The 52,044-nt window shown below is 71.7% G+C and carries 43 protein-coding genes; 27 read left to right on the top strand and 16 right to left on the bottom strand.

Features of this window, described 5'->3' with window-relative positions:
* The first annotated feature begins 479 nt into the window (after positions 1-479).
* Positions 480-1,196, top strand: a complete 717-nt coding sequence (locus BDW27_RS26435) for a MerR family transcriptional regulator (RefSeq protein ID WP_017542735.1) — start codon at positions 480-482, stop codon at positions 1,194-1,196.
* Positions 1,197-1,292: 96 nt separating this feature from the next.
* Positions 1,293-3,200, top strand: coding sequence for a S9 family peptidase (locus BDW27_RS26430; protein ID WP_110052414.1), 1,908 nt, complete (start codon positions 1,293-1,295; stop codon positions 3,198-3,200).
* Positions 3,201-3,255: 55 nt separating this feature from the next.
* Here the strand turns inward: BDW27_RS26430 and BDW27_RS26425 are convergent, their stop codons facing one another.
* Positions 3,256-4,365, bottom strand: coding sequence for a Vms1/Ankzf1 family peptidyl-tRNA hydrolase (locus BDW27_RS26425; protein WP_110052413.1), 1,110 nt, complete (start codon positions 4,363-4,365; stop codon positions 3,256-3,258).
* 213 nt (positions 4,366-4,578) lie between these two features.
* Here BDW27_RS26425 and BDW27_RS26420 point away from each other — a divergent pair, with 213 nt between their 5' ends.
* Positions 4,579-4,782 carry a CsbD family protein gene (locus tag BDW27_RS26420; RefSeq protein ID WP_017542732.1) on the top strand — a complete coding sequence of 68 codons (204 nt, stop codon included), beginning with the start codon at positions 4,579-4,581 and terminating at the stop codon, positions 4,780-4,782.
* Between the two features lie 80 nt (positions 4,783-4,862).
* Here the strand turns inward: BDW27_RS26420 and BDW27_RS26415 are convergent, their stop codons facing one another.
* Positions 4,863-5,243, bottom strand: coding sequence for a VOC family protein (locus tag BDW27_RS26415; RefSeq protein WP_110052411.1), 381 nt, complete (start codon positions 5,241-5,243; stop codon positions 4,863-4,865).
* A 181-nt stretch (positions 5,244-5,424) separates the two neighbouring features.
* Between BDW27_RS26415 and dnaE the strand changes: the two genes are divergently transcribed.
* Positions 5,425-8,562 (top strand): DNA polymerase III subunit alpha, encoded by a 3,138-nt coding sequence (dnaE, locus tag BDW27_RS26410; RefSeq protein WP_110052410.1) that lies wholly within the window; start codon positions 5,425-5,427, stop codon positions 8,560-8,562.
* A gap of 16 nt (positions 8,563-8,578) precedes the next feature.
* On the opposite strand, the gene BDW27_RS26405 is transcribed toward dnaE, so the two are convergent.
* The 3 genes from BDW27_RS26405 to BDW27_RS26395 all read right to left on the bottom strand — a co-directional run bounded on the left by BDW27_RS26405 (position 8,579) and on the right by BDW27_RS26395 (position 11,543).
* Positions 8,579-9,283, bottom strand: a complete 705-nt coding sequence (locus BDW27_RS26405) for a DUF3159 domain-containing protein (RefSeq protein ID WP_110052408.1) — start codon at positions 9,281-9,283, stop codon at positions 8,579-8,581.
* Positions 9,284-9,476: 193 nt separating this feature from the next.
* Positions 9,477-10,679: a helix-turn-helix domain-containing protein gene (locus BDW27_RS26400; protein WP_110052406.1), complete on the bottom strand. Its 1,203-nt coding sequence runs from the start codon at positions 10,677-10,679 to the stop codon at positions 9,477-9,479.
* Between the two features lie 78 nt (positions 10,680-10,757).
* A complete protein-coding gene (locus BDW27_RS26395) occupies positions 10,758-11,543 on the bottom strand; it encodes a hypothetical protein (protein ID WP_110052405.1) in 786 nt (261 codons plus the stop codon).
* Between the two features lie 185 nt (positions 11,544-11,728).
* On the opposite strand from BDW27_RS26395, the gene BDW27_RS26390 reads away from it, so the two are divergent.
* From BDW27_RS26390 to BDW27_RS26380, 3 genes are read left to right on the top strand one after another with little or no spacing between them, the layout of a single operon-like run.
* On the top strand, positions 11,729-12,832 hold the full coding sequence (locus BDW27_RS26390) for a sugar diacid recognition domain-containing protein (protein ID WP_110052403.1): 1,104 nt from the start codon (positions 11,729-11,731) through the stop codon (positions 12,830-12,832).
* Positions 12,833-12,884: 52 nt separating this feature from the next.
* On the top strand, positions 12,885-14,135 hold the full coding sequence (locus BDW27_RS26385; protein ID WP_110052401.1) for a glycerate kinase: 1,251 nt from the start codon (positions 12,885-12,887) through the stop codon (positions 14,133-14,135).
* Positions 14,132-15,493, top strand: a complete 1,362-nt coding sequence (locus BDW27_RS26380) for a GntP family permease (RefSeq protein WP_110052400.1) — start codon at positions 14,132-14,134, stop codon at positions 15,491-15,493. The genes BDW27_RS26385 and BDW27_RS26380 overlap by 4 nt, the downstream gene beginning before the upstream one ends.
* An 88-nt stretch (positions 15,494-15,581) precedes the next feature.
* On the opposite strand, the gene BDW27_RS26375 is transcribed toward BDW27_RS26380, so the two are convergent.
* Positions 15,582-16,082: an SRPBCC family protein gene (locus BDW27_RS26375; protein WP_110052398.1), complete on the bottom strand. Its 501-nt coding sequence runs from the start codon at positions 16,080-16,082 to the stop codon at positions 15,582-15,584.
* Entirely contained in the window at positions 16,079-16,393 is a 315-nt protein-coding gene (locus tag BDW27_RS26370) for a helix-turn-helix transcriptional regulator (protein ID WP_233515945.1), read from the bottom strand. The genes BDW27_RS26375 and BDW27_RS26370 overlap by 4 nt, the downstream gene beginning before the upstream one ends.
* Before the next feature lie 87 nt (positions 16,394-16,480).
* On the opposite strand from BDW27_RS26370, the gene BDW27_RS26365 reads away from it, so the two are divergent.
* From BDW27_RS26365 to BDW27_RS26325, 9 genes are all read left to right on the top strand, one after another.
* Entirely contained in the window at positions 16,481-16,996 is a 516-nt protein-coding gene (locus BDW27_RS26365; protein WP_110052396.1) for a DinB family protein, read from the top strand.
* 168 nt (positions 16,997-17,164) lie between these two features.
* On the top strand, positions 17,165-17,416 hold the full coding sequence (locus BDW27_RS26360; protein WP_110052394.1) for a DUF2795 domain-containing protein: 252 nt from the start codon (positions 17,165-17,167) through the stop codon (positions 17,414-17,416).
* 160 nt (positions 17,417-17,576) lie between these two features.
* Positions 17,577-18,569: a siderophore ABC transporter substrate-binding protein gene (locus tag BDW27_RS26355; protein WP_110052393.1), complete on the top strand. Its 993-nt coding sequence runs from the start codon at positions 17,577-17,579 to the stop codon at positions 18,567-18,569.
* A gap of 85 nt (positions 18,570-18,654) precedes the next feature.
* Entirely contained in the window at positions 18,655-19,650 is a 996-nt protein-coding gene (locus BDW27_RS26350; protein ID WP_110052391.1) for an ABC transporter permease, read from the top strand.
* Positions 19,643-20,668: an iron chelate uptake ABC transporter family permease subunit gene (locus tag BDW27_RS26345; protein WP_110052389.1), complete on the top strand. Its 1,026-nt coding sequence runs from the start codon at positions 19,643-19,645 to the stop codon at positions 20,666-20,668. Before BDW27_RS26350 ends, BDW27_RS26345 begins: the two co-directional genes overlap by 8 nt.
* Positions 20,665-21,420, top strand: coding sequence for an ABC transporter ATP-binding protein (locus tag BDW27_RS26340; protein ID WP_110052388.1), 756 nt, complete (start codon positions 20,665-20,667; stop codon positions 21,418-21,420). Before BDW27_RS26345 ends, BDW27_RS26340 begins: the two co-directional genes overlap by 4 nt.
* 21 nt (positions 21,421-21,441) lie before the next feature.
* Positions 21,442-22,350 (top strand): aminoglycoside phosphotransferase family protein, encoded by a 909-nt coding sequence (locus BDW27_RS26335; protein WP_199560776.1) that lies wholly within the window; start codon positions 21,442-21,444, stop codon positions 22,348-22,350.
* Between the two features lie 97 nt (positions 22,351-22,447).
* Positions 22,448-23,950 (top strand): CdaR family transcriptional regulator, encoded by a 1,503-nt coding sequence (locus BDW27_RS28105; RefSeq protein ID WP_110052416.1) that lies wholly within the window; start codon positions 22,448-22,450, stop codon positions 23,948-23,950.
* A 227-nt stretch (positions 23,951-24,177) separates the two neighbouring features.
* Positions 24,178-25,515, top strand: a complete 1,338-nt coding sequence (locus BDW27_RS26325) for an MFS transporter (protein WP_110052385.1) — start codon at positions 24,178-24,180, stop codon at positions 25,513-25,515.
* A 119-nt stretch (positions 25,516-25,634) separates the two neighbouring features.
* Here BDW27_RS26325 and BDW27_RS26320 read toward each other — a convergent pair whose 3' ends face one another.
* Complete coding sequence (locus tag BDW27_RS26320) at positions 25,635-28,088, bottom strand: PEP/pyruvate-binding domain-containing protein (protein ID WP_110052383.1); 2,454 nt, start codon at positions 28,086-28,088, stop codon at positions 25,635-25,637.
* Positions 28,089-28,135: 47 nt separating this feature from the next.
* Positions 28,136-29,011, bottom strand: coding sequence for an alpha/beta fold hydrolase (locus BDW27_RS26315; RefSeq protein WP_110052381.1), 876 nt, complete (start codon positions 29,009-29,011; stop codon positions 28,136-28,138).
* 328 nt (positions 29,012-29,339) lie between these two features.
* Between BDW27_RS26315 and BDW27_RS27615 the strand changes: the two genes are divergently transcribed.
* The 10 genes from BDW27_RS27615 (at position 29,340) to BDW27_RS26270 (ending at position 39,207) form a co-directional block, all read left to right on the top strand.
* A complete protein-coding gene (locus tag BDW27_RS27615) occupies positions 29,340-29,510 on the top strand; it encodes a hypothetical protein (RefSeq protein WP_199560775.1) in 171 nt (56 codons plus the stop codon).
* Positions 29,511-29,630: 120 nt separating this feature from the next.
* A complete protein-coding gene (locus BDW27_RS26310; protein WP_110052379.1) occupies positions 29,631-32,477 on the top strand; it encodes a DUF4040 family protein in 2,847 nt (948 codons plus the stop codon).
* Positions 32,474-32,782 carry a sodium:proton antiporter gene (locus tag BDW27_RS26305; protein ID WP_017542709.1) on the top strand — a complete coding sequence of 103 codons (309 nt, stop codon included), beginning with the start codon at positions 32,474-32,476 and terminating at the stop codon, positions 32,780-32,782. Before BDW27_RS26310 ends, BDW27_RS26305 begins: the two co-directional genes overlap by 4 nt.
* Positions 32,779-34,296, top strand: coding sequence for a monovalent cation/H+ antiporter subunit D family protein (locus BDW27_RS26300; protein ID WP_110052378.1), 1,518 nt, complete (start codon positions 32,779-32,781; stop codon positions 34,294-34,296). The genes BDW27_RS26305 and BDW27_RS26300 overlap by 4 nt, the downstream gene beginning before the upstream one ends.
* The gene (locus BDW27_RS26295; RefSeq protein ID WP_110052376.1) at positions 34,293-34,670 is read left to right on the top strand and encodes a Na+/H+ antiporter subunit E; all 378 of its coding nucleotides are present in this window, start codon (positions 34,293-34,295) and stop codon (positions 34,668-34,670) included. The genes BDW27_RS26300 and BDW27_RS26295 overlap by 4 nt, the downstream gene beginning before the upstream one ends.
* Positions 34,670-34,927 (top strand): monovalent cation/H+ antiporter complex subunit F, encoded by a 258-nt coding sequence (locus BDW27_RS26290; protein WP_017542706.1) that lies wholly within the window; start codon positions 34,670-34,672, stop codon positions 34,925-34,927. Before BDW27_RS26295 ends, BDW27_RS26290 begins: the two co-directional genes overlap by 1 nt.
* Positions 34,924-35,262 carry a monovalent cation/H(+) antiporter subunit G gene (gene mnhG / locus BDW27_RS26285; RefSeq protein WP_017542705.1) on the top strand — a complete coding sequence of 113 codons (339 nt, stop codon included), beginning with the start codon at positions 34,924-34,926 and terminating at the stop codon, positions 35,260-35,262. The genes BDW27_RS26290 and mnhG overlap by 4 nt, the downstream gene beginning before the upstream one ends.
* Positions 35,263-35,616: 354 nt before the next feature.
* On the top strand, positions 35,617-37,137 hold the full coding sequence (locus tag BDW27_RS26280; RefSeq protein WP_017542704.1) for a DEAD/DEAH box helicase: 1,521 nt from the start codon (positions 35,617-35,619) through the stop codon (positions 37,135-37,137).
* Positions 37,138-37,318: 181 nt separating this feature from the next.
* Entirely contained in the window at positions 37,319-38,008 is a 690-nt protein-coding gene (locus BDW27_RS26275) for a FadR/GntR family transcriptional regulator (protein WP_040693043.1), read from the top strand.
* Positions 38,005-39,207 carry an MFS transporter gene (locus tag BDW27_RS26270; RefSeq protein WP_110052374.1) on the top strand — a complete coding sequence of 401 codons (1,203 nt, stop codon included), beginning with the start codon at positions 38,005-38,007 and terminating at the stop codon, positions 39,205-39,207. The genes BDW27_RS26275 and BDW27_RS26270 overlap by 4 nt, the downstream gene beginning before the upstream one ends.
* A gap of 18 nt (positions 39,208-39,225) precedes the next feature.
* Here BDW27_RS26270 and atzF read toward each other — a convergent pair whose 3' ends face one another.
* From atzF to BDW27_RS26250, 4 genes are all read right to left on the bottom strand, one after another.
* Positions 39,226-40,962, bottom strand: a complete 1,737-nt coding sequence (atzF, locus tag BDW27_RS26265) for an allophanate hydrolase (protein WP_110052373.1) — start codon at positions 40,960-40,962, stop codon at positions 39,226-39,228.
* Positions 40,962-44,582 carry an urea carboxylase gene (gene uca, locus BDW27_RS26260; protein WP_110052371.1) on the bottom strand — a complete coding sequence of 1,207 codons (3,621 nt, stop codon included), beginning with the start codon at positions 44,580-44,582 and terminating at the stop codon, positions 40,962-40,964. The genes atzF and uca overlap by 1 nt, the downstream gene beginning before the upstream one ends.
* A 37-nt stretch (positions 44,583-44,619) precedes the next feature.
* Positions 44,620-45,342: a GntR family transcriptional regulator gene (locus BDW27_RS26255; protein ID WP_110052369.1), complete on the bottom strand. Its 723-nt coding sequence runs from the start codon at positions 45,340-45,342 to the stop codon at positions 44,620-44,622.
* A 250-nt stretch (positions 45,343-45,592) separates the two neighbouring features.
* Positions 45,593-47,155, bottom strand: a complete 1,563-nt coding sequence (locus tag BDW27_RS26250) for a DASS family sodium-coupled anion symporter (protein WP_110052368.1) — start codon at positions 47,153-47,155, stop codon at positions 45,593-45,595.
* Positions 47,156-47,409: 254 nt separating this feature from the next.
* On the opposite strand from BDW27_RS26250, the gene BDW27_RS26245 reads away from it, so the two are divergent.
* On the top strand, positions 47,410-48,417 hold the full coding sequence (locus BDW27_RS26245; RefSeq protein ID WP_110052366.1) for a TAXI family TRAP transporter solute-binding subunit: 1,008 nt from the start codon (positions 47,410-47,412) through the stop codon (positions 48,415-48,417).
* A gap of 15 nt (positions 48,418-48,432) precedes the next feature.
* Here BDW27_RS26245 and BDW27_RS26240 read toward each other — a convergent pair whose 3' ends face one another.
* From BDW27_RS26240 to BDW27_RS26230, 3 genes are all read right to left on the bottom strand, one after another.
* Positions 48,433-49,839 (bottom strand): HAMP domain-containing sensor histidine kinase, encoded by a 1,407-nt coding sequence (locus BDW27_RS26240; RefSeq protein ID WP_110052364.1) that lies wholly within the window; start codon positions 49,837-49,839, stop codon positions 48,433-48,435.
* Positions 49,840-49,842: 3 nt separating this feature from the next.
* Positions 49,843-50,511: a response regulator transcription factor gene (locus tag BDW27_RS26235; RefSeq protein WP_110052363.1), complete on the bottom strand. Its 669-nt coding sequence runs from the start codon at positions 50,509-50,511 to the stop codon at positions 49,843-49,845.
* A 750-nt stretch (positions 50,512-51,261) separates the two neighbouring features.
* The coding region (locus BDW27_RS26230; RefSeq protein ID WP_146223310.1) for an HNH endonuclease signature motif containing protein at positions 51,262-52,044 on the bottom strand (783 nt) is incomplete at its 5' end.

Below are 52,044 nucleotides of genomic sequence, written 5' to 3'. Positions count from 1 at the left end.
CGCGTCCTTCCTCCTGCTGCGGCCTCCCCTGTGCGAGCGGGAGCCCGGTACTGCCGAAAAACGGTACTGCGTTACTGCGGTCCTACCGGCCCCCGACGCCCAATAACCCGCGCCGGTCGGGCCGTCCTTCCCTCCACCGGCGTATCCGGTGGTCCAGCCCTTGTGTCTCAGTGGCTACAACAGAAAACGTAGCACCACCAGACAGCCATGTCTACTCTGACCACTGCAAGTTTTCGCCCGCCCAAGGGGAAGACTAGTTCCCGTAGCGAAGACCGACCCACAACCGGAATCCGTGCATCAGAAGTGGCGGAGCGGGTTCTGACCGCGCCCGGTAGCATGACCGCACCCAGGCCGGCCGGAACGAATCACCACACAACTGGACCAAGAGGTAACCGTGGACCTTCCCTCCGCGGGTTCGGGGTTCGACCCGCTCGGGCCTGGGGTTTTCGCGTCCGTGGACCCGGTGGAGGAGCTGCCCGTTGCTGAGTAGCGAGCTCGCCGCGCTGGCCGGCGTCACCGTCCGCACGCTGCGCCACTACCACCAGATCGGGCTGCTGCCCGAGCCACCGCGGTCGAGCGGGGGCCACCGGCGCTACGACGTAGGTCACCTCGTCCGGCTCCTGCGCATCACGAGAATGACGTCGCTGGGTGTTCAGCTGTCCGTACTGCCCTCGGTGCTGGACGATCCGGAGGCCGCGGAGGACCTCTTGGACGAGCTCGACCACCAGGCCGCGGAGGACATCGAACGGCTCACCCGACGCCGGGCCGACATCGCGGCGCTCCGACGCAGCGGCACCCCGCCGGACCTGCCCCCGGAACTCTCGGCGTGGCTCCCCTCCCCTGAGGCGGGGACGCCGGCGAACATGGCCCGGCACGAACACGAACAACTGGTCCTGGCCGCACACCTGCTCGGCCCGGCGGCGTTCGGCGCCCTGTTCGGCGGCCCGTCCGTGCCCGCGAACGTCACGGCGCGCTTCTACTCCCTCGACCCCGATGCCCCGGACGACGAGGTCTCGTCCCTGGTCAACGAACTCCTCGCGCACGTCAGACCGGTCGTGGCCGGTCTGACCGGACTGCCCCCGATCGACGCGCGGGGCTCGGCGCTGTTGGACCAGCTGAACGCGCGGAACCTCCATCCCTCGCAGCAGCGCGTGCTGCGTCAGCTCCAGCGGCGGCTGGAGCAGGACGACCCCTGAGCGTGTCCCACGTCACCCTGGTTCGGCCTTGAGTCGGACGCGACGTCGGGGTCTGGACTGGGTGGTGCCCGCACCCACCGACCGTAGGGATTCGCCATGACCGCATCATCGAGACCGCTCGCCGTCGAGGAGTTCTTCGGCCCCCCGACCCGGAGTCGCGCCCTACTGTCGCCGGAGGGCACGAGGGTCGCCTACCTCGCCCCGTGGCGGGAGCGGCTCAACGTGTTCGTCCGTGACCTGGACTCGGACTGGGACGACCCCGACGCTCCGGGGGTCCGGCGCGTCACCTCGGACACCCGGCGCAACGTCGAGAGCTTCTTCTGGAGCGTCGACGGCCGCTACCTGTTGTTCCAGCAGGACAACGACGGCGACGAGAACTGGCACCTGCACCGCGCAGACATGACCCGGCCAGAGGAGGCCCCGGTCGACCTGACTCCCTATGAGGGCGTACGGCTGATCGGCACGCAACTCCCGCCCGGGCGCCCCGGTACGGCCTACGTCCAGCTCAACATGCGCCGTTCCGACCTGGTCGACCTCTTCGAACTCGACCTGGCGACCGGCGGGCTGACCGGAGTCGCGGAGAACCCCGGCGACGTCCTGAACTGGCTGCGCGCCCCGAACCGGTTGCTCGCCTTCACCTTGGAGGAGGGGGGCGACCACGTGCTCTCGGAGTGGGCCGGGGCTGACCGGCTCCCGATCGCGCGGTTCTCCGGCACCGACGCCCCCTTCGGGCTCCTGCCCGCCGCGCTCACCCCCGACGGCGAAGGACTGTGGACCGGTTCCGCGCGCGGATCGGACCGCACCCGCCTGGTCCGGGTCGACCTGGACACAGGCGAGGAGACCGGGGTGGACAGCCACCCCGTGTTCGACCTGGACACCCCGCGTCCCGAGGCCGACCCGCGCTTCCCGTCCTCGCTCATCCTGCACCCGGGCACCGGGGGTCTCCTCGGCGCGCGCTACCTCGGCGCCCGTCAGGAGATCCACGCGCTCGACCCGCACTTCGCCGGGGTGCTGCCCCGACTTGAGGAGCTGTCCGACGGCGACCTCGCCCACGTGTCCTGCGACACCACGGCCCAGCGCTGGGTGGCGGACTTCACCCACGACCGCGACCCCGGCGTCACCTGGTTCTACGACCACGGAACAGGGCGGGCGCGGCGCCTCTTCCGACCGTTCCCGCACCTCGACCCGGACCAGCTCGCCCCGGTCACCCCGATCACGCTGTCGGCCCGCGACGGCCTGTCGCTGCCCTGCCACCTCACCCTGCCGACCGGGGTCGAGCCGCGCGGCCTGCCCACCGTGCTGTTGGTGCACGGCGGCCCGTGGTACCGGGACAGCTGGGGCTATGACCCCGAGGTCCAGTTCCTGGCCAACCGCGGCTACGCGGTGCTACAGGTCGACTTCCGCGGCTCCACCGGTTACGGCAAGGCCCACACCCAGGCCGCGATCGGGCAGTTCGCCGGACGCATGCACGACGACCTGATCGACGCGCTCGACTGGGTGGTCGGACAGGGCCACGCCGACCCGGACCGGGTCGCCGTCTATGGCTGCTCCTATGGCGGCTACTCGGCGCTCGTCGGAGCCGCGTTCACGCCCGACCGGTTCGCCGCCGCGGTCAGCTACACCGGGATGTCGGATCTGGTCGACCTGGTCCGGTCGGTCGTCCCGTTCGCCCGCCGTGGCGTCGAGAACAGCTACCTGCGCTACATCGGCGATCCGGACGACCCCCGCCAAGAGGCCGAGATGCTCGCCCGCTCGCCCATCAGCAGGGTCGACGACATCACGGCGCCCGTGCTGTTGGTCCACGGCGCCAACGACGTCCGTGTCGACCGCCGCCACTCCGACCGCATCGTCGACGCGCTCCGTTCCCGGGGCGCCGAGGTCGAGTACCTGCTGAACGAGACCGAGGGCCACTGGTTCGTCAACACGGACAGCAACGTCGAGCTGTACGGCGTGCTCGAGCGCTTCCTGGCCCGTCACCTGGGCGGACGGTCCTCGACCGCGTAGGGCGAAGCCGACGGCCCGGGGCGGTTCGCCCCGGGCCGTCCTCCGGTTCGCGGGGTCAGCTCTGGGCGGCGAAGCGCAGCACGGCGCCGATGCCCTCGTCCAGCTCCGCGGCGTCCGTCGGAACCAGCTCCAGCCCGGCCCCCGTCGTGACCACGGCCCGGAGGACGGCCGACCTCGCGGGCTCGGCGCGCGACCCGCTCACACCCATGTCGCGCAGCTCCCGTTCGGTGAGGGCGACCTGCTCGCCGGACTCGCCGATGTGGAGTTCACGGTCGGCTCCGGGGAGTTCGTCGTTCCACAGCAGCGTCTCCACCTGTCCGCGCTGGAGCGCGTGCAGGACCGTCGCCATTCCCTCCACGGCCGTGCCGTCCGCTCGTCCGCGACCGAAGGCGCCCACCGCCTCACGCACGTGTTCGGCTGCCCTGGCGTCCAGCTTCTCGTCCAGTTCCTCCTCAAGCGGCGAGTTCTCCGCGCCGGCGGAACGCGCGCCGGCCTCCAGGTACTCCACCCGTTCCCTCAGCTTCCCCGGGAAGCGCTCGGCGATGGCGCCGCGCACCTGGACCTCACCGGCGAGCGCGATCACCTCGGCGCCGCTGGCCGCCGCTCTCTCCGCGACCGTGTCGGCCACCAGGTTGGCGTTCTGTCCCACCTGCTCGTCGACCGCGCGCTGCATCTGGTTGTGGTGGTAGCCGCCCTCACGGACCTTGTGCACGGGCTTGTCGTCCCCCTCCACCCGCGTGACCTCGGTCCTTCCGTCCGCGTACTCGACGGTCAGGTCGGCGCCGACGCTGTCGGCGACGACCAGCACGTGGGGCACCCTGCGGGGCTCGGCCACCATGTACGGGAGCGGGTCGGGCAGGTCCCCGACGCTCGTCTGGAAGTCCTGTGGCGGTCGGGCCACCGTGGAGTCGAAGACGACCTCGTCACCGGCCGCGTACACCACTTGGCCGTGGGCGCCGGGGACCCCCCTCGTGCGTCCGACCACGCTGTCCATCGCGGCGACGGTCTCCTCGGGAGCGCCCTTCTCCAGCAACGCGGTGCGCGCCTGTCCCCAGCGCACCCGGATCGCGTGGTCGGCGTCCTCCGTGTCCCGGGACGTGTTGATGAACAACGACGCCATGGGCGAGGGGCGGTCGTAGAGGGGCTGTAGAAAGGTCAGGTCCATACTGTTTCCTCCGCTCGCTCGGGGGATTTGCCGTCTGTTTTCTGAGCCCTTCCCAGACAGATCGGGTGCAATCATCCGGCGTCCCGGAGCCGGATGTGCGCCATGCCACCCGAGATTGTTTTCGCCAATCATGAATAAGGGCGGCGAAAAGTGGCAGTAATCAAGTGAGAGACCGGCAGCGACGCCACCGATCCCCACAAGGAGGAGGGCTTCATGGGCCAGTCAGAGAAACTCAGGGGCAGGGCGACCCACGCGACGGGCAAGGTCAAGGAGCTGGCCGGAAGGGCGACCGGCAACAACCGGCTGCGCAACCGGGGCCGCTTCGAAATGTTCAAGGGACGTGCCCTCACCCGCACTGAGGGGTGGAAGGAATCCGTCCGCGGCACCCTCAGGAGTCTGCGCTCCAAAGGGCGCTGAGGACCCGACCGCCTGAAACGGCAGAACACTCCTCACGTATTCATCCGGCCCTTCCCGCGAGGGAAGGGCCGACGCGTGTCTCAGGGGCGGCGGGTCGAGAGGACGCAGAACTCGTTCCCCTCCGGGTCGGCGAGCACGACCCAGCTCTGGTCTCCCTGGCCCACGTCCACGTGCCGGGCACCCAGGTCGAGCAGCCGCCGGACCTCCTCGCCCTGCTCCCTGTCGGTGGGGTTGACGTCGACGTGCACCCTGTCCTTGACGGTCTTGCCCTCGGGCACGAGCGCGAACGTCAGCATCGGGGGCACCGGTCCCGCCCCCGCGTCACCGGGGGGACCGATCGCGACGAACCCCTCCTCCTGCTCCTCGGCCTTCACCTCGTAGTCGAGGACCGCGCACCAGAACCGGGCGAGCGCGTGCGGATCGGCGCAGTCGAACGCGAGCTCGGTGAACTTGCTGGCCATGTTCAGGACCTCCCGGTCACGTGGTGCGGGGCGGTTCCGCCCTCGCGGACATCCTGCCACCCCCCGCCCCAGGAGTCTCTTGACTTGTCGTTGGTCCAGTTCAGGCTACAGTTATCGAACACGCATTCGATCGCAGTGCCTTCCCCTCTGACTGTGAGCACACGCAGAGAGGGGAGGACCGGTGTTCACGCACCTGCGCGCCGCCTCGTCGTTCTCCTTCCGGCACGGCACCGCCCCTCCCGCCGCGCTGGTCGAACGTGCCGCGCTCGACGGCCAACCGGTGGTGGCCCTCACCGACCGGGACGGGCTCTTCGGTGTCGCCGAGCACATCAGGACCTGCGAACAGGCCGGAGTGCGCCCCGCCCTGGGTGTCGACCTCGCCCTCGCCTCCCCCGAGGGCGGCCGGGTCGTGCTGCTGGCCCGGGGAGCGCGGGGCTGGGCGAGCCTGTGCCGTCTGGTCACCGCCGTCCACCGCGCCCCCGCGCCCGTGGCGGTGCTCCCCGAGCAACTGGCCGCCCACCACGAGGGCCTGGTGCTCCTGTTGGGACCCGACTCCGACGTGGGCCGCGCCGTGGCCCAGGACCGGCCCCTGCACGCCCGTGCCCTGCTGACCGCCTGGCGGAGGGTCGGTGTGGAGATCGCCCTGGCCCCGCACGACCACGGCGCCTCCGGTCAGCGCCGCACCGCACGGGACATGGTGCGCCTGGCCGACGAGGAACACCTCCTGGCGGTGCTGACCAACGCCGTGCGCTACCCCTCCCCCGACGCCGCGGGGGTGGCCCTCGCCCTGGACCGCATCCGCCAGCACGCCCCCGGCGGCTACCGCCCCGCGCCGCGCACCGAGCGCGCCCACCTGGCCACCGGCGAGGAGATGTTCCAGGTCGCCGTGGGTGTGTGCGGCGGTGACCGCACGCGCGCCCGGCGCCTGATCTCGCACACCCTCGCCCTGGGCAGTTCCTGCGCGCTGGACCCCGTCGCCGACCTGGGATGGGGCCGCCTGCACCTGCCCGACCGCCCCGAGGCCACCGCCGACCTGCGCGGCCGTGTCACCGGGGGCGCCGCCCTGCTGGGGTTGGAGGGGGACCGCCTCGTGGACGAACGGGTCCGGTACGAACTGGAGGTCATCGCCCGCCTGGGGCTGGAGAGCTACTTCCTGACCGTGGCCGACGCCGCCCAGGCCATCAGGGACAAGCGGATCCGCTGCTCCGCCCGGGGTTCGGCCGTGGGCAGCCTCGTCGTGCACCTGCTGGGCATCTCCGCGATCAACCCCCTGGAGCACGGTCTGCTGTTCGAACGGTTCTGCACCCCGAGCCGCCCCGGCCTGCCCGACATCGATCTGGACGTGGAGTCCGACCGGCGGTTGGAGGCCTACGACGCGGTCATCGCCTCCCACCCCGGGGCCAGCGCGACGGTGGCCATGATGGAGACCTACCGTGCCCGCAGCGCCCTGCGGGACGCCGGTGCGGCGCTGTCGCTGCCCTCGGTGGAGGTGGACCGCATCGCCTCGGTCTTCCCCCGGGTACGGGCCTCCCGCATCAGCGAGACCGCGCGCGAACTCCCGGAGCTGCGGAACCTGGACGGCCTGGACAGCGAACACGTGCGCAGGCTCTTCTCGCTCGCGGAGCGGCTGTCGGGCCTGCCCCGGCACGTGGCGATGCACCCGTGCGGGCTGGTGCTCTCGGACCACGCCATGGGCGACCGGGTCCCCACCCAGCCCTCCGGCGCCGGGTACCCGATGGTCCAGGCGGACAAGGAGGACGTGGAACACCTCGGGCTGCTCAAACTCGACGTCCTCGGGGTGCGGATGCAGTCGGCTCTGGCGCACACCCTGGACGAGATCGACCGCACGTCGGGACGGCCACCGGACCTGGAGGCCCTGCCGGACGGCGACCCCGCCACCGCGCACATGGTCGCGGCCTCGAACACCCTGGGCTGCTTCCAGATCGAGTCCCCGGGGCAGAGGGAGCTGGTGTCCCGGCTGCGCCCGGACGGGGTCCCCGACCTGATCGCCGACATCTCCCTGTTCCGGCCCGGACCCATGGGCACCGACATGGTCTCGGCCTACCTCGGGGCCAGGGAGGGTGTCGAGACGCCCCGGCTGCCCCACCCCGACCTCGCACCGGTGCTGGCCGAGACCGGTGGGGCCCTGCTCTTCCACGAACAGCTCCTGCACGCCATCGACACCATGACCGGGTGCGGGCTGGACCGCGCCGAGGCCATGCGGCGCGCCCTGGGCACCGAGGAGGGGCGCCGTGAGGTGGAGACGCAGGTGCGTTCCCTCATGTCCGAGCGCGGGCACGACGCCCGGACCGTCGAGGAGACCTGGCGGCTGGTGGCCGCGTTCGGCAACTTCGGTTTCTGCAAGGCCCACGCGGCCGCGTTCGCCCTGCCCACGTACCAGAGCGCGTGGCTCAAACGGCACTTCCCCGCCGCGTTCTTCGCCGGGGTGATGACCCACGACCCCGGCATGTACCCGCGCCGGGTGCTCCTCAACGACGCCCGCCGCATGGGGGTGCGGGTGCTCGGCCTGGACCTGAACGCCTCCCAGCGGCACTGGGGCGTGGAGCGGGACGGGGAGGGGCGCTGGGGCCTGCGTCCGGCCCTGGCCGACCTGGGTGCCCTCACCGAGGCCGAACTCGACCGCCTGCTGGCCCGGCGTCCCTTCACCGGGCTGCGGGACCTGCTCGCGCGGGGGCCGCTGTCCCGCGAGGCGTTGGACAACCTCGTCCTGGCCGGGGGGCTGGACGCCCTCGCCGGTGTCACCGGAGCCCCCGGGGCCCCGGACCGGCGCGACGTCCTCGTGCACGCGCACTCCCTGACCCAGGCGCACCACCGGCGCGCGGACTCCCCCGGACAGCTCTCCCTGGACGAGACGCCCGAGACGGTGCCCGCCGGGGTGGCCGCCCCGATGTCCCACGCCGAACGCGTCGCCGAGGAGGTGCGGTCCCTCGGCTACGAGCTCTCCGGGCACCGGCTGGACGAGTACGCGGAGCACTTCGCCAGGCTGGCCTCCACCAGGAACCTGGTCCTGGCCCAGGACCTGCACCGCTTCCCGGACGGCGCGCGGGTCCTGGTGGCGGGGGTGCGGATCTGCACCCAGACCCCGCCCACCCGCTCGGGCAGGCGCGTGGTCTTCACCAGCATCGAGGACCGCAGCGGGGTCATCGAGGTGGTCCTGTTCTCCGAGGCCCAGCGGCGCTCCGCCAGCGCGGTGTTCGGGTCGGAGCTGCTCGCCGTACACGGACAGGTCCGGCGGGCCGCGCCGGGGGCGCTGCCCACCATCACCGCCACCCGCGCCCTGCCCCTCTCGGAACTCTGACCGCGGGCGCGTCCGGTCAGGCCCGTGCCCCGGCGTCGTCGGTGGCGGGGCGCATCCGCCGGGTGGAGCGGCGGAACGCCCACACGACCACGACGGCGGCCAGCGCCGTCAGCGGGAAGCCCGTCACCGTGTCGGCGATCGCGAGCCCGGTCGTGGAGTCGGCGACGTAGAGCCACTGCCGCACGGCGAACCGGCCGGCGAACATGAGCGTCAGCCCGAGGGTGGCGAGGTCGTGCACGAGCAGCGTGGGCCGGTCCTCGCGCCAGGCGTTGGCGCCCCCGTGGACGGCGTTCCAGATGACCCCGGTCAGCGGTCGGCGGAGGACCAGCGAGACGAACAGGACGACCGCCCCGACCAGGGAGGCCCAGATGCCGATCAGGAAGAAGTCGTTGGCCGATCCGGTCGCGGCGGCCACACCACCGGCCGCGGCGACACCGAAGACCCCGCCCAGCGCGGCCATCAGCTTCTCGCCGCGCCACATCCGGAACACGGCCAGCGCCACGGCGACGGCGACCGCGCCCCCGATCGCGACCGTCAGGGAGACGAAGGGGACAGCCAGCGCGAAGACCACGACCGGCAGGACGGAGTACAGCATCCCGATCGGGCCGCCGATCCCGTTCAGCATCTCCTGCTTGATGTCGACGGGCGGTTCGGTGGGGGTGTTCGCCCCGGCGGTGCCGGAGGTGGTCTCGACGGTGGGGTCGGTGGCGAGCGGTGCCATGTGGTTCCTCTCGTTGGTGTCCGGAAGGCCGGTTACCGGGGGGCGTGGGCCCCGGGGGTTCGGTCCCGACCAGCTCGTCCACACTCAGGATTCACCGTTTTCCGGATGACCAACAGTGACGGAGTGTCATGAGTTGACGCCACGAATGTCATGGGTGGGAGGTGACACGGCGCGGCCCCGGCCCGCCCCGGGCTCACTCCGGGTCGGTGAGGAGGTCCGTGTGTGCCGAGGCGTTGCCCAGGGAGCGGAGCAGCTCCCCGACCAGCCGGTCGGTGGCGCTGCCTGGCTTCTCCAGTTCCAACTGCGGCACCCGGGTGACCTGCTCGTAGCGCTCGGCGTCGTACTCCGAGCCCGGTGAGGAACCGCGCTCCCCGTTCCACGAGGACACCCCGTGGGTGTTGGTGACCGCCACTCCCACGTCCCAGCTGCCCCCGTATCCGGCGTCCTCGGACAGGCTCGCGACCAGGTCCAGGAAGGCCCGGACCCGGAAGGCCAGGGTGCCGTCGAAGAACAGGTACCGGCCCTCCAGCCGGTCCGCCGCCCGCCCGCAGTACAGGGACACCTCGCCGCGTTCACGGACGACGAAGCGCAGATCCCGTTCCTCCAGCACCACCACCGACGACGTGGACAGCTGGCTCGCGATCCCCACGCCGCCCGCGGTGCGAAAGCCCGAGACGAGCTCCCCGAAGACCGGTGACACCCGCGCGGCCGTACCGGCCCGCTCCCGGGTCCGCGACGAGACCCCGTCGCGCACCAGGTCGAACAGCAGCGGCCGGGCGTCCTCGGCGGCGGTCCAGGCCTTGAACATGCCGGGGATGCGCCGTGAGGGCAGCGCGACCACGTGCAGGTGCGCCAACGCGCCCTCCGGGAACGGGTCCTTCTCCACCTGTTCGCGCAGCGCGGTGCGCACCACGTCCAGCGAGGTGTCCCTGGCCCGGATGAGCCGTTCCACCTCGGTGTCGGGCAGGCGTCGCTTCTCCCGGTCGCCGCGCCCGTAGTACGCGCCGCCCGCCATGTGCGGGGCGAGCGGGGAGGCGGGGACCTCGATGAGCAGGTACCCGTGGCCGGGCAGCTCGCTCTCCAGCCACTCCACCGACACCTGGAGCGGCGGGTCGCAGGAGGAGGCGGCGATCCGGGCCGGGGTCTCCAGGATCTGGTCGACCCACTCGACCGGGGCCAGCTCGAACCGTCCCTCGGCCTTGACCTCCCGCACGCCGACCACGATCAGCCCGCCGTCGATCGCGAAGGACGCCATGTCCTTGGCCTGGTCCTTGGAACCGCGCAGCTGCTGTTTGGCCTCGCGTTTGGGGGTCTCGGTGAACGCGCCCTCGTTCAGGGCCGCCTCTAGTTCGGCTTCGCTGGAGGGACGCCATGTCGGGGGCAGGACTCGATCCATGTCGGCATCATGCCCACTCTCACCGGGAACCCCGCACGACTTCGCGAATCAGGTCCGAGGAGGCCCCTTCTCGGCCGGTCAGCTCCCCCTGACAACGGCGGTGTCGGCGGTGTCGTCGGAGTCGGTGAGGGCGGCGAGGAGCCGCTCGGACACCGCCCACCGCTGGGACGAGGGGCCGAAGGTCTCGGCCCGGTGCCACAGCACCAGCCGCCTGACCTCCTCGCGCTCCTCCGGGGTGAGGTCGGGAGCCATCTCGGTCATGACGCCCATGCTGTGGTTCTGCTCGAACGCGCTCGACGCGCCGTCGAAGGCCTCCCTCAGGGCGGGGAGGTCACGGACTTCGGCGCGCTCCCGCATGGCGGCCAGACCGACCACCCGGGTCTCGGCGTTCTCCGACCGCAGCCACTCGCGCACCTCCTCCATCCTGAGGGAGCGTTCCGACGTCGCCCGCCGCGCGCGCCGCATGAAGTCCTCCAGGTGGCGTGCCCGCTCCGCGCCCGGCTCCATCAGCCTGCGCGTCCACCGGTACTCCTCCGCCAGCGGCGCCAGCAGTTCCCGGGACCGCGCGCGCTCCTGGGAGGCCGTCACCATGTCCCCGCGGCGTTCGGCGGCGTCGGCCCTGCGCTGGTGCTCCTCGGCCCGGAGCAACAGCTTCGTCCCGCCCACCTCCACCCCCTGGATCCGGTGTTCGAAGAAGGGGAAGAGCATGAGCACCGCGCCGACGACCAGCAGGGCCACCGTCCCCAGCCCGTTGTCGCTGACGAACACCGCGACGGCGCCCGCCACGAACCCGACGATTCCCAGCGCGGACGCGCCCCAGCGCACCCAGCGGGACAGTCGCGGGGACAGGGGTTCTGCGGGCACGGGACACCTGCTCTCTCCCGGCCGGGGGGACGTCCCGCACGCGGTGGGGCCGGTCCGGTTCCCCGCATGTCGTCGGAAACCCCCTGAGGGCGGGGCTTCGCGCGCCATCGTAGCGAGAGCGGACCAACCAGTGGAAGGGGTCGCGTACGGGGCCGTTCGGGACCCGCGCCGTTAGGGTGGCAGGCATGACCGAAGACCGTCGGCGGGCGCCGCTGAGCAGCGAACTCGCGCAGCGGGTGGTCGACCTCATCGCACCGACCATCAGCCACAACATCAACGTGATGGACGAGCACGGCACGATCATCGCGTGCATGGACCCCTCACGGGTCGGCAGCCTCCACCACGGGGCCCAGCGGGTCATCGCCGAGCGGCGCAGCGTGCTGGTGACGGTCCCCGAGCCGGGGACCTCCGACCGCCCCGGCGCCAACGAACCGCTGGTGATCGACGGCGAACTGCGCGGGGTCGTCGGGGTCACCGGCAACCCCCGGGAGGTCGAGGACCTGGCCCGGGTGGTCGCGCTCACCGTCCAGCTGCTCATCGCCCAGGAGTACGAGCAGGACGCGGTGAGCAGGCGGCACACCGAGGGCCGCGACCTCGTGGCGGCGCTGAGCTCGGGCACGACGCGCTCGGACGACGCCCGGGCGCGGCTGACCGCCTCCGGGCTCCCGGCGCCGTGGTCGCTGGCCCTGTGGGCGTCCGCCTCGCCGCGGCCGGGTGGCGGGGTCGCTCCCCCGCAGCTGGCGGAGGCCGCCGCCGCCAAGGTGAACGCCAACAGCGGACGCCGGGCGGCCGTCCTGCACGGGGCGCTCTGGATCATCGGCACCGGCCGCCTCCCGGCCGCCGACTCCCTGGAGCTGCCCACGGACAGCCGCCACACGCGCACACCGCCCACCGACGACGTGGACACGCTGATGGCACACGCCGAGGAGTCGCGCGCGCTGTGCCGGTACGCGGGACTGATCCCCAGCATCGAACGCCCCGGCCCGTGGTCGCGGGAAATCGCCGTGTCCGTGGCCCACCTGTCCCGGCGGACCCTCACCCGCATGACCGCCCGGACCGCGCCCCTCAGCGCGGCGCAGCGCCGGACCGTCGCCGCGATGGCCTCGTCCGTGTCCATGCGCGAGGCCGCCGACTCCGTCTTCGTGCACCGGAACACACTGCTCCAGCGCGTGGACCGGGTCCGGGAGGCGACCGGCCTCGACGTCCGGAGGCCGGAGGACCTCACCACAGTGCACATGTGCCTGTACGCGGAGGCGGCACTGGGCGTTTCGCCCATAGTTCCGGGATAAAGCCGCAGGAAGACTGGGCGCTACACCGTCGTAATGCACCGAACCGAATTCTATGATCTCGCTCATGTCCACCGAGTTGCATGCGCATGACGAGAGCGTTGACGCGCCCCCCACCGTCCGGGTCGTGGTGATCCCCGATTCCTTCAAGGGGAGCGCCTCCGCCGTCGAGGTCGCCGAGGCCATGGCCCACGGGGCCCGCGACGCCTACGCCGACCGCGGCCTGCCCGTGTCCGTCGACACCCTGCCCTTCGCCGACGGCGGCGAGGGTACCCTCGACGCCCTGCTCGGTGCCTGGGGCACGGAACCCCTCACGGTGGACACCACCGACGCCCTCGGCCGCCCCACCCGGGCCCGCTTCGGCATCTCCCCGGACGGCGCCACCGGTGTGATCGAGGCCGCCGAGGCCAACGGCCTGCCCGGCGTCGCCGACGTCCCCCTCCAGGCGCGCACCGCCAGCAGCCGCGGGGTCGGACGCCTGGTCACCGAGCTCCTGGACCGGGGCGTGGGGGAGATCCTGCTGTGCATCGGCGGTTCGGCCTCCACTGACGGCGGCACCGGCATGCTCAGCGCGCTCGGCGTGCGCTTCCTCGCCGAGGACGGCTCCGAACTCCCCGACGGGGGCGGCCGCCTCGGCGACCTCGCCTCCCTCGACCTGGACCGCCTGGACCCGCGCGCCCGTTCCGTCCGCTGGCGGGTGGCGTGCGACGTCACCAACCCGCTGGTCGGTCCCCGGGGCGCCGCCGCCGTCTTCGGCCCGCAGAAGGGCGCCGGCCCCGAGGACGTGCGCGTCCTCGACGCGGGCCTGGACCGGCTGGCCGACGTCCTCGCCAGGAGCACCGGCGCCGACCTGCGCGACGTGCCCGGCATGGGCGCGGCGGGCGGCATGCCCGTCACGCTCACGGCCCTGCTCGGGGCCGAGGTCCTGCCCGGTTCACGAATGGTCGCCGAGGTCCTGGGCGCCGAGGAGCTGCTCTCCCGCGCCGACCTCGTGCTCACCGGCGAGGGCCGCTTCGACAGCCAGTCCCTGGGTGGGAAGGTCGTCGACGCGGTCCGCCGTCTCACCCCCGAAAACGTGCCCGTCGTGGTGATCGCCGGAAGTGTGTCCGTCGGCCCCGACGAGCTCCGCCGCTCCGGGATCACGGCGGCGTTCTCCATCGCACAGGGCCCCCGGACCCTGGACGAGTTGCGGGACGAGGCCGTCTCCGCCATCACCTGGACAGCGTTCAACTGCTGTCGGATCCTCCCTCACCATCCAGGCCGGACTGACCCGGCGCCGGCCAGCCCTAAGGAACGACTTCCGTGATTAACCTCGCCATCCTCCTCGTGCTCGTGGTGGGCATCGTGCTCGCCACCGCCCGGTGGAAGATCAGCCCCTTCCTCGCACTCATGGGCGCCGCCGTCCTGGGCGCCTTCATGTACCAGCTGCCGCTGGCCGAGATCGTCCCGACCATCACCGAGTCGTTCGGTGGCACCCTCGGCAACATCGGCCTGGTCATCCTCTTCGGCACGATGATCGGCGTGATCCTGGAGCGCTCCGGCGCCGCGATCGCGATGGCCGAGGGACTGATCAAGATCCTCGGCACCCGGTTCCCGAACCTGACGATGTCCCTCATCGGCTACATCGTCTCCATCCCGGTGTTCTGTGACTCCGGGTACGTCATCCTGAACTCGCTGCGCAAGGCGATCACCGTGCGTACCGGGGTGTCCGCCCTGGCCACCTCGATCGCGCTGATGACCGGTCTGTACGCCACGCACACCCTGGTCCCGCCGACCCCGGGTCCGCTGGCCGCCGCCGAGAACATCGGTGTCACCAGCCACCTCGGCATGATCATCGCCATCGGTCTGCCGGTCGCCGCGGTGGCCGCCATCGCCGGTCTGATCTTCGCGAGCCTGCACTCCCGCAAGCAGTTCACGCCGCTGCCCGCCGAGACCGAGACCGACATCTCCGGGCAGTCCTACGAGGAGCTGCGCGCGAGCTACGGCCGCCTGCCCAACGGCTTCCTGGCCTTCTTCCCGATCCTGCTCCCGCTGGTGCTCATCTGCGTCGGCTCGGTCGTGAAGCTGCCGTCCCAGCCCATCGGCGACGGCACGCTGTTCGAGGTCTTCGCTTTCATCGGCACGCCGGTGATCGCGCTCGCCCTCGGCCTGCTGTCCTCCGTGCTGCTGCTGCGCGGCCACGGCAAACTCGCCCGGTTCAACGAGCAGATCCACGACTCGGTCCGCCTCGCCGGTCCGATCCTGCTCATCACGGGTGCGGGTGCCGCCTTCGGTGGCGTGCTGGCCGCCTCCCCGCTGACCGAGTTCCTCTCGGAGAACCTGAGCAACCTGGGCCTCGGCCTCGCGGTGCCGTTCCTGATCGCGGCGGCGCTCAAGACCGCGCAGGGTTCCTCGACGGTGGCGATCGTGAGCACGTCCGCGATGCTCGCCCCCATGCTCGGTTCGCTGGGCCTGGACTCGACGGAGGGCATGGTCCTCGCGGTGCTGGCGATCGGTGCCGGCGCGATGGTCGTCTCGCACGCCAACGACTCCTACTTCTGGGTCGTCTCGCAGCTGAGCCGCATCCCGGTCGCGACCGCGTACCGGACGCTCACCCTGGCCACCGCCATCGAGGGTGTCGCCGCCTTCGTCACCATCTGGTTGATCAGCCTGTTCCTGCTGTAGGCCGCCACGGGCGGAGCTGACCGGGTGCAGGCGGTCAGACCGCGAGGGGCCCGGGAGGACGGGAGACACCGTCCACCCGGGCCCTCGGTCACGCGTAGAACTCCGCGACCTCACCCAGGGCCGCCCAGGCTCCCTCGGTGGGCTCGCCTTCGGCGGCCAGCGCCAGGGCGTCGAGCATCACGTGCCAGCCGGTGGCGAAGTCCGGGGCGGGATCCGGGGCCAGCTCGCTGTGCACGAGCGTGAGCAGCGTCCCCTCGGCGACGGGCTCCAGCGTCCAGCGGACCACTGAGTCGGGAACGCCCTCCCAGCGCCAGCTGTGTACGAGCACTCCACGGTCTCCCGGTGGAACCGCCTCCGTCACCACTCCGGTCGCGGTGCCCTCGTCACCGAAGTCGAAGCGAACCGCGCCCCCGACCCGGGCGTCGATCACGCAGCCCGGGAGCCAGCGCTCCAGCCGCTCAGGTTCGGCGATCCACGCCCAGACGCGCCCCGGGGCGTGCGCGAGGACCCGTTCGAAGCGAATCCGGAACTCCCCCTCCGAGCCGACGCCGAGCTCCCCACGCAGGGGGTTCGGGATCCGGGTCGTCATGGCTCTCCTTCGTCCATCGCCCGTTCGAGGGCGTCGAGTGCGGTGTTCCACCGGCGGCGCCGGGCTTCGAGCCAGTCGCCCACCTCGTCCAGGGCGGACGCGTTGACCGAGTAGAGCCGACGCCGCCCCTGACTGCGCACGCACAGCACGCCGGCGTCGACGAGCACCCTCAGGTGCTGCGAGACCGCCGGACGGCTGATGTCGAAGCCCGCGGCGATCTCACCGGCCGACCGCTCACCCGCCGAGAGGACCTCGACCACGCGCCGACGGTTCGGCTCTCCGATCGCTTCCAGGACATCCACGAGGAACATGTAAGCAGTGGCTTACGCTTTTCGTCAAGGTATCGCCCGAGGAGAAAAGGAGTGTGCCCCCCGTGACGGGTGTGACAGGTTGGGCGTATGCCTGACTACCGCCGTGACCTTCTGCGCGACCAGTTCGACCTGACCTGGGCGCTCTTCGAGTACCACCTGGAGCGACTCGAACCCGAGGACTTCCTCTGGGAGCCCGCCGAACTCTGCTGGACGCTGCGCCGCGGCCCCGGCGGCGTGTGGACCCCGGATTGGGCCGACAGCGAGCCGAACCCCGTACCGGTACCCACCATCGCGTGGCTGACCTGGCACATCGGCTGGTGGTGGACGGTCACCCTCGACCACACCCTGGGACGCACCCCGCAGGACCGCGCCGAGATCCGGTGGCCGGGCGAGGAGGGGGCCGCGGACTGGCTGCGCGGCATGGGCCTGGACTGGGTCGAGGCCCTCTCCGAGATGGACCTGGACCGGCCCGCCTCCTTCCCCTGGCAGGGAGCGGACGGCAAGACCAACGCGCACACCGCCGCGTGGGTCAACAGCGAGTTGATGAAGAACGTGTCCGAGGTGGGCCAGCTCCGCCTGCTCCGGGCCGCCTCGCGCCGCTAGCGGACCGCCGGAGCCTCCCCGATGACGGTGTCCGCCGAGCTCAGGGGGCGGCACCGACCCGGCCCACGGTTGGGGCCCCGCGCCGCCGGGTAGCCCCACAGGTGTCCGAGCAGGTCGGAGTGGCCGCTCCTCCGAGTCGGAGGCGCGGCGGTCTCGGGGGGACGAACAATGGGTGTCGAACGCGGTCTCGACGGACTCCGGAGGGTCCTGGACGGGCTCGGGTTTCCCGTGACCCGGGACGAGGCGGTCGCGGCGGCCCTGGACGCGGGCGCCGACGAGGAGATGGTGAGCGCCCTGAGGTCCATGCCGGACGCCGAGTACAACGAGTCCAAGGAGATCCTGGGCGCCGTGCCGCTGCCCGAGCGCGAGCCGGGCTCGCACACCGAGTCGGCGCGGGCGCGGGAGCGCGGCCAGCACTGAGCGCGGAGGACACCGCCTCCTCCCGAGGCGGCCCCGCAGGAAACCGCAGGTCAAGGGCACGTCACACTGAGGTCAAACTCTCAAAGGGGACACCCGCGCACATATCCGACAGAGGTTAGGTTAGGCTCTCCTTCATTCCTAGCCCTGGAGGAGAACCACCATGAAGTCCCCCGGCCGCCCCGTCACGGCACTCTCACTCATTCTGGCGTCCTCGCTGGTCATCGCGGGTTGCTCCGCGGGGACCCAGGACGCCGACGACTCCTCCGCCGCCGGGGGCGCCACGGTCGAGGTCGAGGACAACAACGGCACCCAGACCGTGAACTCCCCCGCCACGTCCGTGGTCGCCCTCGACAACCGGACCTTCGAGACCCTCTCCGACTGGGACGTGGAGCTGTCCGCCGCTGCCGTGTCGCTCATGCCCGACACCATCGGCTACACGCGGGACGACTCCATCATCGACATCGGCACGCACAACGAGCCCGACCTCGAGGCGATCGTCGCCGCCGAGCCGGACCTCGTCGTCAACGGCCAGCGGTTCACCCAGTACCAGGACGACATCACCTCGCTGGTCCCCGACGCCGCCGTCCTGGACCTCGACCCGCGCGAGGACGAGCCCTTCGACGCCGAGCTCAGGCGCCAGGTCACCGTGCTCGGCGAGGTCTTCGACAAGCAGGACGAGGCCGCCCAGCTCGTCGACGACCTCGACGCCGCCATCGAGCGGGTCCAGGACGCCTACGACGAGGACGACACCGTCATGGCCGTCACCACCTCCGGCGGCGAGATCGGCTACCTGGCGCCCGGCGTCGGCCGCACCCTCGGCCCGGCCTTCGACATCCTCGGACTCACCCCGGCCCTCGATGTCGACGGCGCCAGCGACGACCACCAGGGCGACGACATCTCCGTCGAGGCCGTCGCCGACTCGAACCCCGACTGGATCCTCGTGATGGACCGCGACGCCGCCGTGGCCGCCGACGAGGCCGGTTACGAGACCGCCGAGAACATCCTGTCCAGCTCCGAGGCGCTCTCCGGAGTGACCGCCGTCAAGGACGAGCAGATCATCCACATGCCCGTGGACACCTACACCAACGAGGGCATCCAGACCTACACCGAGTTCTTCGACGCGTTCGCCGACGCGCTGGAGGCCAGGGCTTGATCCCGCTCGACCCCGGGGCACGCGCCGACGCGAGTGTCGGCGCGTGCCCCCGTGTGAGGCACCGTCGCACCGGGGGTGACCGGGCGTGACTCCCGCGACCCCGGCCCCGTCCCCGTCGCGCGCACGGAACAAGGGACGGCTGTTCGACTGGAAGCTGCTCGCCGGCGTCGCCGTCGTGGGCGCCCTCCTCGCGCTGTCCCTGGCCACCGGCGTCTACGACGTCCGCGGCGCCGACGACGGCAGCGAGATGTTCGCGATCACCCGGATCCCGCGCACCGTCGGCCTCGTCCTCGCGGGCGCCGCCATGGCCATGTCCGGTCTGGTCATGCAGCTGCTGACCCAGAACCGCTTCGTGGAGCCGACCACCACCGGCACCACCGAGTGGGCCGGTCTGGGCCTGCTCACCGTGATGATCCTGATCCCGGGCGCGAGCATCGGCACCCGCATGGCCGGGGCCGTCCTGGCGGCGTTCGTCGGCACGATGGTGTTCTTCCTCTTCCTGCGCCGCGTCACCCTGCGCTCGTCCCTGATCGTCCCGATCGTGGGCATCATGCTCGGGGCCGTCGTCAGCTCGGTGTCGACCTTCGTCGCGCTCCGGACCGACATGCTCCAGAACCTGGGCGTGTGGTTCGCGGGCAGTTTCACGTCGGTCCTGCGCGGCCAGTACGAGCCGTTGTGGATCGTGGCCGTCGTGGCCGTCGCGGTGTTCGTCGTCGCCGACCGCTTCACCGTCGCCGGTCTGGGCGAGGAGATCTCCACCAACGTCGGCCTGAACCACAACCGGGTCATCCTGCTGGGCACCACCCTCATCGCGGTGGCGACCGGCGTGGTGACCGTGGTGGTGGGGAACCTGCCGTTCCTCGGGCTCATCGTCCCCAACGTCGTCTCGATGTTCCGGGGCGACGACCTGCGCGGGAACCTGCCGTGGGTGTGCCTGCTCGGGATCGGCATCGTCACGGTGTGCGACCTGGTCGGCCGGACCATCATCATGCCCTTCGAGGTGCCCGTGTCCCTCATCCTCGGGGTCGTCGGCGCCTTCGTGTTCATCCTTCTCCTGTTGAGGCAGCGCCGCCGTGGCTGAGTCGACCGTTCTCCGGGAGCGCACCTCCCGGACCCTGCCCACACCGCGCGCCCGCCTCCGCTACCGGATCATCGTCTCCGTGCTGGTGGTCCTCGCCGTCGGTTTCACCTTCGGCCTGCTGGCCTGGGACAACCCGATGCCGGTCGGCTCGGACGGGTTCTGGCGCATCGCCGAGATGCGCGCCACCAACGTGGTGGTCATGGCCGTGGTGGCGATCTGCCAGGCCATCGCCACGGTGAGCTTCCAGACCGTGACCAACAACCGGATCATCACCCCGTCGATCATGGGGTTCGAGGCGCTGTACGTCGCGGTCCAGACCTCGGCCGTGTACTTCCTCGGCGTCGCGGGCGTCCTCGCCGTCAAGGGCCTGCCGCAGTTCGTGCTCCAGATCGCGCTGATGGTCGGCTTCGCGATGCTGCTGTACGGCTGGCTGCTGTCCGGCCGGTACGGCAACCTCCAGGTGATGCTGCTGATCGGCATCATCATCGGCGGCGGCCTGGCGTCGGTCTCCACCTTCATGCAGCGCCTCCTCACCCCCAGCGAGTTCGACGTGCTGGCCGCGCGGCTGTTCGGCAACGTCTCCAACGCCGACGCCTCGTACCTGCCGGTCGCCATCCCGCTGTGCCTGGTGGCCGCGACCCTGCTGGTGCTGAGTTCGCGACGCCTGAACATCGTGGCGCTGGGCCGGGACGCGAGCACCGGGCTCGGCCTGAACCACCGGCGCGAGACCATGCGGGTGCTCTTCCTGGTGTCGGTGCTCATGGCGGTCTCCACCGCCCTCGTGGGGCCGATGACCTTCCTCGGCTTCCTCGTCGCGACCCTGGCCTACCAGTTCGCCGACACGCACGACCACCGGTACGTGTTCCCGGTCGCCGCGCTGACCTGCTTCGTCGTGCTCAGCGGCGCCTACTTCGTCATGCGGAACATCTTCTACGCCAACGGGGTGGTCTCGATCATCATCGAGTTCGTCGGCGGCCTGGTGTTCCTGTTCGTCATCCTCAGAAAGGGCCGGCTGTGATCACCCTCGAAGGTGTGCGCAAGGACTACGGCGGCGAGGTCACGATCGGCCCCGTGGACCTGGAGATCCCCCGGGGCGGCGTGACCGCCCTGGTGGGCCCGAACGGCGCCGGGAAGTCGACCCTGCTCACCATGGTGGGGCGCCTGCTCGGCCTCGACGCGGGCACCATCGAGGTCGCCGGGTACGACGTGACGAGGACGCCCTCCAAGGACCTGGCCAAGGTCGTGTCGGTGCTGCGTCAGGAGAACCACTTCGTCACCCGGCTGACGGTGCGCCAGCTCGTCGCGTTCGGGCGCTTCCCCCACTCCAGGGGGCGCCTCACCGCCGCCGACGAGGAGTTCGTCAGCCGTTCGATCGACTTCCTGGACCTCACCGACCTGGAGCACCGTTACCTCGACCAGCTGTCGGGGGGCCAGCGCCAGCGCGCGTACGTGGCGATGGTGCTGTGCCAGGACACCGAGTACGTGCTGCTCGACGAGCCGCTGAACAACCTGGACATGCGCCATTCGGTGCAGATGATGAAGCACCTGCGCCGTGCGGCGGCCGAGCTCGACCGGACGATCGTGATCGTGCTGCACGACATCAACTTCGCGGGCCACTACGCGGACCACATCTGCGCGGTCAAGGACGGCACGGTCGTGGAGTTCGGGCCGCCGGAGCGGATCATGACCGACGAGGTCCTCACGAAGGTGTTCGACACCCCGGTGACCGTCGTCGAGGGACCCAACGGTCCGCTCGCGGTCTACTACTGATCCGTGTCCGATACTGGGGAGGTGAGCACCCCTCCGGCCGAAGTGACCGTCACCCCCGACCTCGTCCGCGAGCTCCTGCGGGAACAGCACCCCGACCTCGCGGAACTGCCCGTCACCGCCGTCTCCCACGGCTGGGACAACTCCCTGTTCACCCTGGGGGAAAGCCTGTGCGCGCGCATGCCCAGGCGGGAGGCGGCGGCCCGGCTCGTGGTGAACGAGCAGCGGTGGCTGCCCCGGATCGCCGAGCGCGCGGGGGTCCCCGTCCCGGTTCCGCTGCGGGTGGGCCGCCCCGGCCACGGCTACCCCTGGCACTGGTCGGTCAACCCGTGGTTCGAGGGCCGCCCCCTCGCTGAGATCCCGGTGGACGAGCGCTCCGACCTGGTCGGGCCCCTCGCGCTCCTCCTGTCGCGGCTGCACGTGCCCGCACCCGACGACGCCCCGCACAATCCGGTCCGCGGCGTGCCCCTGCGTGAGCGCGACTCCAGGGCGCGCGAACGCCTGGCCGCCAGTGGCGACCCGCGCGCTCCGGAGCTGCTCGCCCTGTGGGAGGAGCTGCTCCCGACCCCCGAGTGGACCGGTCCGGCGCTCTGGCTGCACGGCGACCCGCACCCCGCCAACCTCCTGGTCGGCTCGGCCGAACGCACCCGCGCCCAGGGACGCCTCGACCTCGTCGCGGTCCTGGACTTCGGCGACCTCACCTCCGGTGACCCCGCCTCCGACCTCGCCGTCGCCTGGCTGGCCTTCGGCCCCGGGGACCGCGCGCGCCTGCGCGCCGACCTGGACCACCTCAGCGGAGTCGACGCCCACACCTGGGACCGGGCCCGCGCCTGGGCGCTCCTGTACTCGACCCTGCTGTGCGCCAGCGCTCCCGAACACCCGCTCCTGGGCGCCATCGGGGAGCACACGGTCACCCAGCTGCTGGACACGTAGGCGCCCTCCGGCCCGATCCGGGTGGGGCCTGGTCGGACCAGGTCCGGCGGAGGCGCACAATGGTCCGAAACCCACCCGGACCCGACAGGTGATGATCGTGAGCAGACCAGGACCGACCGTGAAGTCCCTGATGGAGGCGTTGGAGGGCCCGGTCCACGGACTGGTCTCGGCGCCCCGGGGGCTGGACGCCCTGGTGCACTCCGTGGTGGTGGCCCACCCCGACGACCCGGTACCCCCGGGTTCCCTGGTCGTCGCCCAGACCGGTGGCGCCGAGGCCGTCGCCCTCGCCGAGCGGGCCGTGCGCGGCGGGGCGAGCGCCGTCGCCGTGCCCGGAACCCCGGACGACGGACTGCGCGACCTCGACCTCGCCGTGCTCTCCGTGGATCCCGCTCTGGCCGCCGCCGAGTTCGCGGCCCTCGCCCGGACCGCGCTGGACTCCTTCGACCCCGAGGACCGGCATCGGGACCTGTTCTCCCTCGCCCAGACCGTCGCGACGCTGACCGGCGGGATCGTGAGCATCGAGGACGGCGCGAACCGGGTGCTGGCCTACTCGGCCTCCCACGAGGGCGCCGACGAGCTGCGCCAGCAGACCATCCTCGGCCGCGACTGTCCCTCGTCCTTCATCGCGCACCTGCGCGAATGGGGCGTGGACGAGCGCATCCGCGCCGGTGAGGTCGTCGAGGTCGCGGAACGCCCCGACCTCGGCGCCTCCCGCAGGAGGGTGGTGGGCATCCGGGCCGGAGACCGCCCGCTCGGCAGCATCTGGGTGCAGCAGGTCGAGGAGCCCCTGTCCCCCACCAGCGACCAGGTGCTCCGGGGCGCGGCACGCCTGGCCGCGGTCCACGTGTCACGCGTGAACAGCGGGTCCCGCGCCAGCGGCCACGACACCGGTGAGCTGTCCATGGGGTTGCTGACCGGCGCCTTCGACTCCGACGCTCTCGCCCGGCACCTGGGCGTCGACCCCACCACCCCCGTGTCGGTGATCGCCCTGGCCCTGCGGGAGGAGGAGGTGGACCAGCCGTGGCGGCTCCACCAGGCCGCCGAGGTGGTCTCGGTGTACGCGGCGGCCTACCGCAGGAACGCCCTGGTCATCCCGGCCTGTGGGCTGCTCTACGTCCTGCTGCCCACGCCCTCCGGGCAGGCGCCGCTCACATGGGTGCGCGAGCTGGTGGCGATGCTGCGTCAGCACAACGGCACCCCGGTGCAGGGCTCCGTGGCAGGGGTGGCGCCCCGGATGCGCGGAGTACCCGGGCTGAAGAAGCACGCGAGCCGGATTCTGGAGGTCATCTCCGACGACCCGGACCGGCTGGTCGCCGACTACGAGGAGACGCGTTCCTCGGTGGTGCTGCGGGAGGTGGTCGAGTACCTCGCGGAGCGCCCCCACCTGCGCGACGAGCGGCTGGACTCCCTCGACGACGACCAGCGCAGGTCCCTCTCGGCCTACCTGGACGCCTTCGGCGACGTGACCAGCGCCGCGACCGGTCTGCACGTCCACCCCAACACACTCCGCCACCGCATCCGGCGCATCTGCGCGCTCACCGGACTCGACCTGGACGACGCCGACCAGCGGCTCCTGGCATCGGTCAGCCTGAGGGTGTGACCCGGGCGCCGGGTCGCGGTCCGGCCGCTCCCGGGTCTCCCCCAGATCACGGCCCACCTGCTGCGATGCCCGTGCGCCCCCGCGTTGTCGCGGCCGACACCGCCCCGCCCGGCTTGTCGTCGGTTCGGACAACGGTGACGGGCGCCACCCGCTCCTAGGCTCCAGGCCGTACTCACGGGCTCAGCCTCCCGCCCGTGGAACCCCCGTCCCTGTCTGGAGCCCCGTCCATGAGTCCCGAGAGCACGAGCGCGCCCGACGCGCAGACCCGCCCACCCAGGGCCAAGGTCCTGGTGGCCAGCCTGACCGGAAGCACGATCGAGTGGTTCGACTTCTTCCTCTACGGCACGGCCGCCGCCCTCGTCTTCAACAAGCTCTTCTTCCCCTCGGACGACCCGCTCGTCTCGTTGATGCTGTCGTACCTGACCTTCTCGCTGACGTTCTTCATCCGACCGCTCGGCGGCGTCCTCTTCTCGCACATCGGTGACCGGATCGGCCGGAAGAAGACGCTGATCATCACGCTGTCCCTCATGGGCGGCGCGACGATGTTCATCGGCCTGCTGCCCACCTACGACAGCATCGGCGTCCTCGCCCCGATCCTGCTGGTCTTCCTGCGGATCGTCCAGGGCCTGGGCATCGGCGGGGAGTGGGGCGGGGCACTGCTGCTCGCCTACGAGTACGCGCCGAAGAACCGGCGCGGCTTCTTCGGTTCCGTGCCCCAGATGGGCATCACCTCCGGCATGCTGCTGGCCAGCCTGGCGCTGACCCTCATGTCGCTGATGCCGGACGACCAGTTCGAGACGTGGGGCTGGCGCGTCCCGTTCGTGGCGAGCGTGCTCCTGGTGCTGCTGGGCCTGTGGATCCGCTCCGGGATCGACGAGACCCCCACCTTCCGAAAGGCCAAGGAGGAGGGGAACGTCGCCAAGCTGCCCGTCGCCGAGACCTTCCGCCACCACTGGCGGGCCGTGCTCGTCGCGGTGGGCGCGAAGATCGTGGAGACCGCGCCGTTCTACGTCTTCGGCACCTTCGTGGTCAGCTACGCGACCGGGACCCTGAGCTTCGACAACACGACCGCGCTGAACGCGGTGACCATCGGCGCGGTCGTGGCGACCGTGTGCATCCCGCTCGCGGGCCGGCTCTCCGACACCTTCGGCCGCCAGCGCGTCTACCTGTTCGGCGCCGTCGCCCTGGGTCTGTTCACCGCCCCGTACTTCCTGATGCTGGGGACCGGCAGCAATCTCATGCTGATCCTGGCCACCGTGATCGGCCTGGGGGTGCTGTGGGCGCCCGTGACCGCCACCATCGGCACCCTGAGCTCGGAGATCTTCTCCACTCGCGTGCGCTACACGGGGGTGACCCTCGGCTACCAGATCGGCGCGGCCCTGGCGGGCGGCACCGCTCCGCTGATCGCGACCTGGCTGCTGTCCCGGTTCAACGACTCGTGGGTGCCGATCGCCGTGTACCTGAGCTTCACGGCCGTGCTCTCGATCGTCGCGGTGTCCTTCGCCCACCGGATCTCCGACGTGGAGGACCGTCACCTGCGCGGCGGGAAGGACTCCGAGGTCTGATGACCCGGCGGGAGGGCGGCGCCCGCACCGGCGCCGCCCTCCCGCCGGAACGTCACCCCGGGACGCCCGCACCGAACTCCGGCTCGACGGGAAGGCGACCCGCACGGGACCCGGCCCCGTCAGGGCTCGTCGACCACGTCCACCGTCCCGGCGGTGCCGTCGACCCGCAGCAGGTCACCGGTGCGGATTCTGGTGGTGGCGTCCCGTACGCAGATCACCGCGGGTATCCCGTACTCGCGGGCCACCGTGGGACCGTGCGCGATCGGCGAACCGGTCTCCGAGACCAGCCCGGCGGCGGTCATGAACAGCGGGGTCCAGCCCGGGTCGGTCGTGGGGGCCACGAGGATCTCGCCGGGTTCGATCCGGGCGCCGACCGGGTCGAGGACGACGCGCGCACGCCCCTCGGCCCTGCCCGGCGCGGCGGGCGCCCCGGGCAGGCCGCCCCGCGCCACGGCCGGAGACGGCAGTGCGGCCTCCACGTCGGTGCCGTCGGTCAACAGTGTCCCCGGCACCGTGCGCCTGCGCAGTTCTCTCAGGTGGAAGCGGCGGCGCTCGACCACCAGGTCCCGCTGGTCTGCGCCTTCGTGCGCGGCCGCGCGGATCTCGTGCACACGCAGGAAGAAGACGTCGTCGGCCCTGGCCAACAGCCCCTGGGCGGCCAGGCCCTCCCCTGTGAGGAGCAGTTGGCGGCGCATCTCCGCGAACGGCACCAGCCAGGCGAACTTGGCGTACTCCCGCATCCCCCCGAGTTCGCGCGAGCGGCGCATGAGGAAGGCGGCGACCGCACCGCGCACGGGGCGTTCGCGCACGGCCCGCGATCCGAGTTCGGCGAGCCTGGTCTCGGCGGCGGCACCGGCCCGCTCGAACCTGCGGTCCGGTGCCAGGTCCGGATCCTCCAGGCGCAGGTAGTTGGCGACCGATCCGAAGACGGGGGCGGGGTCCTCGCTCCATCGGGGCACGCCGATGTCCACCTCGCCCGCCGCACGGTGCCCGTAGGAGTCCAGGAAGGCGTCCACCCCGACGTCCGGCAGTTCGCCGCGCAGGTAGCGGGCGGCGAGCTCCTCCGGGGGCGTGCCGGTGAACAGGTCCCCGTGGGCGCGGGCGCGCTCGGCGATCCCCCACAGGGCCAGGTCCATCTCCGTGGTGACGTTGTGCGGCAGCCCGCCCAGCACGGTGTCGGTCTCCTCCTTGGTGGCGACTCCGTGAAGCAGGGCCGCCGGGGCCGTGGCGGTGACGATCCCGGCGAAGACCGGACCGATCACCTCCCGTAGGTCGCGGCCGAGCATGGCGTCGAAGGCGCTTCCGGTGACCCAGTCCAGCCGTCGTGCCGGGCTCGCCTCCGCTCCCGGACCGCGCAGGGCGCGCAGGCGGGCCACGGCCGCCTGGGCGCGGGCCCGGGCCGCTCGGGGCCGGGCCAGCGCGTACCCGACCCCGGCCAGGGACGGCAGGACGACAGCGGCGACCCGGACGGCCGTGGACGCGGAGAACGGCAGTCCGGGGCGGGGGGCGAAACGCGGGTCACCGAGCACGTGCTCCACCGCCGCGCGCACCCGTGGTCCGTACACCTCCATGCCCGCGGGCAGTCTCCGACGGAGCGGAGCGCTCCGCAGGAAGGCGGACAGGTCGACGTACAGCCGACTCCCGATGTCGACCATCAGGGGATCGGGACCGGCGGTGTCGGTGGTGGACCCGCTCCCCGACCACCAGCGGTTCCACACCCGCTGGAGCAGGGACAGGCCGAGCGGGGTGAAGGGTCTGAGCATGCCCTGCATGTGCCCGATCTCCATGTAGAAGCGGGGCTGGTCGGGCAGGTCCTGCGGGGGCAGGGGGAAGAGGGCGGTGACGGGCCGGGACTGGAGCAACCACAGGGTGCCGTCGCCGTCGTGGGACCACTCGACGTCCTGCGGGGATCCGAAGAGCCCCTGGAGGCGCCGCCCGGTCGCGACCAGTTCGAGGACCCGCTCCCGGGTGAGGCAGCCCTCGGGCAGGTCGGGGACGCGCCCGTCGTCGACCGCGTAGTGGTCGGGTTCGACCGAGCCGTCCACGACCGCGGCGCCCGATCCGCGAACGGCGTCGAACACGGTCCGGGTCCGGGAACCGGTGAGCGGATCGGCGGTGAACATGACCCCGGCGGTGGCGGCGTCGACCATCCGCTGCACCACGACCGCCATGCGCACGTCGGCCCGGTCGATGCCGTTGGCCCGCCGGTAGGAGGCGGCGCGTTCGTTGTCGAGGGAGTCCCAGCAGCGCCTGACCGCGTCCACGACGGCGTCCGCGCCCTCGACATCGAGGTAGGTGTCCTGCTGTCCGGCGAAGCTGGCGTCGGGCAGGTCCTCCGCGGTCGCGCTGGAGCGCACCGCGACCCTGCCCCCGCCCAGGGCCTCGTAGGCCCGGGTGACCCGCTCGGCGGGCACCGTCCCCGAGGCGTACGCGGCGGTGGTGACGCAGAACCCGGCGGGTACCCGCTCCCCGGCCGCGACCATCTCGCCGAGGTGGGCGGCCTTGCCTCCCACGAGCGCGCCCATGCCCCGGCGGATCTCGTCCAGTGCGACGACGTCGTCCTGTTGGCCCATGCGGTGAGTCTTCCCCGAGTGGGCGGGGTCCACCCCGGCCCCGCGGGTCAGGCTGCCTGCCGAACCAGTTCGCGGACCTGCTCGGGGAACTCGTAGGGGGCCAGGTGGCCCGCCTTCTCCAGCACGTGCAGGTCGGTGTCCAGGAACCGGCGGGCCGGGCCGTGCAGGCGGGCCGGGGAGAAGAACACGTCGTCCGAACCGGTGGCCACGGTGACGTTGTGCCCCTGCCAGGCCAGCAGCGACTCCGTGGGGAGCGGCCCCGGGGCCAGGCTGGTCCGGCAGTGCTTGCCGACCATCGTCATCCACGAGGCGAAGGGGTGGACGGGGTGGCGGAAGTCGGGACCGCTCATGAAGTTGAGCAGCCGCGTGCTCTTGTCGTCGCGCGGACCGATCATCCAGGGCAGGGTCACCCGCATCAGCTCGGGCGGGGTGGCGGCGCTGGTCAGCCCGGCCGGGTTCACCAGCACCAGACCCCTGACCATTTCGCGGGGGCTGGAGGCCAGCGCGACCGCCGCGCCCAGGGAGTGCCCGAGCACCACCGCGGGCCGGTCCACCAGTTCGGGCAGCACCTCGTCCAACCATCTTCCGTAGGCCTCGGCACGGTGTCCCCGGGGGCGCACCCCGCAGCTCAGCCCGGGCTGACCGGGCAGGTCCACGAGGTAGACGTCCCGCTCCGCCGTCATGTCGGAGGCGGGTGAGGCACTGAGCGCGCTGTTGAAGTTGGTGCCGCTGAGGACCACCACCGGGGTCCCGGGGCCGCCGGGCATGCGGAAGGCGCGGGTCGGGCCGATCGACGTGGTGATCTCAGGGAGGAAGACCAGGTCCGGGTACTCGTCGAGCCGCTCGCGGCACCATCCTCGGACGGTCCGCTCAGCGAGTTCGGAACGGTAGACGCGAGCTCCGTGAAGAGTGGTCTCCGACATGGACGCACCTGGTTTCGGGTAGGGGTCAGCGCTTCGCCGACCAGTCTTCCCGGCACACCTGACCGGCACTCTACGCGCGTTTCCCCAGTTCGACCAACCGCCGCTCACCCACAGCGACCGGTTCGGCGACCACGGGCATAGTACCTGTTCAGGCACTATATTGGCTGGAGCGTCCTGTGCTCGTTGGTACCTTCTGTCCCCGGCGAAACATGGCCGGAACTGGACATATGCTCCACCATCGACGAACATGGGCGCGGCGCCACTCGCGCCACAGGTGTGCCGGGAAGACTGGTCGGCGTCCCTACGAGCCATGTCCGGAGCACACCGTATGACCACGACCAGTGTGAAGCCTGCGCGCGAGATGCGCAGAAGCCGCTTCGGTGAGCGCCACAAGCTCCCGATCGGAAACCCCCGCCCGCACGGCACCAACGGCTACACCACCTCGTGGGGCACCAACGCGCACGGCGAACTCAGTTCCTGCCCGCCGGGACCCGGCTGACCGCGTCCCTCCGACGCGTCCCGAATCCTCCTCATCCGTGTCGCCGCGCGCACCGCACCGGCCCGCCCTCGGTCCGCCGTGCCTCCGCCGCGCGGCTCAACGCCGTGAAAGGACAGTGGCTTGGTGCTGCTGCTTCTGATGATCGTGCTCGCACTGACCGTCGCGATCACACCCTTACTGGACAGACTGCTGGGCCGTAACGCGGGCTGGCCCGTCTCCGCCGTGTTCCTCGGCCTGGCCCTGCTGGTGGCCGCCCAGGCGCCGCAGGTCCTGGGCGCCGGGGTCCCCCTGGAGTTCTCCCGGCCCTGGATGCCGCAGATCGGGGTCTCGTTCCACCTGCGCATGGACGGCCTCGGCTGGCTGTTCACCATGCTGGTGACCGGCATCGGCGCGCTGATCATGGCGTACTCGACCCGGTACTTCCCGCCCGGCCGCCGCCTCGGCTTCTACTTCCTGATGTCCCTCTTCGCGCTGGCGATGACGGGTCTGGTCCTGGCCGACGACGTGGTGCTGCTCTTCGTGTTCTGGGAGCTCACCACCATCGCGTCGTTCTACCTGATCGGCCTGTCCGGGGTGTCGGCCAGTCGCCCGGCGATCCGCACGTTCCTGCTCACCGCCATGGGCGGCCTCGCGCTGCTCGCCGCGGTCGTGCTGCTGATCGTGCGCACCGGCACCACGCAGCTGAGCGCGATCCTGGCCGACACGTCCTGGACCCAGGACACCGGGTTCGCGTCGCTGGTGGCCGTGCTGGTCGCCGTCGCCGTGTTCACGAAGTCGGCGCAGTTCCCGTTCCACTACTGGCTGCCGGACGCCATGGCGGCGAGCACTCCGGTCAGCGCCTACCTGCACGCGGCCGCGATGGTCAAGGCCGGTATCTACCTGGCCATGCGCTTCACGCCCGCCTTCGGCGATCTGATGGTGTGGAACACCCTCCTCATCACCCTGGGCCTGACCACGGCGGTGATCGGCGCGGTCTTCGCCCTGCAACAGCACGACCTCAAGAGGCTCGCCGCCTTCTCCACCGTGAGCCAGCTCGGCTTCCTGGTGGCGGTCATCGGTGTGGGCACCCCCGCCGCACTGGTCGCGGCGGCCGTGCACACCGTGGCGCACGCCCTCTTCAAGTCCGCGCTGTTCATGGTGGTCGGCCTGGTCGACCACCAGACCGGCACCCGCGACCTGCGTCAGCTGGGCGGTCTGCGTCGGCGGATGCCGGTGACCGCGACCGTCGCCGCGCTGTCCGCGCTGTCCATGGCGGGCATCCCGCCGCTGCTCGGGTTCATCAGCAAGGAGAACCTCTTCGAGTCGCTGCTGCACGCGCCCGGCCCCGCCTGGTTCGGCCCGGTGGCCGGTGCCGTCGCGGTCGCGGCGGCCGCGTTCACCTTCGCGTACTCGTTCCGGTTCGTGTACGGGGCCTTCTGGGGCGAGCCGAGGGGCGACGCCCGGGAGCGCACCGCGACCGAGGCGAGCTCCGGCTTCTGGCTCCCCGCGGTCCTCGCCTCCCTGGGCGGCGTGCTGCTCGGCCTGACCGTCCCGGCCCTGGACCCGCTGGTCAACGAGGTGGCCCTGAACGCCACCCACCAGGAGGCCGACGCGCACCTGCTGCTGTGGCACGGGTTCAACGCCGCGCTCGGCATGTCCGCGCTGGCGATCGGTCTGGGCGCGCTGCTGTCTTGGCGGAGCCGTTCCGGTGAGGCACTGGCCGGGCGCGACCTCGTCCCGGTGACGGGTGTGGGGGTCTTCGAGGCCCTGTACGACGGGGTCATCCGGGCGGGCAGGCGCACCGGCGACCTCACCCGCAACGACTCCCCCGCCTTCCACCTGGGGGTGCCGATGGTGCTGATCATCGCGCTGGCCCTGGTCACCGTGGTGTTCCGGTTGGACCTGCCGCCGCTGGCAGGGCAGACCTCGATGGGCCTGGACTGGCTCCTCGTGGGTCTGATGGTCGTGGCCGTCGGCGCCGCCGTGATCACCCGTTCCCGGATGGCGGGGCTGGCCCTGGTCGGCGTCGCCGGGTTCACCGTCGCCCTGTGGCTGTTCTTCCTGGGCGCCTTCGACGTGGCCCTCACCCAGCTGCTGGTGGAGATCCTGACCGTGGTGGTCGCGGTGCTGGTGCTGCGCCGCCTGCCGCGCCGCTTCCACAAGGTGCGGAGGCGTCGCACCGTCCTGACCGCCGCGATCGCGATCGGCGCCGGTCTGGCCGCCGGTCTGGCCGCCTACGCCCTCACCGGTCGGCGCGAGCTGTCGCCCGTGGCCGACTACCTCCTGGCGCACGCCCCGGAGGACACCGGCGGCACCAACGTGGTCAACACGATCCTGGTCGACTACCGCGCGCTGGACACCCTGGGCGAACTCACCGTGCTCGGTGTGGCGGGCCTGATCATCATCGCGGTGATCCGGTCCAGCGACCTGCTCCCGGTGCACTCCTCGCGCCGGGTGGTCGTGGGGACGGCCAACGCCGCACACGACCCCACCGACAACACGGTCCTGATGCGCACGGTGGGCCGCTTCCTGATGCCGCTGCTGGTCGTCTGGTCGCTGTACCTGCTGTTCCGCGGCCACAACGAACCCGGCGGCGGGTTCATCGCCGGTCTCGTGGGCGGTGCGGGCTTCGCGCTGACCTACCTGTCGGCGGCCAGCGACAGGGCGGCACGCATCCGCCTGGCCTACCCCGTGATCATCGGGGCCGGTGTGCTCGTCGCCGCGTTCTCCGGGTTCCTCGGCTACCTGGAGGGCTCGTTCCTCAAGCCGCTGCACGCGGAGATCCCGCTGGCCTGGGGCGACTACTTCCACTTCACCACGGCGTTCGTCTTCGACGTCGGCGTCTACCTGGCGGTGGTGGGCGTCCTGCTCACCGCGCTCAACGAGCTGGGACTCGAACGCGGCAGTCCGGGCACACGCGGTTCGGACGACGGTTCGGACACCGGCGCACACGACCTGGACGGCTCCACCACGGGAGGCAAGCGATGACCCTCGCCATCACCATCGGCGTCATGGTCGCCGGGGGCGTCTACCTGATGCTCCAGCGCGGCATGGTGCGTATCGTCCTGGGCCTCATCCTGGTGGGCCACGCCGTCAACCTGCTGATCATGTCGGCCGGTGGCGTGTACCGCCGTGACCTGCCCCTGCTCCAGTTCGGCACCGCGCCCACGGCGGCCGATCCGCTGCCCCAGGCGTTCGTGCTCACCGCGATCGTGATCGCCTTCTCCATCGCGATCTACATGCTCACCCTCGCCGCCTCCGGCAGCGACGACGACACCGAGGACGCCTCATGAACGCGGCGCTGCTGCCTCTCTTCGTCGCGGTGCCGCTGGTCGGCGCCGGACTGCTGACCGTCCTGCGCGGCCCCCTGTGGCTGCGCCGGATCCTGCTGCTCCTGCCCACCACGGTGTCGCTGCTCGGTGCCTCCGGACTGGTCTGGCTCACCCGGGACGGCGCCGTGTTCGCCCACAACGTGGGCCTGTGGCAGGACGGGGTCGCCATCCCGTTCGTCGCCGACGTCCTCAGCGCGCTCATGCTGTGGACCACCTCGCTGCTGGCCCTGGTGTGCTCGGTGTTCGCGATCGCCACCGAGGACGACCGGCGGTCGTTCTTCTCCCCGCTGGTCCTGGTGCTGACGGCCGGTGTGTCCGGCGCTCTGCTCACCGGCGACATCTTCAACATGTTCGTGTTCATCGAGGTCATGCTGCTGCCCTCGTACGGGCTGCTGGCGATGCTCGGTGCCATGGGCAGGCTGCGGGCCGGACGGATCTACGTCACGGTCAACCTCCTCACCTCCACGATCTTCCTCGCGGGTGTGGCGCTGGTCTACGCCGCCGCCGGGACCGTGCACATGGGCGAGCTGGCCGGGGCCGCGAAGGACGACCCGGTGGTCGCGGTCGGCATGGGCGTGGTCATCCTCGCCCTGTCGATCAAGGCCGCCGTCGTCCCGGTGCACGGCTGGCTGGCCCGCACCTACCCGGCCGCCTCCCCGGCGATCACCGCCCTGTTCTCCGGCCTGCACACCAAGGTGGCGATCTACGCGATCTACCGCCTGTACGCGCTGGTCTTCGACGGGGACGCGAAGTTCCTGTGGATCGGCGTGGTGGCCTTCACCCTCACCATGCTGATCGGCGTGATGGGCGCGGTCGGCGAGGGCACCACCCGTTCGATCCTGGTGTTCCACATGATCAGCCAGATCGGGTACATCCTGCTCGGGGTCGCCCTGTTCACCGAGCTCGGGCTCATGGCGGGCATCTTCTATCTGATCCACCACATGATCGTGAAGGCGTCGCTCTTCCTGTCCACCGGCGCGATCGAGCACACCTACGGCACGGGCGCGCTGGACCGGCTCGGCGGGATCGCCAGGCGGGAGCCGCTCCTGGCCCTGGTGTTCATGGGGGCCGCCCTGTCCCTGGCCGGCCTGCCGCCGTTCTCCGGGTTCGTCGCCAAGCTGACCCTGGTCGTGGCGGCCGTGGACGACGCCCAGTGGACCGCCATGGCGGTGATGATCGCGGTCAGCCTGATCACCCTCATGTCGATGCTGAAGATCTGGGGCGGAGTGTTCTGGGGCAGGGCCCCGGACGAGGACGACCCGGCGCCCGTCGAGGCGGGCTCCGACGGTGCGGTCGCCACCGCGACGCGCGCCACACCGAAGATCCGGACCGCGCTGATCGTGCCGGGCCTGATCCTGACAGCCACGACCCTGGGCATCGGCCTGGGCGCGCAGGTCCTGCTCGACCTCAGCGCGCAGGCCGCGGCCGGGCTCCTGGACACTTCCGGATACGTCGAGGCGGTGCTGGGACGATGATCCACCCGATGTGGGCACCCCGTGTGCTCTGGTTCCCCTTCTACGCGGGCGCCGAGATCGTGAAGACCTCCCTCCAGGTGATGTGGGACATCCTCACCCCGGGCAGTTCCGCGACCCCGGCCTTCGTGGAGGTCCCGGTCCGCTGCCGGACCGACTTCGAGTTCACCCTGCTGGCCAACCTGATCTCCCTGACTCCGGGGACGGTCACGGTGGCCGTGCGCCGGGACCCCGCCACCCTCTGGGTGCACGGGCTGTACGTGGAGGACCGCGCGTCCTTCCAGCAGGACATCCACGCGATGGAGGACCGCGTCCTGGGGGTCACCCGCCCGTCGGGGCCTCCGGAGAGCGTCCCGGCCGAGGGGGAACGGAACTGATGCAGCTCATCGACATCGGCCTGGCGGCCATCGTGCTGGCCATGGCCATCGCCGCCTACCGCATCCTGACCGGGCCGTCGGCCGCCGACCGGGGCGCCGCCTCCGACGTCGTCTTCTTCGGCTTCGTGGGGCTGGTCGCCATGCTCGGCTTCCGGCTGGACACCGAGCTGGTCGTGGACATCGTCCTGGTGTGCGCGCTGATCGGCTTCCTGGCCGCCCTGTCCCTGGCCCGCCTGATCACCGGAGGTAAGCGATGAACGCGCTGGACGTCGCCGGGATCGTCTGCATGGTCGCGGGCGCCCTGGTGTTCCTGGTCGGGGCGGTCGGACTGCTCCGCCTCCAGGACTTCTACGCCCGGCTCAGCGGCGTGGGGATCGCGGGCGGGCTCGGGACGGCCCTGGTGCTGCTCGGCCTGCTCCTGCACTACCCGACCGTGGAGAACGCGGTCAAGATCGGACTGGCGCTGCTGATCCAGCTGGCCACGGCGGCGGTCGGCGGCAACGCCATCGCCCGCGCGGGCTACCTGACCGGCGTGAAACCCACCGAGAACACGGCGTTCGACGACCTCGCCGCCACGGAGCGCGACGCCTAGCGCTCCCCCGGAGGGCCCCGTCTCCCCCGCGATCGGGCGGCGGGGCCCTCCGCCGTACGGTGCGCAGTGCCACAGTCGCGATTTCCGCCAGCTGGGAGGCCGTGTGCTAGGTTCGTGAGGTTGCGGTCGTGGTGTCCGTTGGACTTCTTCGGATCAGATCACCACGGTGCCGTTCCCAGAGCCGGTCTTCTGGCAGTCGTTCTCCGACAGGCACCGGTTCACCCGCCACGACCCCCAGTTCTTCACGTGGGCCGTGGATATCGAAGTATTTTCCCCCACGCAACTTCGGTGTCACTCGCCGAAGCACTGCTGTGGACTTCCGACCCGGCCTATGTCGTCGGCGAAAGGTCATCTGTGAACCATCCCCGTGCCAACGCACGTCGTGATCGCTCCTCCAACAACACCGGCTACGGTTCCCGTGGCGGATCCGGCTCGTACGGCCGCCCGCGCCCCCGTCGTTCCTTCGACGGTCCCCGGCGCGGCGGCGGCCAGGGCGGCGGCTCGCGCTTCTCCGGCGGCGAGTTCGCCCTTCCCCAGACCGTCGTTCCCGGGCTGGACCCGGTGGACGACTTCCAGGCGCTGGAGATGCCCGCCGCGCTGAAGGAGACGCTGACCCGCCAGGGTCTGACCACGCCCTCCACGATCCAGGCGGCCACCCTGCCGAACTCGCTGGCCGGCCGGGACGTCCTGGGCCGCAGCCAGACCGGTTCGGGCAAGACGCTCGCCTTCGGTCTGGCCCTGCTGGCCCGTCTCGACGGCCGCAAGGCCGAGGAGCGGCACCCGATGGCCGTGGTGCTGGCGCCGACCCGTGAGCTCGCCCAGCAGGTCACCGACTCCCTCACGCCCTACGCCCGTTCGGTGCGGGTGCGCATGGCGACCGTGGTGGGCGGCATGCCCATCCACCGCCAGGCCCGCTCCCTGCGTCAGGGCGTGGAGCTGGTCGTGGCCACCCCGGGTCGTCTGCGCGACCTGATGGAGCGCGGCGACTGCGTCCTGGACCAGGTCGAGGCCGTGGTGCTCGACGAGGCCGACCAGATGACCGACATGGGCTTCATGCCGCAGGTCACCGCGATCCTGGAGCAGGTTCCCGCCGACGGGCAGCGTCTGCTGTTCTCGGCCACCCTGGACCGGAACGTGGACCAGCTGGTGCGCCGCTTCCTCAAGGACCCGGTCGTCCACTCGGTCGACCCGTCCGAGGGCGCGGTCTCGACGATGGAGCACCACCTCCTGCACGTGTCCCACGCGGACAAGCAGGCCACCGCCACCGCGATCGCTGCCCGTGACGGCCAGGTCATCATGTTCCTGGACACCAAGCACGCGGTGGACCGGATGGCGCAGCACCTGCTGGCCAGCGGCGTCCGGGCGGCCCCGCTGCACGGCGGACGCTCCCAGCCGCAGCGCACCCGCACCCTCAAGCAGTTCAAGGAGGGCACGGTGACCGCGCTGATCGCCACGAACGTGGCCGCGCGCGGCATCCACGTGGACGGGCTGGACCTGGTCGTGAACATCGACCCGCCCACCGACCACAAGGACTACCTGCACCGCGGCGGCCGTACCGCCCGCGCGGGCGAGTCCGGCAACGTGGTCACGCTCGTGACGCCCAACCAGCGCCGCGACATGAGCCGCCTGATGTACCGCGCTCGGATCGAGCCGCAGATCGCCCAGGTGGACCACGCCGAGGACCCGGAGCTGGCCCGCGTGACCGGCGCCCGCGTCCCGTCCGGCGTTCCGGTCAGCCTGCCCGCCGAGCCGCGTCGTGAGAACCGCCCGCGCGGCCCGCGCGGCCAGGGTGGTCCGCGTGGCGGCGGCTACGGCGGCCCGCGCTCGGGTGGGTCCTCCCGCCCGCGCCGTCCCCGTCGCGCCCCGCAGGACTAGGCACCGACCTCCGCGAGCCCCGTCACGTCCGTGGCGGGGCTCCGTCGTGTCATCCGCGCGAGCACGGGAGCAGAGCGCCCGCCCGGGTGGTGCCCTTGTGGGCGCGGGTGTCCGGTGCCTAGACTCCCTGCGCGACCGACCGTGCAAATGTCGGACAACCAGGAGGCCCACCGTGACGTCCATGACCCAGCCCACCCGGGCCGAACCCCTGGTCGTGCAGGTCAGCAGGCAGTTCAGGGACCGCATCTCCGCCGGGGACTGGGCCGTCCACAGCCGCATCCCCGGCGAGAAGAGCCTCGCCGAGGAGCTCGGGGTCAGCCGGGGCACCGTCCGCGAGGCCCTGCGCGCCCTCACCGCCGCGGGGCTCCTGGAGCCGCGGGTGGGTGACGGCACCTACGTCCGGGCCAGCGACGAGCTCACCGGTCTGCTCCGGCAGGGCGGCGGCACCGAGTTCGAACACGTCCTGGACGTCCGCGCCGTTCTGGAGGTCGCCGCCGCCGAACGCGCCGCCCGCCACCGCACCGACGCCCACCTGGACGCCATGCGCGAGGCCGTCGCGGCCCGTGTCGAGGCCGAGCGCGCCGACGACGTGAACGCCTACGTGGCCGCCGACTCCCGCTTCCACCGCGCCGTGGTGGAGGCCGCCCACAACCCGCTGCTCACCCGCCTCTACGACGCGCTCCGGGAGAACGTGGTGGAGTCCATCCGGCGCACCACCTCCCTGCCCGAGGCGCAGGGCCTCAACGACCTGCATGAGGGCCTGCTCGCCGCGATCGAGGACGGCTCCCCCGAGCACGCCCGCGCCATCGCCACGGAGCTCGCCGACGAACTCGGGTTCATCAGCGCCGTCGTCGAGGACGGGGAGCAGTGAGCGCCCCCACCACACGGGCCCCCGCCCGCGCCTGGCCGCGCGCCGCCCTGGCCATGGGCTCGGTCCTGGTGATCGCCTCCTGCCTGCGACCCGCACTGACCTCGGTCGGCCCCGTCCTGGGGTCCGTGGGCGCCACCACCGGGCTGTCCGACAGCGCTCTGGGCGTGCTCACCGCGCTCCCCCTGCTCGGCTTCGCCCTCTTCTCCTCGATCGTGCACGGCCCCGCCGCCCGATGGGGCGTGGACCGGGTGGTCCTGGCCGCGCTGGCCCTCCTGGCCACCGGAATCCTGGTCCGGTCCCTCCCGACCCTGGCGACCCTGTGGCTGGGCACCGCCATGGTCGGCGCCGCGATCGCCTTCGGGAACGTGCTGGTCCCGGTGATCCTGCGGCGCGACCATCCGAGGCGGATCGCCCTGTTCACCGGGGTGTCCTCCTCGGTGATGACCGGGTTCGCCGCCCTGGGCGCCGGTCTGTCCGTTCCGCTCGCGGCGCTCGCGGGCGGCTGGCGGGCCTCGCTGGCCCTGTGGGCCGTCCCGGTGGCGCTCGCGCTGCTGGTCTGGGCCGCACGGATGCGCTGGGTGCCCTCCCCCGTGCCCGTCACCGCCTCGGCCGACACCCCCGCCGAACCCACCGGCTCGGTGTGGCGTTCGTCGACCGCGTGGCTGGTCACCGCGTTCATGGGGCTCCAGTCCACCGCCTACTTCACGCTGATCAACTGGCTGCCGAGCGTGGAGGCCGCACGCGGCGTGAGTCCGCAGACCGCCGGGTGGCACCTGTTCGCGTTCCAGATCACCGGTGTGGTGGCCGGACTGGCGATCACCACTCTGATGGGGCGGCGCGCGGAGCAGCGCCCCGCCTGCCTGGCGGTGAGCCTGCTCATCGTGGTGGCCATGGCCGGTCTCCTGTGGGTCCCGGCCTGGGGTCCGCTGTGGATCATGGTGGCGGGCGCGGGCACGGGGAGTTCGATCGTGGTGGCCCTGTCCCTGATCGGCCTGCGCGGCCGTACCCAGACGGAGACCACCCGGCTGTCCGGCATGGCGCAGTCCATGGGCTATCTGCTCGCCGCGTGCGGTCCGGTCGCGGCCGGGGTGCTGATCCAGCTCACCGGCTCGACGGACCTGGTCCTGGTGCTGGTGGGCGGCCTGGCGCTGGTCCAGACCGTGGTCGCGCTCTGGGCGGGACGCGACCGAGGGATCTGAACCGGCGCGGCCGCCCCGCTACCCCAGGGACTCCAGGGACTCCAGGGACTCCAGGTAGGCGATCCAGCCGCCGTGGTGGGTGATGTCCTCGCCTCCCACCGCGGCTGCCGGTTCGCAGCCGAAACCCACCACGGTGCGGCCGTCCGCGAGGGTGACCGCGCCGAGTGTCATCGGTGCGGGCAGCGCGGCGAGGAAGGCGCCCAACCCGGCCGGGGAGATCTCCCAGACCTCGCAGCGCAGCGCCGACCCCCCGCTGTCCACCCGCAGCAGACCCGGTTTGGGCGGGGTCGTGCGCAGGGCGACCATCCGGTGGTCCCCGCTGGTCGTGGTGGCCTCCACGAACCGCGCGCCGAGGTCGGTGAGCTGGTGGTTGAGCGGCTGTCCGCGCAGGTGCGCGCCGAACACGGCCAGCTCCAGCCCGTTGGCGGGCAGGGCCGGGCCGGGCTCGGCCCCGGTGAGGAGCCCGGCCAGGTCCAGGGCCACCTGGTCGTCGAAGGCGTCGGTGACCACCGTGACCCCGAACGGGTGTCCGTCGGCGGTACCGGCGGGGACCGCGACGGCGGCGAGGTCGAGGAGGTTGACGAAGTTGGTGTAGGTCCCCAGCCGGGAGTTGGTGCCCACCGGGTCGGCGGCCACCTCGTCCAGCGTCGGGTGACCGACCGTGGTCGGTACCAGGAGGCCGTCGAACCCGCTCAGGAGCGCCCGCGCGGTCGCCCTGTACCCGGCCAGCCGGTGCTGGTCGGCGGCGAGACGGCTGGCCGGGAGGTCCGCGGCGGCCAGGATGATCCCTGCGACCGTGGGGTCGGAGCGCCCGTCCCCGCGGTGCGCCTCCAGGAACTCCCCCACGGCGGCGTGGCGTTCGGCGACGATCGCCCCGTCGTACAGCAGCCGTGCGGCCTCCAGCAGCGGGGCGACGTCGACCCGCTCCACAACCGCTCCCGCTTCGGCGAACCGGTCCACGGCCCGTTGGAAGGTGTCCCGTTCCGCTTCGCTGAGCGGGGCCAGTCCCTCTTCGGTGGGGACCGCGATCCGGGCGGGGTCGCGCGGGGCCAGCCGGACGTCGGCGGGCCAGCCGCGGCTGGCCGGGTCCCTCGGATCTGGCCCGGTGACCACGGCCAGGGCGCGCTGGCCGGTGGCCAGGTCCGGTGCGAACACGGTGACGGTGTCGTAGGGCCTCGCGGCGGGCACGACCCCCGTGTTGGGGACCAGGCCGAGGGTGGGCTTGAGACCGACGATCCCGTGCAGCGCCGCGGGCACCCGGCCGGACCCGGCGGTGTCGGTGCCGAGGGCGACGTCGACGATCCCCAGGGCCACCGCCACGGCCGATCCCGAACTCGACCCACCGGAGATCCGGGCGGGGTCGAGGGCGTTGCGGACGGCGCCGTAGGGGCTTCGTGTCCCCACGAGCCCGGTGGCGAACTGGTCCATGTTGGTCTTGCCCAGCACCAGCCCACCGGCCGCCACCAGGCGTTCCACGGCGGTCGCGCTCACGTCGGGCGTGCGCGCGAACCCCGGGTGCGCGGCCGTGGTGGGCAGGCCCGCGACGTCGATGTTGTCCTTGACCGCCACGAGCGTCCCGGCCAACGGAATCCGCTCGGCCTCCGGTGTCCCGGCGGCCGCGGCCAGTCGCTCCTCCAGCGCCCCGGCCTCCGCCACCACCTCCTCCTCGGGTCGCAGGGTGATCCAGACCTCCGGCCGGTCGGCCTCGGCGATCCGTCGGTAGGCGGCGCGTACGCGCTCGGTGGGTGTGGGCATCAGGCGGTCCCTTCCTCGGCGATGACGGCCACGGCTCGGCCCGGATCCAGTCTCTGTCCGGGGCCGACCAGGACCTCGGTGACGGTTCCGGCGACGGGCGCCCGGACCACCACCTCCAGCTTCATGGCCTCCAGGCGCACGACGGGCTGTCCCTCCTCCACGGTCTCCCCCGGTTCCACGTCCACCTTCCACACACTCGCGGACAGGGGCGCCTCCACGAGGGTCGATCCGGGCGGTGGGGTCAGCTCCTCGTGTGCGACCGGCTCGGGGTCGGGGCGGTCCTCGAACTCCCCCGCCGCCTCCCACCGCAGCCGTTCCTCCTCGAAGGCCGCCTCGCGTCGGCTCTCGAACTCCCGGATGGACTCCGCGTTCTCGGCCAGGAAGCGTTCGTGGTCGGCGAGCACGAACTCGCCCTGGGTGATCCGGAGTTCGTGGCGTCCGGCGAGCAGGTCCGCGCGGATGTCCAGGAGTTCCCCGGCCTCCACCGGGTACCAGGTGATCCGGTCGAAGAACCGCAGCAGCCAGGGGGTGCCCGGTTCGAACTGCCCGTACTGGCGCAGCCCGGACCAGATCGGCACGGTGCGGCCGATCAGCTGGTAGCCGCCGGGGCTCTCCATGCCGTACACGCACAGGTACGCGCCGCCGATCCCCACTCCGGCCTCGGGGGTCCAGGTCCGCGCGGGACTGTACTTGGTGGTGACCAGGCGGTGTCGCGGGTCCAGCGGGGTCGCGGCGGGCGCGCCCAGGTACACGTCGCCCAGACCGAGCACCAGGTAGGAGGCGTCGAAGACGATCTCCCGCACGCGCTCCACGGAGTCCAGGCCGTTGACCCGGCGGATGAACTCGATGTTGTCGGGGTTCCAGGGGGCGTCGTCGCGCACGCCGGTGCCGTAGCGCGCGATGGCCTCGTGGATGGAGGGGTCGTCGAAGGACATCGGCAGGCGCAGGGTGCGGCTGGGCACCCGCAGACGGGAGGTGGGCGGCAGCCCCGCCTCGATCTCCAGGAGCACCCCCAGCAGCGTGCGCAGCGGCAGCACCTCCGGGTCGGTGTGCAGGTGCAGGGAGCGCACACCGGGCGTGGTGTCCACGATCCCCGCGGGCGCGTGCCGGTCCAGGGCGGCCATGAGGGCGTGTACGCGCATGCGCAGGCCGAGGTCGAGCACCATCGGGCCGTATTCGACCAGGAGGTTGTCGTGGCCGCCGCGGCGGTAGGTGACCTCGGGGGTGCCCTCACCGGCGGGGACGCGGGCCAGGACGCCGTCGTCGCCGTCCGCACCGGTGTGGCGCAGGAGCGGCGCGGCGGTCGGCTCCGTGTGCAGCCGCTCGGCGGCGACCTCGGTGACCGGGCGGAACCGCACGGTGTCGCCGGGGCGCAGCTGGCCGATCTTCCACCGGGAGCCGGAGACCACGGTGACCGGGCAGACGAACCCGCCGAGGCTGGGGCCGTCCGGCCCGAGGAGCACCGGGGTGTCTCCGGAGAGGTTGACGGCGCCCACGGAGTAGGCGGTGTCGTGCACGTTGGAGGGGTGCAGCCCGGCCTGGCCGCCGTCCGGGCGGGCCCAGGTCTGCTTGGGTCCGGACAGGCGGACGCCGTTGCGGGCGGACTGCGGATGGACCCGCCAGGAAGTGGCGAGGAAGTCGGCCAGACCCTCGCGGGTGAGGAACTCGGGGGCGGCGTGCGGGCCCTCGGAGACCTCCACGTCCCAGTGCGTGCCGTCACGGGGCGGCTCCCCGGCGGCGGTGTCCGGGAACCGGGGGCGTCTCCCCTCGGGCACGGGGGAGGCCGGGGCCTGGTCGGCGCCGGGCGGGGCCACGCGGAGCACGTCACCCGGGCGCAGCTCCCGGCCCGCGTGCCCGCCGTACTCACCGGCGGTGAACGTGGCCGCGCTGCCCAGGTACTCGGGAACGTCCAGACCGCCCCGGAAGAGCACGTAGGTGCGCATGCCCGGCCCCGGGGCCGCCCCGACGTCCAGCAGGCCCCCAGAGGGCACCTCGACCGGCTCCCACCGGGGTACGGGAGCTCCGTCCACGGTGACGTCGGCGGGTGCCCCGGTCACGCACACGGTGGTGGCGTCGGTGAAACGCAGCGACGGTCCCTCCATCGTGCACTCCAGGCCCGGGGCGCCCTCCGGGTTGCCCAGAGCGGTGTTGCCCAGGCGCAGCGAGAGGTCGTCCATGGCCCCCGACGGAGGAACACCCACCTGCCAGTACCCGGTGCGGCCCGGAAAGTCCTGGACGGTGGTGAGGGTGCCCGCGCGCTCCACCTCGACCCGGGGTTCGGGGTCGCCGACCGTCGCGCACGTGGCGGTGGTGTGCGCGGCCGCTCGCACGTCCTCGTGGTCGCTCAGAGCGCGCAGCAGGCCCAGGTTGGTCTGGACGCCGTCGATCCGCACCCCGGCCAGGGCACGGCCCAGCCGGTCCAGCGCGTCCTCGCGGTCACTTCCGCGCACGATCACCTTGGCGAGCATGGGGTCGTAGTCGCTGGTCACCCGCTGCCCCGCCTCCACCCAGCCGTCCACGCGGACGTCGGCGGGGGCCTCCACCCGGGTGAGCAGCCCGGCACTGGGCCGGAAGTCGTGCGCCGGGTCCTCCGCGTACACGCGGGCCTCGACGGCGTGGCCGGTGCGGGCCGGACCCTCGGGCGGGATCCCCGCGAGCACGTCCTCACCGAGCGCCAGGCGCAGCATCCACGCGACCAGGTCCACCCCGGCGATCTCCTCCGTCACCGGGTGCTCCACCTGGAGGCGGGTGTTGACCTCCAGGAAGGAGGCCTCACCGCGCTCGACGTCATAGACGAACTCGACCGTTCCGGCGCTGCGGTAGGACACCCCGGCGCAGAGCGCGCGGGCGGTGCGGTGGAGTTCGGCCCGCAGGGCGTCGGGGAGGTCGGGGGCGGGTGCCTCCTCCACCACCTTCTGGTTGCGGCGTTGCAGCGAGCAGTCGCGGTCCCCCAGGGTGACCACGCCGCCGTGGCCGTCGCCGAAGACCTGCACCTCCACGTGGCGGGCCCGGGAGACGAACCGCTCGACGAACACCCCGCCACCGCCGAAGTGGGTCCGCGCGAGGCGGCTGACCTGGTCGAAGGCGGAGTGCAGCGCCTCTTCGTCGAAACAGGGTCGCAGTCCGATCCCCCCGCCGCCCGAGGTGGACTTGAGGATGACCGGATAGCCGATCTCCTCGGCGGCGGCCACGGCCCGCTCGACGTCGGGGAGGGGCTCGCTGCCCGGCACCATCGGGAGCCCTGCGGCGGCTGCGGCCTTGCGGGCGGTGTGCTTGTCGCCGAACTCCTCCAGGTGGCGGGGCTCGGGTCCGACGAACACGAGCCCGGCCGCCTCGACCGCGTGCGCGAACTCCGCGCTTTCGGACAGGAACCCGTAGCCGGGGTGGACGGCCCCGGCGCCGGTGGCGACCGCGGCGGCCAGGACACGCTCAATGTTCAGGTAGCTCTCGGCGGAGGGCGCCGGGCCGAGGCGCACGGCCTCGTCGGCCATGCGGGTGTGCGGCGCTCCCGCGTCGGCGTCGGAGTACACGGCGACGGTGCGCAGGCCGAGCGCGCGGGCGGAGCGGATGACGCGGCAGGCGATCTCACCGCGGTTGGCGACGAGCACGGAGTCGAACACGGGGGCTCTCCCTCTGGTCGGAGGCTGGGAGTGGCGGTCAGAACTGGTCGGCGCTCAGCACCATCCGGGTCAGGGCCTGTCCGGCCCGTTCGAGGACGACCTCCATGGACGCGCCCACGTGCTCGTGCAGGGCGCGGTGGGCCGCGTCGAGGCGGTCGGCGAGCAGCAGCTCGACGATCTCGACGTGCTCGGCGACGGTGGAGGCGATCCGGTCCTCGGTGCGGAAGTCGTGCATGCGCACCCGCCGGATGCGCTGGTTGACCGAGACCAGGGATTCGGTGAGGGCGCCGTTGCCCGAGGCCCGGGACAGCGCGGTGTGGAAGGCCTCGTCGAGGAGGACGAACGAGGGGTCGGGGTCGGGAGGAGCGGCGCGCAGCCCCTCCCAGCGCTCCAGTTCGGCGGTCAGGACGCCCCTGTCGTGCCGGAGGGCGGGGTCCTCGATGACCCGGGCGATGCCGCGCAGTTCGAGGACGACCCTCAGTTCGTAGAGGTCGCGCAGCTCGGGGAGGTTGGGGACGCGGACGTAGTAGCCGTTGTCGCGGCGTTCGACCAGACCGTCGGAGTGCAGGCGTGCCAGGGACTCGCGGACGGGGGTGCGGGAGACCCCGAAGCGTTCGGCGAGCCGCACCTCGCCCAGGCGGGTGTGCGGCGTGAGACGGCCGCTCAGGACCTCCTCGCGGATCAGGGCGTGGACGCGGTCACGGCGGGAGGGGGTCCCGGCCCCCGCGTCGACAGCCCGTGTATACAGCGGTGTGTCCATGGGCCCCGACGCTAGGAAGCCCCTGTTTCAGGGAGACTGTCGCGCGGTGAAACCCGGATTGCGCCGTGTTTCGTACCCGTGAAACCGCCGGGACACGAGAAGAGCGCCCCTCCCGGCTCCCGTCGAACGGTGACGGGGTCGGAAGGGGCGCTTCTGGGCGTTCCGGGACGGTGTTCCTCACGGTGGTCGGAACCACCGCCCCGGGGAGGGGCGGCCCGTCTCTGCTTCGGGCGACCCGTGGTCGGTGCTGCTACAGGGAGATCCCCAGGGCCCAGGTCATCAGGCCGTACATGGTGCCGAGCACCAGGAACAGGGCCGCGAGGTTGAGCCAGAGGCCGCCCTTGATCATCTCGCCGATCTTGACGTAGCCCGAGCCGAAAGCGATCGCGTTGGGCGGGGTGGCCACCGGCAGCATGAACGCCATGGTGGCGGCGAGCGCGACCGGGACCACGAGGGCGAGGACGTCCATGTCCATACCCATCGCGACACCGCCCATGATCGGCAGGAAGGTGGCAGCGGTGGCCGTGTTGCTGGTGAGCTCGGTGAGGAAGAGGACCAACGCCGTGACGGCCAGGATCAGGACCCAGACGGGCACACCCGACAGGAAGGAGACCTGGCTGCCGACCCAGGCGCTCAGCCCAGTCGAGGTGAACTGCGCGGAGATGGCCAGACCGCCGCCGAACAGCAGCAGGATGCCCCAGGGCAGCTTGACGGCGGTCTCCCAGTCCATCAGCTGCGTCTTGCGGTCCACGGGGATCAGGAAGAGCAGGACCGCGACGGTCATCGCGATACCGGCGTCAGTGACACTGCCGAGCCACGGGGCGACGGAGGCGACCGGTCCCAGGTCAGCGATCATCGGGATGAAGATCCAGGAGAGTGCGGCGAAGGCGAAGACGCCCAGCACCAGCTTCTCGCCCTTGGACATGGCGCCCATCTTGGCGAGCTCCTCGCCGATGAGCTCCTGCGCGCCCTCGACCTTCTTCACGGCGGGCTTGAACAGGCGGGTCAGCACGAACCAGGCGATCAGCATGAACACGGCGGCCAGCGGCACACCGGCCATCATCCACTGGCCGAAGCCGATGCTGATGTCGTGGTTGTCCTTGAGGTAGCCGACCATCAGAACGTTGGGCGGCGTACCGATGAGGGTCGCGACCGAGCCGATCGACGACGAGTAGGCGATGCCCAGCATCAGCGCGGTGGCGAAGTTCGCGTCCGTGCGGCCACCGCGGAACTGGGTGATCAGCGCGATCACGGAGAGGCCGACCGGCAACATCATCACTGCGGTGGCGGTGTTGGACACCCACATGGTGATGAACCCGGTGGCGATCATGAAGCCACCGATGAGACCGACCGTGTTGGAGCCGACCTTCGAGACGATCGTCAGGGCGATCCGCTTGTGGAGGTTCCACTTCTGCATGGCCAGGGCCAGCATGAAGCCGCCCATGAACAGGAAGATCGTGTCGGAACCGTAGGAGGAGGCGACATCGCCGATCGCGGCGCCCTCGACCATCAGTGGGAAGAGCACCAGCGGGAGTAGCGAGGTCACCGGGATCGGCAGGGCCTCGGTGGCCCACCAGATCGCGATCCACGCGGTGATCGCCGCGACGACGGCGCCGTTGACGGACAGGACCGCCTCGGTCTCGCCCTCGCCGAGCGGCAGCGGCATCTCCGGCATCGCCAGGAAGATGGCCAGACCGACCAGCGGACCGAGGATGAGCCCGATCAGACGACCGCGGGTCATCCCCGACGAGGAGTCCTCCTCGCTCTGGACCGACGAACTGTCGGGGGCTTCGACGCCCTTCTGGGCTGTCATGGGTACCTCCTCCGTGGGCGCCGACTCTGCGGAGTGCCCGTTTTCGGAGGTGCGACCCGCGTGTTGCCGCGAGATGACCTCCGAGTTACCTCTCAACTCCCCAGATGGTGTGGTCACACCATCGTGTGTGCAAAGTAACTCTCCATTTCTTGGGGTTCCTCTGACATTGGGCCACTTTGAGTGTGTGTCCTGGGACACGCGGTGAGGCGACCTCGGCCTCCCGTTCCCTACACGACCCCGCCTAAGCTGCGGGTATGCCATCAACCGGACCGAGTAGACGTGTGGTGCTCCTGGGTGCCCTCGGGGCGCTCACCACCACGGTCGTGAGCGGTTGCACAAAGGACCCCGCCCCGGGGATCGACCGGATCGTGGTCGCCACCGGCCCACCCGGCGCCGTCTACCGTGAGATCGGAGGAGCCATCGCCCGGCTCCTTGACCAGAGGTTGCCCGACCAGAGGGTGGACAGTGTGGAGACCGGCGCCTCCCACGACAACCTCACGCTCCTCGGCGCGGGCGACGCCGATCTCGGTCTGGCCAACCTGGACTCGATCCTCGCGACCGACATCGCCACGGAGGCCTCCACCATCCAGGCGGTGGGGCGGCTCTACGACAGCTTCGTGCACCTGGTCGTGCCCGCCGACTCCCCGGTTCACTCCCTCGCCGACATCGAGGGGTTGCGGGTGTCCGTGGGCGCGGTCAACTCCGGGACCGAGTTCACCGCCCGGCAGATCATGGAGGTCACGGGGGTGCGTCCCGTACCGGTCCGGGCCAACCAGGCCAACTCGGCGGCCGCACTCGCCTCCGGGGAGATCGACGCGATGTTCTCCCTGACCGGGCTGCCCACCCCGGCCATCGCCGACCTCGCGGAACAGACTCCCCTGCGTCTGGTGGACCTGGCCGGGCCAGCCAACGAGATGGTCACCGTGTACCCGGAGTCCTACTTCCCCGCGTCCATCCCGGCCACCACCTACAGCGGGATACCGGCCTGCCCCACCATGTCCATCCCGAACCTGCTCCTGTGCCGTGGGGACCTGCCCGAGCAGCTCGTGTACGCGGTCACCGACACGGTGTACACGGGGGCACCGCGGCTGGCGGAGCAGCGCCCCGAGGCCGCGCAGATCAACGTGCGGACCGGGATCTCCACTGGGGTGGTGCCGCTGCACGCCGGGGCCGAGAAGTGGTATCGGGACAACAAACCCGCGTCCGAGGGCACCGACGCCCCGACCCACCCGCTGTTCCCCTCCGAGTTCCCCACGAGCTGAGGGGAGACGCCCCGCTCAGTCATCCCCCAGGGGCGGCGGCGCCGAGGGCAGCGTGATGATCACACCGAACCCGCGCCGCTCGCCGTCTGCGAGGCCGTCGCCGAGTTTGAGGAGACCTCCCGACTCCCGGACCAGCTCCGCGACGATGGGCAGCCCCAGACCCGTGCCCTCGGTGTTCTGTTGACTCGGGGAGCGCCAGAACCGGTCCAGTGCAGCCTCGCGTTCCTCCTTCGGCAGGCCCACACCGTTGTCCAGAACCCCGATCCGTACCTGTTCTCCGTCCTCGGCGCGTACCTCGATCCGGGTGCCGCCGGACAACCTCAGCGCGTTGCTGACCAACTCGTCCAGGATGCTGCCCAGGCCGCCCGCCGGGGCATGCGCCCACAGGTGGTCGGGCAGGTCCGTGGTCACCTCGATCCCACGGGACTCCCCCAGCGCGTTCCAGCGGGCGACCCGGGTGTCGACGAGCCCGGCGACCTCCACCACCTCGGAGCCGGTCACGCTCTCCAACCGGGTGGCGGCCAGAAGCGAGTTCAGCATGCGGTTCATCGCGGTGGCTTCGTCGATCGCGATCGCGTGCGCTTCACGGGCGTCGGCGCCCTTCAGGTAGGGGGCCAGGTTCTCCACCGAGAGCCGCAGGCTGGCCAGGGGGTTGCGGAGCTGGTGGGAGGCCTCGGAGACGAAGGAGCGCTGCCGCTCCAGGGCGCGGCGCACCACCCCCACCATGGTGTTGAAGGAGTCAGTGAGCCGCCGCAGCTCCGGCGGTCCGCTCTCCGCGTCCACGTGGACGTCCAGGTCGCCGGAGGTCACCTTCGTGGTCGCCGCGTCCAGCCGGTGAATGGGCTGGAGGACCCAGCGGGACAGCGGCAGTGAGGCCATCACCAGGAGTCCCAGCGGCACCACACTGAACAGCGTCATCCAACCCCAGGTCGTGAGGATCCTCGCACCCAGGACGTCGGTGGGCGAGACCAGCACCACCGCGCCGGCCACCTCGCTGTCCCGGCCGATGGGTTCGGCGATCACCAGCGGGTCCGAGCGCCAGGGCCACACCGTTGTGGGCGGCTCCGGGCGCTCTCCCGCCAGCGCCACGGAGATCACGGAGTCCATGCCCACGTCCGCGACCAGCTCACGCATCCGGGGCCGTTCCCCCGAACCCGCGACGACGTCGCCGTCGGGGGCCACCAGCACCACGGGGATGCCGTAGAGCTGCTCGTACCGGGACATCTCCTGGGTGAGGGCGTTGCTCCGCTCGGCTTCCAGGGCGGTTCCCGCCAGCGAGGCGAAGCGACCCGCGTCGCCCAGGCGATCGACGTACACGGCCTGGGTCTGCTGCTGGGCTATGACCGTCGCGATCGGCACCAGGACCGCGCCGACCAGCACGAAGGCGATCGGGAGCAGGATGGTCAGGAGACGCCGGAGCACGGGTCAGGCCTCGTCGAGCACGTAGCCCACACCGCGCACCGTGCGGATGCGCGGGGTGGCGCCGATCTTGGCGCGCAGAGAGGCGATGTGCGTGTCAAGGGTGCGGGAGGAGGCCTCCCAGGCGGCGCCCCACACCTGGTCGAGGATCTGGTCCCGGGCGACCACGCGCGGGGAGCGTTCCACCAGCAGACGCAGCAGGTCGAACTCCTTGCGGGTCAGCGGCAGGGGTTCGGCTCCCATGTGCGCCTCCCGCAGGTTCACGTCGAGGGTCAGCTCACCGACCCGCAGCGGGGGGTCGACCCGTTCGGGCTCGGCCCGGGCCGTCCGGGTGCGGCGCAGCACCGCGTCGATACGCGCCAGGAGTTCGGCGACCCCGAAGGGCTTGACCACGTAGTCGTCGGCGCCCGCGCGCAGGCCCCGGACCCGGTCGCGTTCCTCGCCCCGGGCCGTGACGGCGATGATCGCGGTCTGCGGTCGTTCCCGGAGCCGCCGCAGGAGGTCGATCCCGTCCGCGTCGGGCAGGCCGAGGTCGAGCAGGACCACGTCGGCCGAGGGCGCCGACAGGGCTCGCTCGGCCGTGGCCACCCGCTGTACGTCGAAGGAGGCTGCCCGGAGCGCGGTGACCAGCCCGCGAGCCACCCGGTCATCGTCCTCGACCACGAGAATACGCATGGCTAGCCATAGTAGGCAGAGACCGAGGTGGTCGCCCCACCGGCACGCGTTCAGCCCCGCCCGTGGTCACTCGAGTGCGCCCGCGAGGTCCCCGGGATGGACGTTGATCTCCTCGGTCGCTGCTCGTCTGGTGTGGTGAGTGACCATCTCCAGATCAGCGGGGGCAGCGGGGGCAGCGGAGGCCAGCGCCTGCTCTTGGGGATCTCCTCCAAGTGCTGGAGGGGCAGCCCCCTCGGCTCGCACACGGGGTGCCTTGCTCTTCCCACCCACCGGACCTCCTCTTCGGCCTCGCCGGAACTAGAAAGGCATCAGCGAAGGCAGGTGTTTCCTCGCGTCGGTGCGCAACGGGTTGCGTGTCGCGGCCGGTCATTGACTTGGGCGGAAAGGCATCAGCGAGGTGGGTGCGTCCCCACTCCGGTGCGCAGCGTGGTGCGTGTCGCGGCTGGTCATTCGCCGGGACGGAAGAGCATCAGCGAAGGCGGGTGTGCCCCCACTTCGGTGCGCAGCGTGGTGCGTGTCGCGGCCGGTCATTCGCCCGGACGGGACTGCGGCAGCGAGTGAGGGGGCTGGGTCGGGGTTGGGGGCGGTGGTGGTGCGCAGGTTGGGAAGGTGCTGCCCGTCCCTGCCCTGGGCGGGGGTCTGGACGGCGCTGTTGAGTGTGGGCATGACGGGCGTGGGCATGACGGGGTTCCTCCCGGACCGGTGGTAGGGGCGTGGGGGCGTGCGGAGGTAGGGGGCAGGGGCTGGGGGTCATTCGCGTGGTGGGCGGGGAGCCGGTACCCGCCCCGGCGGGGCGGGCGGTCCGGGTGGTCGGGGTGGGTGGCCTCGGTTGCGGCCGGACCACATCGTGTTGTCCTTGCGCAACCCCCACCGGTGCTTGAGCCGGTTGTGGGTCGAGCACAAGGGCTGGATGTTCTCGGCGCTGGTGCGTCCGCCCTGCCACCACTCCACGATGTGATCGGCCTGCGTCCACTTCAGGGGCACATCACACCCGTACTGCCAGGCGCAGGTGGTGTGCCCCAGGTAAGCGGCCGCCTTGATCTGCGGGGAAGCGGTCCGGTACTCGTGCCCCACGTCCAACACCGCGCCGCTCTTGTGCTCCACCATCAGGTGGCGCACCAAGCTCTCACCCAGTAGCTCCCGCACGGCGGTGGTGGGGACCACCTGCCCGCTCTGGGTGGCGGCCGCATGATCCCCGCCCGTCCCGGTCAGGGTGGTGGCGGGGATGAGGATGGTGATGAGCGCGGCCGGCGTCGAGGGCTTCTCACACCCGTGGTGGGTCTGGGCCAGGGCCGCCGCGTTCATGAACGCGTCATAGTCCCGCTGGGCTCGCGACAACCCCTCCTCGGGGTTATGGGGGTTGGCGTAGCCCTCCAGCACGGCTTCCAGGCGCAGCGCGTCAGCGGCCGATCCCCAGGCCTGGAACAGGAAGCTCCCGCCGAAGGTCCGGGCCAGGGTCGCGCCCCGGTTGGCGTGGGCGGCCTCGTGCTCGCGCTCCACACCCTCGGGGTCCAGGCGGGCGCTGAGCTGGTG

Source organism: Nocardiopsis sp. L17-MgMaSL7, assembly GCF_003182025.1.
Classification (GTDB): domain Bacteria; phylum Actinomycetota; class Actinomycetes; order Streptosporangiales; family Streptosporangiaceae; genus Nocardiopsis; species Nocardiopsis prasina.
This window is presented reverse-complemented; position numbering and strand designations above follow the sequence as displayed.

Coding starts and splice junctions, on each gene's coding strand:
- BDW27_RS26430 (WP_110052414.1), top strand. CDS start 1,293: ATGACCGCATCATCGAGACCGCTCGCCGTCGAGGAGTTCTTCGGCCCC.
- BDW27_RS26425 (WP_110052413.1), bottom strand. CDS start 4,365: ATGGACCTGACCTTTCTACAGCCCCTCTACGACCGCCCCTCGCCCATG.
- BDW27_RS26420 (WP_017542732.1), top strand. CDS start 4,579: ATGGGCCAGTCAGAGAAACTCAGGGGCAGGGCGACCCACGCGACGGGC.
- BDW27_RS26415 (WP_110052411.1), bottom strand. CDS start 5,243: ATGGCCAGCAAGTTCACCGAGCTCGCGTTCGACTGCGCCGATCCGCAC.
- BDW27_RS26405 (WP_110052408.1), bottom strand. CDS start 9,283: ATGGCACCGCTCGCCACCGACCCCACCGTCGAGACCACCTCCGGCACC.
- BDW27_RS26400 (WP_110052406.1), bottom strand. CDS start 10,679: ATGGATCGAGTCCTGCCCCCGACATGGCGTCCCTCCAGCGAAGCCGAA.
- BDW27_RS26390 (WP_110052403.1), top strand. CDS start 11,729: ATGACCGAAGACCGTCGGCGGGCGCCGCTGAGCAGCGAACTCGCGCAG.
- BDW27_RS26385 (WP_110052401.1), top strand. CDS start 12,885: ATGATCTCGCTCATGTCCACCGAGTTGCATGCGCATGACGAGAGCGTT.
- BDW27_RS26375 (WP_110052398.1), bottom strand. CDS start 16,082: ATGACGACCCGGATCCCGAACCCCCTGCGTGGGGAGCTCGGCGTCGGC.
- BDW27_RS26370 (WP_233515945.1), bottom strand. CDS start 16,393: ATGTTCCTCGTGGATGTCCTGGAAGCGATCGGAGAGCCGAACCGTCGG.
- BDW27_RS26365 (WP_110052396.1), top strand. CDS start 16,481: ATGCCTGACTACCGCCGTGACCTTCTGCGCGACCAGTTCGACCTGACC.
- BDW27_RS26360 (WP_110052394.1), top strand. CDS start 17,165: ATGGGTGTCGAACGCGGTCTCGACGGACTCCGGAGGGTCCTGGACGGG.
- BDW27_RS26355 (WP_110052393.1), top strand. CDS start 17,577: ATGAAGTCCCCCGGCCGCCCCGTCACGGCACTCTCACTCATTCTGGCG.
- BDW27_RS26325 (WP_110052385.1), top strand. CDS start 24,178: ATGAGTCCCGAGAGCACGAGCGCGCCCGACGCGCAGACCCGCCCACCC.
- BDW27_RS26320 (WP_110052383.1), bottom strand. CDS start 28,088: ATGGGCCAACAGGACGACGTCGTCGCACTGGACGAGATCCGCCGGGGC.
- BDW27_RS26315 (WP_110052381.1), bottom strand. CDS start 29,011: ATGTCGGAGACCACTCTTCACGGAGCTCGCGTCTACCGTTCCGAACTC.
- BDW27_RS27615 (WP_199560775.1), top strand. CDS start 29,340: ATGACCACGACCAGTGTGAAGCCTGCGCGCGAGATGCGCAGAAGCCGC.
- BDW27_RS26305 (WP_017542709.1), top strand. CDS start 32,474: ATGACCCTCGCCATCACCATCGGCGTCATGGTCGCCGGGGGCGTCTAC.
- BDW27_RS26300 (WP_110052378.1), top strand. CDS start 32,779: ATGAACGCGGCGCTGCTGCCTCTCTTCGTCGCGGTGCCGCTGGTCGGC.
- BDW27_RS26295 (WP_110052376.1), top strand. CDS start 34,293: ATGATCCACCCGATGTGGGCACCCCGTGTGCTCTGGTTCCCCTTCTAC.
- BDW27_RS26290 (WP_017542706.1), top strand. CDS start 34,670: ATGCAGCTCATCGACATCGGCCTGGCGGCCATCGTGCTGGCCATGGCC.
- mnhG (WP_017542705.1), top strand. CDS start 34,924: ATGAACGCGCTGGACGTCGCCGGGATCGTCTGCATGGTCGCGGGCGCC.
- BDW27_RS26275 (WP_040693043.1), top strand. CDS start 37,319: ATGACCCAGCCCACCCGGGCCGAACCCCTGGTCGTGCAGGTCAGCAGG.
- atzF (WP_110052373.1), bottom strand. CDS start 40,962: ATGCCCACACCCACCGAGCGCGTACGCGCCGCCTACCGACGGATCGCC.
- BDW27_RS26255 (WP_110052369.1), bottom strand. CDS start 45,342: ATGGACACACCGCTGTATACACGGGCTGTCGACGCGGGGGCCGGGACC.
- BDW27_RS26250 (WP_110052368.1), bottom strand. CDS start 47,155: ATGACAGCCCAGAAGGGCGTCGAAGCCCCCGACAGTTCGTCGGTCCAG.
- BDW27_RS26245 (WP_110052366.1), top strand. CDS start 47,410: ATGCCATCAACCGGACCGAGTAGACGTGTGGTGCTCCTGGGTGCCCTC.
- BDW27_RS26235 (WP_110052363.1), bottom strand. CDS start 50,511: ATGCGTATTCTCGTGGTCGAGGACGATGACCGGGTGGCTCGCGGGCTG.